The sequence below is a fragment of the Enterobacter cloacae complex sp. P15RS genome (genome assembly GCF_014895905.1).
Lineage (GTDB): Bacteria > Pseudomonadota > Gammaproteobacteria > Enterobacterales > Enterobacteriaceae > Enterobacter > Enterobacter quasihormaechei.
Map to the genome: position 1 here is coordinate 1 of NZ_JADBQL010000017.1, position 57,671 is coordinate 57,671.

Genomic DNA, 57,671 nt, shown 5'->3' on the forward strand with positions numbered 1-57,671 from the left:
TAAGTAGTAAGCCGGTGCATTAATCCGGTGGTTACAGAAGTATTCGGTGGAGCGGTAGTTCAGTCGGTTAGAATACCTGCCTGTCACGCAGGGGGTCGCGGGTTCGAGTCCCGTCCGTTCCGCCACTTATTAAGACATTAAGCCTGCCCTCCCGGCAGGCTTAATGGCAAAAAACTTTAGGGGCGTAGCTCAGTTGGTAGAGCACCGGTCTCCAAAACCGGGTGTCGCGAGTTCGAGTCTCTCCGCCCCTGCCATATAGAATCCTTTGCTTCGGCAAAGGATTTTTTTTTGCCTGCAAAACGGCTGAAATTCCTTCTGAAGACTAAGCAGCCTGCGTCTCCGCAGGCTTTTGCGTTAATCCAGTATGCTGGTTTTTAACAGATCTTTTATCTGCGATTGCTTGTCGCTGTTTTGCAGCCAAATGGCATACAGCGGCCTGGAGAGCGTCGTCGAATCGGTAACAACGTGGAGTGCAGATTTATTATCCGCCCAGCGAACAGGTAGCCACGTGCAACCCTTCAGTGCGGGAAGTTGCTGGCAGGCGATCTCCGCAGAGCTTGTCGTGAGCTGCGGGATATCATCGCTGGCAATTAACCCCGTCTCATGCTGCTGAAAGTCAGGTCCCCATTCCAGGCGTAAATAATTAAGGTCAGCCTTCATCATTGCAGGCTCCGATGCATAGAGCGCCAGACTAAACTGCCCAACAATCTGGCTGCTAAATTCGTCCATCTTGGGGGCTTCTGTGGTGATCAGCAGATCCAGCTGACGCTCGTGGAGTTGCTTAACCAGTGACTGACGTTGCGCAATCCTCGCCTCAAATTGCAGATGATTATATGTACGATATAGCCGCATAAGCCACTGGCTGAGCATGCATTCCCACAGTGATGCGCTGGCACCGATTGAGAATTCATTGTGCCGGGAAGTGTGCGCAACCTCCTTTCGCGCCGCCTGCCAGGTATTCATCAAGGTTTCTGCATACGGCAGCAGTTTTTCACCGGCTGGCGTTAAGCGGATATTGTTGCGATGACGGGTAAAAAGGTTCACACCCAGTTGATTTTCCAGTTGTCGAATACGAAAACTGACTGCTGACTGCGTCAGGTAGAGGGCTTCAGCTGCTCGCCCAAAGTGTCGCGTTCTGCTCACTTCGAGGAAAGTTTTTAGCAATTCCGTATCCACATTTTTCTCCACAAAATTATTTGTCGTTATGATTTAAATGTTTTGTTTTACACTCTGTCAAGCGTAACTAATACTCCGCGCCATAAATAGCTCGGCCAAAGAATTAGGAGCGTGTAGGATGGCGGAAAGCTTTACGACGACTAATCGTTTTTTCGACAATAAACATTATCCGCGCGGGTTCTCTCGTCACGGCGATTTCACTATCAAAGAAGCTCAACTTCTTGAGCGCCATGGTTATGCCTTCAACGAGCTGGATCTGGGTAAACGTGAACCGGCAACCGAAGATGAAAAACAGTTTGTCTCTGTTTGCCGTGGTGAGCGTGAGCCGCAGTCTGATGCAGAACGTGTATGGATCAAGTATATGGCTCGCATCAAGCGTCCTAAGCGTTTCCATACGCTGTCTGGCGGTAAGCCGCAGATGGAAGGTGCAGAAGACTACACCGAGTCTGACGATTAAGAAGAGAAGGGGCTACGGCCCCTTTTTTTACGCCAGCATTTTTTGCAGATGCAGCAGCAGCCGATCGATCGCACGGTAGCTTAATGCCTCCTGCAAATGCCGCCTCTCAATTCCGGGGCAGCCTTCTACGTCGGCGACGGTGCGCGCGACCTTCAACAAACGCTGCCACGCGCGAATGGATAGTCCAAACCGCGTCAGCGTCTCTTCCAGCCAGCCTGCATCTTCGGCATTAAGAGAACAAAACTGTCGGATCCCGGCGTTATCCAGGCGGGCATTCAGCCTGTTCTGTCGAGCATACTGCCGCGCCTGTGCCGCAATAACCCGTTCGCGTACCGCTGCTGAGCTTTCGCCTCTAATACCGCTTTGCCTCAACAGACCGGGCGGTGGCAGGGGGATCTCCAGAGATAAATCAAAACGGTCGAGAAAGGGCCCGGACAGCTTACTCAGATAGCGTAGCGTCTGCTCCGGCGTACAGCGGTTATGGTTACCCTGATAATGGCCCGTTGGGCTAGGGTTCATCGCGGCGACCAGCTGAAACTGCGCAGGGTAGCTTATTTTGGCGCGTGTACGAGAGAGATGGATCTCGCCGGATTCAATCGGCTCCCGCAATGCATCCAGCACGCGGCGTTCAAACTCAGGCAGTTCATCCAGGAACAGAATGCCGTTGTGCGCCAGAGAGATTTCACCCGGCCCGGGAATCGACCCTCCGCCCACCATCGCGGTAAGAGATGCACTGTGGTGCGGCGAGCGGAAAGGGCGGCGGCGCCACTGTTTATGCAACGACGTAGAACTGACCAGGCTAAATATCGCGGCGCTTTCCAGCGCTTCGTGATTATTGAGGGGTGGCAGGAGGCCGTTCAACCTGCTCGCCAGCATCGTTTTCCCCGTGCCTGGCGGACCTATCAGTAACAGGTTATGCCCGCCCGCGGCAGTGATCTCTAACGCCCGCTTACCCTGGTCCTGACCCATAATATCGCTGAGATCCTCAGTTGAATCTGGCGTCTCCTCCTCCTTCTCCTGCGGTTCGGCAAGTTCGTGTCGGCCTTCAAGCCAGGCGCAAACCTCCTGCAAATGTCCCGCTATCAGACACCCCTTTTCGGCGATAAGGCTTACTTCAGAGGCATTTTCATTGGCTACAATGATTTGTCTTCCCGCACGTATGGCTTCAAGCGCACCCGATATTGCACCGGGAACGCCTCTTAACGCGCCTGTAAGCGCTAATTCACCCACGAACTCGCACGAGCTTAGCCCTGTCGTGTTGAGCTGTTCAGAAGCCGCGAGAAGCGCTATAGCAATAGGTAAATCATATCGCCCACCCTCCTTTGGCAAATCAGCGGGTGCCAGGTTGATGGTGATCTTCTTCGCGGGAAAAGCATAACCGCTATTGATAATGGCGCTGCGCACGCGATCCCTCGCCTCTTTAACGGTGGTTTCCGGTAAGCCGACCAGCGTCAATCCGGGCAGGCCATTGCTTAAATGAACCTCTACAGAGATGAGCGGGGCCTTCACTCCGATAGCCGCGCGTGTATAAACAACTGACAGTGACATAAGCCCTCCTTGGCGGTTACTATGCCAGTCTCGTGTTTTTCTGTTTAGCATTGAATTGCTGATTTACGACGCGCGTTCATGCCTTTTAGCAGCAAAATGTAAACGTTACATGGTGGCGGAAGCCGCTTCGCAAAAAATAAATCATGCGTGCCTTGCCTGAAGAATCAGGAAAAAAATGAAAAATCTTCATTTCTATTTTTTCCCTATATAAAACAACGATTTTCAAAGAAATAGTTCGCGTGCTAAAGAAATGGGTCATAAAAAAATCTTGTGTCAGATGAAATATCTGTGGTAACTCTTTAGGTATTCCTTCGAACAAGATGCAAAAAGAACTGAAAATGACAGCCCTTCTACGAGTGATTAGCCTGGTCGTGATTAGCGTGGTGGTGATTATTATCCCACCGTGCGGGGCTGCACTTGGACGAGGAAAGGCTTAAGAATCAAGCCTTAACGAACTAAGACCCCCGCACCGAAAGGTCCGGGGGTTTTTTTATGACTAAAAAACTTAAATGAGGAGCAGAGAATGACGACTAGCACAAAATTCTGTTTCTCCAGATTTATGACGGGGAACTGACTATGAATGGGGCACAATGGGTAGTACATGCGTTGCGCGCGCAGGGAGTTGAAACCGTATTCGGTTATCCGGGTGGCGCAATTATGCCGATTTACGATGCACTGTATGACGGCGGCGTGGAACACCTGTTGTGCCGGCACGAGCAGGGCGCAGCGATGGCCGCCATCGGCTATGCCCGTGCCACCGGTAAAACCGGCGTCTGTATGGCAACCTCGGGCCCTGGCGCAACGAACCTGATTACCGGCCTGGCTGACGCACTGCTCGATTCCGTTCCCGTGGTGGCGATCACCGGCCAAGTGGCCTCACCGTTCATCGGCACCGATGCCTTCCAGGAAGTGGACGTGCTCGGTTTATCGCTGGCCTGTACTAAGCACAGCTTCCTCGTTCAGTCCCTCGAAGAGCTGCCTCGCGTGATGGCCGAAGCGTTCGAGGTTGCCAGCTCTGGCCGTCCTGGCCCGGTTCTGGTGGATATCCCGAAAGATATCCAGGTTGCACCTGGCGATCTGGAGCCGCATTTCTCCACCGTGAAAAGCGACGATGCGTTTCCGCATGCAGACGTTGAAGAGGCACGTCAGATGATGGCGCAGGCGAAGCAGCCGATGCTGTACGTCGGCGGCGGGGTGGGTATGGCGCAGGCTGTTCCGGCGCTTCGCGCGTTCATTGCGACCACGCAAATGCCCGCCACCTGTACCCTGAAAGGCCTGGGCGCAGTCGACGCGGACTACCCGTATTACTTAGGCATGCTGGGAATGCACGGCACCAAAGCGGCAAACCTGGCGGTGCAGGAGTGCGACTTGCTCATCGTCGCAGGCGCCCGTTTCGACGACCGCGTCACCGGCAAGCTGAATACCTTCGCGCCGAATGCCAAAGTGATTCATATGGATATCGATCCGGCGGAGATGAACAAACTGCGTCAGGCGCACGTGGCATTGCAGGGCGATCTTAACGCGCTGTTACCGGCGCTGGAGCAGCCGCTGGATATCAACGCATGGCGTCAGCACACCGCAGACATGCACGCTGAGCATGCCTGGCGTTACGATCACCCAGGCGATGCCATCTACGCGCCGCTGCTGTTGAAGCAGTTGTCCGACCGTAAACCCGCCGACAGCGTGGTGACGACGGATGTGGGCCAGCATCAGATGTGGTCAGCCCAGCACATGACCTACACTCGCCCGGAGAACTTCATCACCTCCAGCGGCTTAGGCACGATGGGCTTTGGCCTGCCGGCAGCCGTAGGTGCACAGGTGGCCCGCCCGAACGATACCGTTATCTGTATCTCCGGTGACGGCTCCTTCATGATGAACGTTCAGGAGCTCGGCACCGTGAAGCGCAAGCAGTTACCGCTGAAGATCGTGTTGCTCGATAACCAGCGTTTAGGGATGGTTCGCCAGTGGCAGCAGCTGTTCTTCCAGGAGCGTTACAGCGAAACAACCCTGACCGATAACCCCGATTTCCTCACCCTGGCCAGCGCCTTCGGCATTCCTGGCCAGCACATCACCCGTAAAGACCAGGTTGAAGCGGCACTCGACACCATGCTGTCAAGCGAAGGGCCATACCTGCTTCATGTCTCAATCGACGAGCTTGAGAACGTCTGGCCGTTGGTACCGCCCGGTGCCAGTAACTCACAAATGCTGGAGAAATTATCATGATGCAACATCAGGTCGCCGTGCAGGCTCGCTTCAACCCGGAAACGTTAGAACGCGTATTGCGCGTGGTCCGTCACCGTGGCTTTCAGATTTGCTCTATGAATATGGAAACGGCCACCGACGCGCAGAACATCAGTATCGAATTAACCGTTGCCAGCCCGCGGCCGGTCGACTTACTGTTTAGTCAGTTATCAAAGCTGGTAGACGTTGCCCATGTTGCCATCTGCCAGAGCACAACCACATCACAACAAATCCGCGCTTAAGCGTGACAGGACGAAAAAATGACGACAAAAAAAGCTGATTACATTTGGTTCAATGGGGAGATGGTTCGCTGGGAAGACGCGAAAGTTCACGTGATGTCCCATGCGCTGCACTACGGTACCTCCGTGTTTGAAGGCATCCGTTGCTACGATTCTCACAAAGGGCCAGTGGTGTTCCGCCATCGCGAACACATGCAGCGTCTGCATGACTCAGCCAAAATTTATCGTTTCCCGGTCTCTCAAAGCGTTGATGAGCTGATGGAAGCCTGCCGCGAAGTGATTCGCCAGAATAAACTGACCAGCGCCTATATTCGTCCGCTGGTCTTCGTGGGTGATGTGGGCATGGGCGTGAACCCGCCGGCCGGTTACAACACTGATATGATCATTGCTGCGTTCCCGTGGGGCGCCTACCTGGGCGCAGAAGCACTGGATCAGGGGATCGACGCAATGGTTTCTTCCTGGAACCGCGTGGCGCCAAACACCATCCCGACCGCCGCTAAAGCGGGCGGTAACTACCTCTCCTCACTGCTGGTCGGCAGCGAAGCGCGCCGCCACGGCTATCAGGAAGGCATCGCCCTCGACGTGAACGGCTACATCTCAGAAGGCGCGGGCGAAAACCTGTTTGAAGTAAAAGACGGCATTCTGTTTACCCCGCCGTTCACCTCTTCCGCGCTGCCGGGCATCACCCGCGACGCCATCATCAAGCTGGCGAAAGATCTGGGTATCGAAGTGCGTGAGCAGGTGCTGTCCCGCGAATCCCTCTACCTGGCAGACGAAGTGTTCATGTCCGGTACCGCGGCTGAAATCACGCCGGTTCGCAGCGTCGACGGTATCCAGGTGGGTGAAGGCCGCTGTGGTCCGGTGACCAAACGCATCCAGCAAGCCTTCTTCGGCCTCTTCACCGGCGAAACAGAAGACAAATACGGCTGGTTGGATCAGGTTAATCACTAAATATAAATGTGGGACGGCACGCACCGTCCCATTAAATAGTCAGACGGGAGTCAATAAAGCATGCCTAAGTATCGTTCAGCCACCACCACCCACGGCCGTAACATGGCGGGTGCCCGCGCATTGTGGCGCGCCACCGGAATGACCGACGCCGATTTCGGCAAGCCAATTATCGCCGTGGTGAACTCCTTCACCCAGTTTGTACCGGGCCACGTGCATCTGCGCGATCTCGGTAAGCTGGTTGCCGAGCAAATCGAAGCCTCCGGCGGCGTGGCGAAAGAGTTCAACACCATTGCGGTGGATGACGGTATCGCAATGGGCCACGGGGGAATGCTCTATTCACTGCCGTCGCGCGAGCTGATCGCCGACTCGGTGGAGTATATGGTCAATGCCCATTGCGCCGATGCGATGGTCTGTATCTCCAACTGCGACAAAATCACCCCGGGGATGCTGATGGCCTCCCTGCGTCTGAACATTCCGGTGATCTTCGTCTCCGGTGGTCCGATGGAGGCGGGTAAAACCAAGCTCTCCGACAAAATCATCAAGCTCGACCTGGTCGATGCGATGATCCAGGGCGCAGACCCGAAAGTCTCTGACGAGCAGAGCGATCAGGTGGAACGCTCCGCGTGCCCGACCTGCGGCTCCTGTTCCGGCATGTTCACGGCCAACTCCATGAACTGCCTGACCGAAGCGCTGGGCCTGTCTCAGCCGGGCAACGGCTCGCTGCTGGCGACCCACGCCGACCGTAAGCAGCTGTTCCTCAACGCCGGTAAACGTATCGTTGAGCTGACCAAACGCTACTACGAGCAGGACGATGCCAGCGCGCTGCCGCGCAATATCGCCAGTAAAGCGGCGTTCGAAAACGCCATGACGCTGGATATCGCCATGGGCGGCTCCACCAACACCGTTCTGCACCTGCTGGCCGCCGCGCAGGAAGCCGAAATCGACTTCACCATGAGCGACATCGACAAGCTCTCCCGCAAAGTGCCGCAGCTGTGTAAAGTCGCGCCGAGTACCCAGAAGTACCACATGGAAGACGTGCACCGTGCGGGTGGCGTCATCGGTATCCTTGGCGAGCTGGATCGCGCCGGGCTGCTGAACCGCGACGTGAAAAACGTCCTTGGCCTGACGCTGCCGGAATCGCTGGATCAATACGATGTAATGCTGACCAAAGACGACGCGGTGAAAAAGATGTTCCGCGCCGGTCCGGCGGGTATTCGCACCACCCAGGCGTTCTCGCAGGATTGCCGCTGGGACACGCTGGACGACGACCGCGCTGAAGGCTGCATCCGCTCGCTGGAGCACGCCTACAGTAAAGACGGTGGTCTGGCCGTGCTGTACGGTAACTTTGCGGAAAACGGCTGCATCGTGAAAACCGCAGGCGTGGACGACAGTATCCTGAAATTCACCGGTCCGGCGAAAGTGTACGAAAGCCAGGACGAGGCGGTAGAGGCCATCCTCGGCGGCAAAGTGGTGGAAGGCGACGTGGTTGTCATTCGCTACGAAGGGCCGAAAGGCGGTCCGGGCATGCAGGAGATGCTCTACCCGACCACCTTCCTGAAATCGATGGGCCTCGGTAAAGCCTGCGCGCTGATCACCGACGGCCGTTTCTCCGGCGGCACGTCTGGTCTCTCCATCGGCCACGTCTCCCCGGAAGCGGCAAGCGGCGGCAACATCGCAATCATCGAAGATGGCGACCTGATCGAAATCGACATTCCGAATCGCGGCATTCAGCTGAAGCTGAGCGATCAGGAGATTGCGGCCCGTCGTGAAGCGCAGGAAGCGCGCGGCGACAAAGCCTGGACGCCGAAAGATCGCCAGCGTGAAGTCTCCTTCGCCCTGCGCGCCTACGCGAGCCTTGCAACCAGTGCAGATAAAGGCGCGGTGCGCGATAAATCTAAACTTGGGGGCTAATGATGGCTGAGTCACAACCCTTATCCGCCGCTCCTGAGGGGGCGGAATATCTGAGAGCGGTGCTACGCGCGCCGGTCTATGAAGCCGTGCAGGTCACGCCCCTGCAAAAAATGGAAAAACTCTCCTCGCGCCTCGACAACGTCATTCTGGTGAAGCGCGAAGACCGCCAGCCGGTGCACAGCTTTAAGCTGCGCGGTGCCTACGCGATGATGGCGGGGCTGACGGACGAGCAGAAAGCGCGCGGCGTCATTACCGCGTCGGCGGGCAACCATGCGCAGGGCGTGGCGTTCTCCTCGGCCCGTTTAGGGCTGAAGGCGCTGATCGTGATGCCGGTTGCCACCGCGGATATCAAAGTCGACGCGGTGCGCGGTTTTGGCGGGGAAGTGCTGCTCCACGGCGCGAATTTTGACGAAGCCAAAGCCAAAGCGATTGAGCTGGCGCAGCAGCAGGGCTTCACCTGGGTGCCGCCGTTCGACCACCCGATGGTGATTGCCGGGCAGGGCACGCTGGCGCTTGAGCTGTTGCAGCAGGATGCCCATCTCGACCGCGTCTTCGTCCCGGTGGGCGGCGGCGGGCTGGCGGCAGGCGTGGCGGTGCTGATCAAACAGCTAATGCCGCAGATCAAGGTGATTGCAGTTGAAGCGGAAGACTCTGCCTGCCTGAAGGCGGCGCTGGACGCCGGATATCCGGTGGATCTGCCGCGCGTCGGGCTGTTTGCCGAGGGCGTGGCGGTGAAGCGCATTGGCGATGAAACGTTCCGTCTGTGCCAGGAGTATCTGGACGATATCGTCACCGTCGACAGCGACGCCATCTGCGCGGCAATGAAAGATCTGTTCGAAGATGTACGTGCGGTGGCGGAGCCGTCCGGCGCGCTGGCGCTGGCGGGTATGAAAAAATACATCGCCCAGCACCACGTCCGCGGCGAGCGTCTGGCGCACGTGCTGTCGGGTGCCAACGTGAACTTCCATGGTCTGCGCTACGTTTCCGAGCGCTGCGAGCTGGGCGAACAGCGTGAAGCGCTGCTGGCAGTGACCATCCCGGAAGAGAAGGGCAGCTTCCTGAAGTTCTGCCAGCTGCTGGGGGGACGCTCGGTAACGGAGTTCAACTACCGCTTTGCCGATGCGAAAGATGCCTGCATTTTTGTCGGCGTGCGTCTGAGCCGGGGCGTGGAGGAGCGCAAAGAGATCCTCAGCCTGCTGCATGAAGGCGGCTACAGCGTGGTCGATCTCTCCGACGATGAAATGGCGAAGCTGCACGTGCGCTATATGGTCGGCGGGCGTCCCTCGAAACCGCTCCAGGAACGCCTGTTCAGCTTCGAGTTCCCGGAATCACCGGGCGCGCTGCTCAAGTTCCTGCACACGCTGGGCACGCACTGGAACATCTCCCTGTTCCACTACCGTAGCCACGGCACCGACTATGGCCGCGTGCTGGCGGCGTTCGAGCTGGGCGAGCACGAGCCGGATTTTGAAACGCGCCTGAACGAGCTGGGCTATGAGTGCCATGACGAAACCCACAACCCGGCGTTCAGGTTCTTTCTGGCAGGCTAGTGGTTCGGCAATATCTTCCAGAACGCATCAATAAGCGGCTCATGCAGCCGCTTTTTTTGCGCACATACGCCAAGCTCAAACGGCGTTTTCTCGTCGCTGCGCTCCAGAATCATCACGCGGTTGCGCACCGGCTCCGGGCTGTTTTCCAGCACCACTTCCGGCAGCAGCGCCACGCCGCAGCCGAGCGCTACCATTGAGACCATCGCCTCATGTCCGCCCACCGTGGCGTAAATCGACGGGTTGCTGATCTTCTGGCGGCGGAACCACAGCTCAATGCGGCGGCGCACCGGGCCCTGATCGGCCATGATAAACGGCACCGTGGACCAGTCCGGTTTCTCAACAGATATCTGATTACGCACCGGGCAGGGCAGCGCCGGAGCAATCAGCACCACCGCCAGATTCTCCAGCATCGAGAACGCCACCGCGCCCGGCAGCGTTTCGGGCTTCCCGGCAATGGCCAGATCCGCTTCGCCCGTCACCACTTTTTCCATGGCGTCGGCGGCATCGCCGGTAGTAAGTTTAATTTCAACCGACGGATGCTCCGCGCGGAAGCGGTCAAGAATGGGAGGAAGATGGCTATAGGCTGCCGTTACGGAGCAGAAAATATGCAGCTCACCAGAGAGCGACGGCCCCTTCTGGTCAATGGTGTGCCGTAGCTGCTGGTACTGCAACAAGGTTTGCTGGGCAAAAACCCGCAGCTCGTCGCCCGCTTCCGTAAGGGTAACGGTACGGTTATCGCGCACGAAAAGCGGCTGGCCGAGGTCTTCCTCAAGGCGCTGGATCTGGCGCGAAAGCGTGGAGGGGCTGACGTGCATCGCCCGGGCGCTGCGGCCAAAGTGACGGCTTTCCGCCAGGTGCAGGAACATTTTTAGATCGCGTAAATCCACCGATTCCACTCCCTCTTTTTTCATTGCAAAAACTGCAATGTGACGTTGTGAATATATCAATTTCCGCAATAAATTTCCTGTTGTAATGTGGGTACATTCTCGCTGAAACGCGAACCGAACAATAAGACACACAACATCACGAGGTATCACCCATGGCTAACTACTTTAATACACTGAACTTGCGCCAGCAGCTGGCGCAGCTGGGCAAATGCCGCTTCATGGCGCGCGATGAATTTGCCGATGGCGCGAGCTACCTTCAGGGTAAAAAAGTGGTCATCGTCGGCTGTGGCGCACAGGGCCTGAACCAGGGCCTGAACATGCGTGACTCCGGGCTGGATATCTCCTACGCCCTGCGCAAAGAAGCGATTGCTGAAAAGCGTGCCTCCTGGCGCAAAGCGACCGAAAACGGCTTTAAGGTGGGTACCTACGAAGAGCTGATCCCGCAGGCGGATCTGGTGGTGAACCTGACGCCGGACAAGCAGCACTCTGACGTTGTGCGTTCCGTACAGCCGCTGATGAAAGACGGCGCCGCGCTGGGTTACTCCCACGGCTTCAACATCGTTGAAGTGGGCGAGCAGATCCGTAAAGACATCACCGTAGTGATGGTGGCGCCGAAGTGCCCGGGTACGGAAGTGCGTGAAGAGTACAAGCGTGGCTTCGGCGTACCGACGCTTATCGCAGTTCACCCGGAAAACGATCCGAAAGGCGAAGGCATGGCGATTGCCAAAGCCTGGGCAGCGGCCACCGGCGGCCACCGTGCGGGCGTGCTGGAATCTTCCTTCGTTGCGGAAGTGAAATCTGACCTGATGGGCGAGCAGACCATTCTGTGCGGCATGCTCCAGGCCGGCTCTCTGCTGTGCTTCGACAAGCTGGTGGAAGAAGGTACCGATCCGGCCTACGCAGAAAAACTGATTCAGTTCGGCTGGGAAACCATCACCGAAGCGCTGAAGCAGGGCGGCATTACGCTGATGATGGACCGTCTGTCCAACCCGGCAAAACTGCGCGCGTTCGCACTCTCTGAACAGCTGAAAACCATCATGGCGCCGCTGTTCCAGAAACACATGGACGACATTATCTCCGGCGAGTTCTCTTCCGGCATGATGGCGGACTGGGCGAATGACGACAAAAAACTGCTGACCTGGCGCGAAGAGACCGGTAAAACCGCGTTCGAAACCGCACCGCAGTACGATGGCAAAATCACCGAGCAGGAGTACTTCGACAAAGGCGTACTGATGATCGCGATGGTGAAAGCAGGCGTTGAGCTGGCGTTCGAAACCATGGTGGATTCCGGCATCATCGAAGAGTCGGCGTACTATGAATCACTGCACGAACTGCCGCTGATTGCGAACACTATCGCCCGTAAGCGTCTGTACGAAATGAACGTGGTGATCTCCGATACCGCCGAGTACGGTAACTACCTGTTCTCTTACGCATGCGTGCCGCTGCTGAAAGAGTTCATGACCACTCTGCAAGCAGGCGATCTGGGCAAAGCGATTGCGGAAGGTGCGGTTGATAACGCGCAGCTGCGTGACGTAAACGAAGCGATTCGCAGCCATGAAATCGAGAAAGTGGGCCAGAAACTGCGCGGCTACATGACCGATATGAAACGCATCGCGGTAGCAGGCTAAATACGACGAATCGGGTGGCGCAAGCCACCCGAAGTGTTTCAGCTACGCAGTATCGCGCCGGGATATCCCAGCTGGCGCCACGCCTCATACACCACCACCGACACCGCATTCGACAGGTTCATGCTGCGGCTGTCCGGCATCATCGGAATACGAATTTTTTGCTCGGCTGGCAGGGCATCCAGAATGGTGGCCGGCAGGCCGCGGGTTTCCGGACCAAACATCAGATAATCCCCGTCCTGATAGCTTACGGCGCTGTGCGCTGGCGTACCTTTGGTGGTCAGGGCGAACATGCGCTGCGGCTTCTCGGCGTCCAGAAACGCGGCGTAATCGTGATGACGAACGACGGCAGTAAACTCATGGTAGTCCAGCCCGGCGCGGCGCAGGCGTTTGTCGTCCCACGTGAAGCCCATCGGCTCAATGATGTGCAGACGAAAACCGGTGTTGGCGCACAGGCGGATGATATTGCCGGTATTGGGTGGGATTTCTGGTTCGAATAAGACGATGTTAAGCATGCTGCCCCCTTAATTGCGGGGGGCAGAATAGCAGAAAAGAGAGGGACTACGCGACGCCCGGTTCCTGTATACGGCAACGCAGCATTTTGTAGCAGGTCGCCGCCGCAGCCACCAGAGCGGGCACGCTGAGGATCATTAAAATACTGTCTGCCTGCCACTGCATGGAAAGAAGCTGGGCGCTGGTCATGGTGCCCGCCACGCCACCGAAGCGGCCGATCCCCTGCATCCAGGCGATACCCGTCGCGCGGCACTCGGTAGGGTAAAAGGTAGCGGCCAGAGTTTGCATGCCCGACTGCGCGCCGTTCATCGCGATCCCCATCAGGAATATCAGCCCGCCAAACATGACAATATGGTTATGCTCAATGCCCAGTAAAAGAATAAGGCCCATCGTCAGCACGAAACCACCCGCGACCACCTTATGCGCTTCCCAGCGGTCCATCATCCAGCCGGCGAGCAGAATGCCTGCGGTACCGCCGAAGGTAAACAGGGAGGTCAGCCAGGCGGACTCCGCCAGCGCATAGCCCATCCCCTGCATCAGCGTCGGCATCCAGCTAAGCAGGACGTAGTAAATGACCAGCCCCATAAAGTAGGTGACCCACAGCATCAGGGTGCCGGGTAGCCAGGGCATGGAAAAAAGCTGCGCCACGCTCCCTTTTTTAGACGGCACCTTTTCTTCCGCCAGGAAAAAGCCCGTGACGCTATCGAGCGTGCTGCGGGCGAACCGGCTGGCGATGCGGCGAACCTGCGCGACGTCTTTCCCGCGCTGCACCAGAAACTTCACCGATTCCGGCAGCAGCAGCGCCAGCAGCACGGTTAAAATCAGCGGCGCAATCGCGCCGGTGAGCAGTACGCTTCGCCAGCCGTGGTGAGGGATAAGCCAGGAAGAGATCGCCCCGCCGCCCGCCGCACCCAGCGGAAAGCCGCAGTACATGGTATTGATCGCCATGGCGCGGCAGCGCTGAGGAGCAAACTCCGAGATCAGCGTGATGGCGTTTGGCATTGCAGCACCCAGCCCGAGGCCCGTCAGAAATCGCCACAGCGTCAGCGTATTCAGGCTTTGCGCCCAGGCCGTACCCAGGCTCGCCAGGCCGAAGAACAGACACGAAAAGACCAGCACGCGCTTGCGTCCCATGCGGTCCGATACCGGACCTGCAATAAGGGCCCCCAGCGACAGCCCCAGCAGCGCCGCACTCAGCACCGGCCCCAAATCCTGTTTATCTATTCCCCACTCCGCCGACAGCGTAGGCGCAATGTAACCCATCGCTGCGGTATCAAACCCATCGATCGCCAGCACCAGAAAGCCCAGCACAATAAGAAGCCAGTGAAACCCTGAAAAGGGGCTTTCATCGATCACCTGCTGAATATCCACCCGACCTGAATACGTCATATGCGCCTCTCCGATGTGATGTTGTTTTTGTGTTCTTGTATTTGCTTGTATATACAATTGCGGAGGGGCAGGGTGTGTCAAATTTTCTTATCCATAATGTTACGTAGGTGTTATTTTCGACAAAAAAAAGCGCCCGAGGGGGAAATCGGGCGCAGGGGAAAGGAGGGGGAACGGGAGAAGATCAGGCCGCGTCACCATGTGACAGCGGAGCCAGCGCCGCCGGTAGTTTACTCAGCTCCTGCACCAGCGAATCCTTACTGATTTCGCTAATCGACTTCGCACCGGTCAGGGTCATCGCCACCTTCATCTCTTTCTCGATCAGGTTCAGCAGGTTCGCCACGCCCGCCTGACCGCTGGTGGCCAGGGCATAGAGGTACGCGCGGCCCAGCAGCACGCTGTCTGCGCCCAGCGCAATCATGCGCACCACGTCCAGCCCGTTACGAATACCGCTGTCAGCCAGGATCGCAATATCGCCCTTCACCGCATCGGCAATGGCGGGCAGCGCGCGGGCGGAAGAGAGCACCCCGTCGAGCTGGCGTCCGCCGTGGTTAGAAACGACGATCCCGTCGGCGCCGAAACGCACCGCGTCGCGGGCATCTTCCGGATCGAGGATCCCTTTGATCACCATCGGGCCATCCCAGAATTCGCGGATCCACTCCAGGTCCTTCCACGAGATCGACGGATCGAAGTTATTCGCCAGCCAGCCGATGTAATCTTCCAGCCCGGTCGGTTTACCCAGGTAGGCCGAAATATTGCCCAGATCGTGCGGACGGCCGTTCAGCCCAACGTCCCACGCCCACTGCGGATGCGTCACCGCCTGCCAGTAGCGGCGCATCGCGGCGTTCGGGCCGCTCATGCCGGAGTGGGCGTCGCGGTAGCGGGCGCCGGGCGTGGGCATATCGACGGTAAAGACCAGCGTTGAGCAGCCCGCCGCTTTGGCGCGCTCCAGCGCGTTACGCATAAAGCCGCGATCGCGCAGGACGTACAGCTGGAACCACATCGGGCGCTTGATGGTCGGCGCGACCTCTTCAATCGGGCAGACGGACACGGTAGAAAGCGTAAACGGAATGCCTTTGGCATCCGCTGCGGCAGCAGCCTGCACTTCACCCCGCCGGGCGTACATGCCGCATAAGCCGACGGGCGCAAGCGCCACCGGCATGGAGAGCGTTTCGTTAAACAGCTTTGTCTCAAGGCTCAGGTCAGACATGTTCTTCAGCACACGCTGGCGCAGGGCCACCTCAGAGAGATCCTCCACGTTGCGGCGCAGGGTATATTCGGCATAGGCCCCGCCGTCAATGTAGTGGAACAGGAACGGCGGCAAAATGCGCTGCGCCGCGGCGCGATAGTCACTGGCTGCTGAAATAATCATGCTTTGTTCTCCCTGGAAATATCACTCTCGCCAGGCAGACGGGTAATACGCGCCTGTCGGGCCTGATCTTCATCGAATCGTTTAATGGTGGTGTGCACGAACCCGAGATGCGCCATCATCGCTTTACGCGCGGCCTCGGCATCGCCGGCAAGAATGGCGTTGAGCACGGCTTCATGCTGTTCGGTCAGCTGAGCGAAGACCGGCGGGACCAGATACATGCGCTGGCGGCTCTGCTTCACGGAGGATTGCAGCAGGTCGAAGAACCCACGCATGGTTTGCAGCAGCACGACGTTATGGGACGCCTCGGCAATCGCCAGATGAAAACGCACGTCGGCCTGCGAGGCGATATCCGGGTCGCTGCTTTGCGTGGCGTCAAAACAAACTTTGAGCTTCTCTTTGTCGGCGTCGGTCGCCCGCATCGCCGCGTGCCACGCGGTGCTGGTCTCGATGGCGTGACGCGCTTCGAGGATGTCAAAGCTGTAGTCCGGGTCGTTTTCCATCAGCGTTTTCAGCGGCTGAACGATATTTTGCTCGGACCAGTTGTCATGCTGCCAGCGCACAAAAGTGCCGCCGCCGCGACGGCTCAGCAGCACACCTTCGCTGACCAGCGTTGCCAGCGCTTCGCGCAGTGAATTGCGCGACACGCCAAGCTGGGCGGCAAGCTGGCGTTCGGCGGGCAATCTCATGCCCGCCTCCAGCTGTTGTTCTTCAATCAGCGCCCGCACGCGAGTGGCAATCTCGTCGGACAGGCGTCTGGGCATCACTATCATGGAATCATCCAGGTTAAGACATAGGCCTGCAATGTGGTGATCACGCCCACCATGCAGGTAAATATCAGGCTGTGTTTAACGGTAAAGCGGAACAGATCCGACTCTTTGCCTACCAGTCCTACCGCGGCACAGGCAATGGCGATGGACTGCGGCGAGATCATCTTCCCGGTTACGCCGCCCGTCGTGTTTGCTGCCACAAGCAGGACGTCCGAAACGCCAATCTGCTGTGCGGCCGTGGCCTGTAAGGCGGCAAACAGGGCGTTAGACGACGTATCGGAACCGGTCAGGAACACTCCCAGCCAGCCGAGGAACGGCGAGAAGAAGGTGAATGCGTGGCCGGTGTGCGCCAGCGCTAACGCCAGCGTCGACGACAGGCCGGAGTAGTTCGAGATAAACGCGAACGCCAGCACCATGCCGATGGAGTAGATCGGCAGCATCAGCTCTTTAATCGTTGCCGCAAAAGTCTGCACCGCGGCGGCAGGCTTCATGCGCAGCCACACCACGGAAAGGATAGCCGCAAACAGGATGGCCGTGCCGGTGGCGGAGAACCAGTCAAACTTAAACACGGCCGCATACGGCGTGGCGTCGTGCACCACCGGCGGCATACGGGCGACCATCTTGTCGAGGAACGGCACGGAGATGTTAATCACCATGTCGTACAGCGCACCGCCCGGGGCGAACAGCGCCTTAAACGGCGGTATGCTCCACAGCGTCACGGTGGCGGTCAGGAACAGGAACGGCGACCACGCGCGGACGATCTGCCCGGCGGTATAGCCGGTGCGGGCGAGGGTCTGATCCACGTGCGATGCGCCCATGTCCGCAAAGCGGAAGATACGTACCGGCTGCCAGCGCTTCAGGAACAGCGTCAGACAGACCAGTGACACCAGGGAAGAGATGATGTCCGGCAGTTCCGGGCCGAGGAAGTTTGAGCTGAGGTACTGGGCAATCGCGAACGAACCGCCCGCCACCATCACCGCAGGCCAGGTCTCCTTCACGCCGCGCCAGCCGTCCATAATCGCCATGATCCAGAACAGTACGATAATGGTCAGGAACGGCAGCTGACGGCCCACCATCTGGCCAATCTCGAAGCTGTCCAGCCCGGTCACCTGACCCGCCACAAGAATCGGAATGCCCATCGCGCCAAACGCCACCGGCGCAGTGTTCACAATCAGGCACAGGCCAGCGGCATACAGCGGGTTAAAGCCCAACCCGACCAGCAGCGCGGCGGTAATCGCTACCGGCGCGCCGAATCCTGCCGCGCCTTCAAGGAACGCCCCGAAGGAGAAGCCGACAATCAGCATCTGCAAACGCTGGTCCGGGGTAATAGAGAGGATCGACGAACGAATAATGTCGAACTGCCCGGTTTTGACCGAGATTTTGTAGACAAAGACCGCGGCGATGATGATCCACGCAATTGGCCACAGGCCGTAGAAGAAACCATACACCACGGAGGCCAGCGCGCGATCGACCGGCATTTTATAGAAGAACAGCGCCACCAGCAGGGCGATGGCAACGGTATATGTCGCCGCAAGGTAGCCCTTCAGCTTGAGCTTAATCAGCGCAAAGAAGAAGAACAGGATCGGTAGCGATGCGATCAGGCTCGACAGCCAGATATTCCCGGCTGGGTCATAGTTTTGTTGCCAGAGGCTCATGCAGGTCTCCTGAGGACCACACAGCCTGGGTTGCGGGTGAGTCTCCGCTCAACTCTGCGTCACAGTCTGCGTAAAAGTGGTCCATCCAATTTTGTGTTGTAGGGGTTATGGCAATAAATGGTTAATCAAGTGTTGCTATTCAGCAATGGTTTTGTGAAGTGGAGCAGTGAAACTGTGAACGGTGGTTCGCTTTGAAGCGAATTGGTAGGACCAAAGGGTCTGCGCCGTCCGTCCGTTTGCGGCGCGGGCCGTAGCAGCGGGCTGAACATCTTTCCATCAATCGGAGCGGATGTGGCGTGTTAAAGACGATAATAAAAAAGCATCAATGCGGAACTTAGGTTAACGGCGAGATATATTTTTGTTTATATTAAGTGTGTAATTGATGTTTAACGTGTAGATAAAATGGCGTATTTCAGAGAATTATAAATTTTTTTTAGGTAAAAATGCGAAATCCAATATGTAGCAAAAAATTTTAATTAAGATAAATTTCACATATAGATTTTAACAGCGTATTACAAACGATCAATTGCTGATCAATAAGGAAATATCCTGCGTTTGGCTGATTTCGCAGAATAATGTATAAGCATGGCATCCTGGTTCAACGTTTCCTTCTAATAATAATCCGAAATAAATTGATCAAACATTGATCAGTCAACTCTTTTTTTAATTTAGAAAGGGGATTAGAAGGGCACTAATAGTGTGGTGGGTGAGGAAAACAGGTTAAATTTGTTGTTTTAATGTTAACTTTAAATAAGTTATAAGCGATGCTGCACGCCTTTCGGTGCGTAGACGTTATAAAGCATTTGAATTACTATTTATGAAGATGCTGCGTTACAAAAGAAATGACGTTCTTTTTTAACCTTAATGTATTCATTGTTATTTTCTGCCTGAAGCTATTCCTCTGTTGGGGAATAAATGCGTATGGCTCAAAGAAAATAAATGGATTACCACACCGGGATGGACCCCACGTTATTCTATGAGGTCGCGTCACCACCTCTATTTGTACCCTTTAGTGACGTTTTAATTCCTTATAGCAATGACCGTATTTGGCATGACAATTCTAAATCTGTTTAATGTACAGAGGGGTTTGCTTTCAAATGAAAATCAAAAATGTGGCGCTGGCGATTGCCGCGGCGGGGCTGCTTATTTCGTCTCAGACGGTACTGGCAAGCGGGGATTCAGGCGTTGATACTTCCCTTGATACCGGCGCAGGTACGCAGAGTACAGGCGGGGTGATTAATTTTACTGGAAAAATTACCCTTATTTCCTGTGATATTACTCCTGCCTCAAAAAGCAAAACGGTGGATCTCGGCGCGTGGGCGAAAAGCTACTTCGACGATCACACTGAAACGACGCCGCGTGAGTTCAAAATTAACGTGGAGAACTGCCCGGAGACGGTTGAATCGGTTGCAGTTCTGTTTGACGGAACCAAAGATACGGTGAATGACACCTTGCTACAGGTTACCCCAGGCCAGGGGATGGCGACGGGCGTCGGCGTGAAGCTGTATAACAGCGATCGCAGCACCTCTATTAAACCGGGCACGGTTTCAAAAACCACCGCACCAGATGGTGAAGGCAATGCAGAATTAACGTTCTATGCCGCACTGGACAAAGATGGAACCGAAATCAACGCGGGCGATGTGAACGCCGTGTCTAACTTCCTGATGGTTTATAACTGATTTCACTTTCAGCCACCTCCAGAGATAATAATGATGAAACGTTTATCGTATATTATGCTCACTGCATTAATGATTAGCTCTGCGTCAGTTTCCGCTGGCGTTGTAATGGGTGGGACACGGATCGTATACCCGCAAAACAGCAAGGAGGTGGCATTTTCTGTTTCTAATATGGAAAGTGCGGTTCCTTACCTTATTCAGTCGTGGGTTGAAGGCGATGTGCAGGATAAAAATAACGCCGCGCCCTTTATCGTCACGCCACCGCTGTTCAGGCTTGATCCGGAGCAGACCAACACGCTGCGTATTCAATATACCGGCGCACCGCTGCCCACCGATCGTGAATCCGTATTTTGGCTGGATATTAAAGCGATTGCGCCAAAGCCAAAAGAGAGCAATAACGAATTACAGGTTAACGTCAAATCGAAATTTAAAATTTTCTACCGCCCGGACAACCTGAAAGGGGACGCCGCTACGGCCTGGCAGAAAATAACATTTTCGCGGACGGAAAAAGGACTTAAGGCCTCCAACCCGACGCCATATTACGTCTCTTTTTATCGGCTGACCGTCGGTGGGCATAAAATTGAGCAGCCAGGCATGATCGGTCCAGGTGAAACCCGCGAATGGACTGTGGCTGCCTCCGGTGGCGTAAGCTGGTCGGCTATTAATGATTTCGGTGCCATTACCGCCACCCGCTCTCAGCCGCTTTAACACCATGCCTTTTCGCCTGTTTCGTTACGCGCCCCTTTCGGTGCTGCTGCTCAGCTTCAGCCGCGCCGGGATGGCCGAGGATTATTTTGATCCCGCCGCGCTGGAGCTTTCCTCTTCCGAACAGAAAACGGCGGATTTGCACTATTTCTCTGAAAAGGGCGGGCAAATGCCCGGCACCTGGCTCGTAACACTGGAGATTAATGGACGCGATGAGCGGCATCAGGAGATCACCTTCGTCAATGAGAAAGGCCGCCTGCAACCCGTTTTTAGCCTATCGCTGCTGGAAGCGCTTGGGGTGAACGTGAGTGCGATTCCGGCATTCTCCCGGTTGCACGAGGGAGAGACCTTCACGCACCTCGACGATTTTATACCGGCAGCGCGAACCTCTTATGATTTCAACCAGCAGCGCCTCTTTCTCAGCCTGCCGCAGGCGGCGATGAAACACCGCAGCCGCGGCTACGTGCCGCAGTCGCAGTGGGATGATGGTATCCCGGCGGCATTTGTTGATTACAGCCTGTCGGGCGGCCAGGCCCGCCATCAGAGCGGCGTCACGACGTCCAGCTATCTGAGCCTGCGTAACGGCGTCAATCTGGGAGCGTGGCGATTGCGCAACACCTCGGCCTGGAGCCACAGCGACTCGGGTGGGGATCGTTTCCAGTCACAGAGCAGCTGGCTGACCCGGGATATCCGCAGCCTCAACAGCCAGCTGCGGATAGGCGATGCGTGGACCGCAGGCGACGTGTTCGATAGCGTGGCGTTTCGCGGGGTGCAGCTCTCATCAAGCGAGAGCATGTTGCCCGACAGCCAGCGCGGATTTGCCCCCACCATCCGCGGCGTCGCACACAGCTTCGCTAAAGTCTCCGTTTCGCAAAATGGCTATGTGATCTATGAAACCTGGGTGGCCGCCGGGCCATTCATCATTAACGATCTGTTCCCCGGCGCGCAAAGTGGCGATCTACAGGTTACCGTCACGGAAAGTGACGGCTCGACGCGCGTTTTTACCCAACCCTATTCTGCGGTGCCGTTTATGCGACGCCAGGGCAGTTTGAAATACAGCCTCAACGCCGGACGGTTTCATTCCGGCTCCAGCGATGCGCGTTCCCCCGAATTTGTTGAGGGCGCTTTCTTTTACGGTCTGCTCTCCAGGATGACGGTGTATGGCGGCTTTCGTACGGCAAACAACTATCAGGCCGGTGCGATCGGCATAGGCAGAGGGTTTGGCGCATTCGGCTCGCTGGGCATTGACGATACGCTGGCAAAAAGCCGTTTACCCAACGGCAAAAGCGCGATGGGGCAGGCGTGGCGCATTCAGTACCAGAAAGATTTCAGCGCTACCGGCACCGCCTTCAACCTGGCGAGCTATCGCTATGCCTCGCGCAATTACTACGAATTTAACGAACTGAATCAGTCCGACAGCCAGCAGCTGCAACTCAATAATCGCCGTAGCCGCTCGCAGGTCACTTTTTCACAGACGCTGGGTCAGTTCGGCAGCCTCAACGTCTCGGCGTGGATGCAGGATTACTGGCATACGTCCGGCCAGGATAAAACCATCCACATCGGCTGGTACACCAGCTGGCGGGGTATTTCCTGGGGCGCGGGGTATGACTACACCGACTCAGCGCTTGAGCAGCATCCCGATCGCACCGTGTCGTTTAACGTCAATGTTCCGCTTGGCAACTGGCTACCGGGCAGTTCGGTCAGTTACTACGCCAACCACAACAATCGTGGGATGACCACGCAGCAGGTGTCACTCAACGGCAGCGCGCTGGCGAACCGCAACCTGAATTACAGCGTTCAGCAGAGTAAGACCAGTGAGGGAGAGGCCGACAGCACCAGCCTGGCGCTGCAATACAACGGTGGCTACGGCAACGTCAGCCTCGGTTATGACCACAGCCGAAACGGTAGCAACGCCAGTCTTGGACTCGCCGGAGGCGTCATCGCCACGCAGTATGGCGTCACGCTCAGCCAGCCGCTGGGCGATACCGTCGCCCTGCTGCGCGTGCCCGGCGCGGCGAACGTTGAGCCGGAGGGCTACAACGGGATCCATACCGACAGCCGCGGCTACGCGGTCATGCCAACGCTCTCGGCCTACCGCAAGAATACCGTCAATCTGGATACGGCGACGCTTGGCGAGAACGTCGACGTCGAGCAGAGCGGTCTGACGCTCATTCCCACCAGCGGCGCGGTGGTGCTGGCCAATTACACAACCCACATTGGGTATCGCGTCCTGTTTTCCCTGCGCTATCACGGCGAACCGCTGCCGTTTGGCGCGCAGGCTGAAGTGGTGGAGCAGAACCGCCGTTCTGCAAACCGAAGCATGGTCGCTGATGGCGGTCAGGCCTATCTGAGCGGGGTACCGGAGCGCGGCACCCTGCGCGTCACCTGGTATGAGGGCGGGGAACAGCATCAGTGCCAGACACCTTTCAGGCTGGGCGAGGCTCACATGGCCCCCGGCATCGCCACGCTGTCTCTTGCGTGTCATTAGAGGATTATCATGCGTCGTTTTATTCACTGGTTTTTCTATCTGAGCCTGCTTTCGCTTTTTGGCATGCTGAGTTTTCATGCCCATGCTCAGACCTCACCTTGTCGCACCACTCGCGATCAGTGGGTCGTTCAGGTGCCCTACGCCATAGGGTATGCGCCCGGCACGGCAGACTGGACGCCAGTTTCCGCGCCGATACAGTCTACCGGGGCGGATTTCTACAGCTGTGATGGCGGGAATGACGCCTGGCGTAGCATCGGCTTTGTCGACATGGATAACCCCGTCGGTACCGTGGTGGGTGAAGACGGCGCGGCGCGCCACGTTTACAAAACCCAGATCGACGGCATCGGCTACGCGCTGGGGTTCCGGGAGCAGCAGTACTGCGGCGCCGATGCGGTACGCTATATTGACGGCACCAGCCCGGTGGAGGGCAATGAGTCCCGGCGCATTTGCGACGCGTCGCAAAACCCCGCCTTTGCCAGCGCCTCAACGTACAAGATGCAGTTCTGGGTGGTGTTTTACAAAATCCCGACGACCAGCGCCATGCCTGATGATAACGCCAACTCCCAGGAGCAAAATGTCGGATCGCTGATCTTGCAGGCGGGAGAAAATAAAGCCAGCGCCACCAACGTGGCGACACCTGTACAGATCCATCTCGCCAGCTTCACCGTCAGGCGTACCAGCTGTTCAGTAGGCTCTCGCAGCATTCTTGTTCCCATGGGAAGCGTGAGCCAGCGTGAATTTCACGGCCCAGGCTCACGGGCCGGAGGCGGGCGCTTCAGCATTCCGGTGACCTGCGAAAATAATACGGCGGTGAAGATGGGTTTCTTTGGCGATACCACACCGGCCAACGATCGGGCACTGGCACTGACGAAGCAGGAGGATAGCGCCAGCGGTGTCGGAATCGAACTGCTTTACGGTGACAATACCGGTTCGGTTCAGGGGCAGGTGGTACAGTGGAACACCCCGCAGGTGTCAGCGCTTGGCCAGGTGGGGGATAACCAGACGCAGACCTTCTGGTTTGACGCGCATTACATTCAGACAGAAGAGAACGTCTCGGCGGGAAAAGCGGATGCGATGGCGACGTTTAACCTGATCTACAACTGAGATTCCCCTGCCGCAGGAGCAGGGGAGAGCGATCAGAATTCGGTCTTACAAAAGCCCGTCATCTCTTTCAGGCCCATTTCGCGGCCAAGCTCGGTCATCGGGTGCACCACCACCAGGCCACGGACGCTTTTCTTCAGCTTGCCCATGTCGGCCTGCTCTTTTTTGGTGATCGCGCGGCGATGCGGCATGTTCATCAGCTTCTGTGCTTCTTTACTCAGCTTCTGGCCTTTCACTTCGCGCAGGCGCTCGATTTCCGCTTCCAGCTTCACGGACTCTTTTTCCAGCTCGGCGTATTTCTCGGCGGAATCGACCAGGGAGAGACCGGCCATTTGATGGCGGACCAGATCCAGACGGTCGCTCAGGCGTTTAATTTCGTTCTTTTCGACTTCTTTCATGACAAATAACTCTGAAAACGGGGAATTTACAGGGAAGGATACACCAATGTGTGCGGGCTTACTTCTGAAACGCTTTTTTTAAGCTGATTTTAGAAATCAGCTCAGTCAGGGAAAGCACCATGGTGGAGCGGACAACCTGTTGATAACGCAGCTTTTGCATCGCGTACAGCTCAGGGTCGCTGTTATCAAACGGAGGTGCAGGAGGCAGCGCGGATACGCAGTGCAGCTCGCCGAAGGGACCGAGGATCTCATCATCGGTAAAGGTGTACTCGTTACCGTCATGATTGAGCTCTTCGCGCAGCGCCATTAACAGCTCGGCGTCTTCATACTCCTGGCGGTTGAGCACGCCAAGGCCGTAGATCAGCTTCAGCCGTACCGATAAATCGCCCAGCGGTCCGTCTCCGTCCAGCAACGGTTCAACAGCATACTTTACCGCGTAGTCGTCTTTGCGAAACACCTGAAGCACCAGAATGTTCACCGCCTCGGTTAACAGCTCGACGGCGGCAATCAGAAAGCTTCGTACGGTTTTGCCAGCATTCAGACGCTCAAGCACACGATTTTCAAAGGCCTGGGTTTGTTCCATTGTTGCCTGCATATCTGACAATCTGTTATTCGGGCGCAGGCTCACCTGCGCCGGATTCTGCATCATTTGGTTGCGTTGTATGCGTTAACCGCCTCCGCAACCACGTCACTGCTGGCATCCAGACCGGAAATCTGCGCCAGCGCAGCCTGCGCGCCTTTGTCATCAATCAGCTGAGCCAGCTCAATCGCCTGCGGGTCCTGCTCGCTGCGGTAGTGCATCGCGGCAGCAATCCCTTTTACCAGGTTGGCGTGCGGCAGGCCGTATTCCAGCGTGCCCAGCAGCGGTTTAATCAGGCGGTCGCCCGCGCTCAGCTTACGCAGCGGCTGACGGCCAACGCGCTCAACGTCATCTTTCAGATACGGGTTTTCAAAACGACCGAGGATTTTTTGGATGTATGCTGCGTGTTTATCAGCATCAAAACCGTAGCGTTTGATCAGCACCGCGCCGCTCTCTTCCATTGCCCCTTTCACCACCGCGCGGATGTTCTCATCGAGGATCGCGTCGCGAATGGTCTGATGACCGGCCAATTTTCCGAGGTACGCGGTTATAGCATGCCCGGTGTTCAGCGTGAAGAGTTTACGTTCGACAAATGCCATCAGGTTATCAGTGAGTTCCATTCCCGGAATGGTCGGCAGCGCGCCCTTGAACTGGGTTTTATCGACGATCCACTCGCTGAAGGTTTCCACGGTCACTTCCAGCGGATCGTTGGTGGCGGATTCGGACGGCGGAACGATGCGGTCTACGGCGGAGTCCACAAACCCAACGTGCGCTTCAACCCAGGCTTTATCTTCCTCTGCAACGGCGGCAAGAACGTGGCCTTTCAGCTGCGTGGTGCCGCGCACCATGTTTTCACAGGCGATGATGTTCAGCGGTGTTTCAATGCCCTGTGCTTTACGCTTCGCCAGGCCTTTTGCGACCGCCGGGGCGATGCGTTCGAGCACTACCGGCCCTACGGCTGTGGTGACCAGGTCAACGTTTGCGATAAGGTCAATCACGTCGTCGCCAATGCTGCTCACCGCGTTCACGCCAGAAACCGTTTCAACCTGCTCGTTTTCACCGACTACATGTACCTGATAGCTATGACGGGCGTTCAGGGCATCCAGAACCACCTGATTCACATCGGCGAATGTCAGGGTAATGCCCGCGTCTGCCAGCAGTTTACCGATAAAGCCACGACCAATATTACCTGCGCCAAAATGTAATGCTTTCATAGTATTAACCTTCATCAATGTTTTTACCCGAGAGGGCTGGGGTGAGAAACGTTTTCCCCTCACCCTAGCCCTCTCCCCGTCGGGGAGAGGGAAGAGACGCTGTTATTTGTTGAGCAGCGCCAGCACTTCTTCAACGCTGGTGGTATTAGCCAGACGCTCAATGACCGTTTCATCATCCAGGGCGTTGGTCAGGCTGGTAATCACCTGAATGTGCTCGTTGTTGCGAGCGGCGATACCAATCACCAGACGGGCGATGTCGTCTTCTTCTTCACCGAAGCGCACGCCGTCAGGATACTGACAGAACACCACGCCGGTTTTCAGCACGCGGTCTTTCGCTTCAACCGTACCGTGCGGAACCGCGATGGATTCACCCAGGTAGGTTGGCGTCAGCTTTTCACGCTCCAGCATCGCGTCAACGTATTCAGGCTGAACGTAGCCACCTTTCACCAGCTGCTCACCGGCGAAGCGAATCGCCTCTTCTTTATTGGTCGCGGTGCGGCCGAGGAAGATGTTTTCCGCGCCCAGTCTGAACAGATGCGCGTTGCTCTCGTCAAAGCTGTCTTGCAGGCTGGAGCGCACCTTCACTTCGTTATCTTCATGGCGCTGGGCCGCAACCAGACGTTCGGTCAGGCTGGTGTACAGGCCGCTGTCCAGGAAGTTGGTCAGGGAAATGTGCTGCGCCTGCGGCACCTGACGCATGGCGCGCTCGGTCAGATCGCGGTGCGTGATCACCAGGTCAACGTCCGGCGGCAGGTTGTTAATCGCGCTGTTGGTCACGGAGATGTTGGTCAGACCCGCATCCTGCACTTTCTTACGCAGCACGCCGGCACCCATTGCGCTGGAACCCATACCGGCGTCGCAGGCAACGATGATTTTACGCACGTGGCTCAGGTCGTTAGAGACATCGCCAGCAGCCAGCGGCGTAGCGCCTTTGGATTCAGCTTTCATGTCGTGCATACGGCGGGTTGCCGCTTCGATATCGTCGTCTTCCTTCACCTTGCTGGTTTTCAGCAGGATAGCGGATGCCACGAAGGAGACCGCCATGGCCGCACAGATTGCCGCGATGTTTGCAAAGTAAGCGCCTTTCGGGGTCATCGCCAGCACCGCCAGGATAGAGCCCGGAGAAGCAGGGGACACCAGACCGCCGCCCAGCACGCTCAGAGTGAACACGCCGGTCATACCGCCGAGGATAACGGCCAGGATCAGACGCGGGTTCATCAGCACGTACGGGAAGTAAATTTCGTGGATACCGCCCAGGAAGTGGATGATAGCCGCGCCGCCAGCAGACTGTTTCGCGCTGCCGCGACCGAAGAACATGTACGCCAGCAGAACGCCCATGCCCGGACCCGGGTTGGCTTCAATCAGGAAGAAGATGGACTTGCCGAGATCGTGAGACTGCTGAATACCCAGCGGGGAGAAGATACCGTGGTTGATGGCGTTGTTAAGGAACAGGATTTTCGCCGGTTCAACGAAGATAGACGCCAGCGGCAGCATGTCGTGCGCCACCATGAAGTTAACGCCCGCCGCCAGCAGTTTGGACAGCACTTCAACCGCCGGACCAATGCCGAGGAACGCCAGAATCGCGAGGATCATCCCGATGATGCCCGCAGAGAAGTTGTTCACCAGCATTTCGAAGCCGGACTTGATCTTGCCATCGACCCAGACGTCGAATTTCTTAATCGCCCAGCCACCCAGAGGACCGGCAATCATCGCACCGAGGAACATCGGCATATCCGCACCGACGATCACGCCCATGGTTGTGATGGCACCCACGACGCCACCGCGGTCACCGCCCACCAGACGACCACCGGTATAACCGATGAGCAGCGGCAGCAGGTATGTGATCATTGGGCCAACAAGTTTCGCCAGCGTTTCGTTAGGCAACCACCCTGTCGGAATAAACAATGCGGTGATAATACCCCACGCGATAAACGCGCCGATATTTGGCATCACCATGTTGCTGAGGAAACGACCAAAGCTTTGCACTTTGATCTTGAAATCGGATGACATAAAACACCCCTTCTTATGTTTACGCTTAGGCTTATGGCCCGAGGTTTATCGTTAATGTGCGGCGGCAGAGGTAGCCGGGCCCTGTTCTGATGCTGTGAAATCTGGCACTGAATCGTTCAACTGTCCAGACAGCGAAATTTTGTGTGATCGCAGTCACGTAAATGTAGGGGGTGTGGTGATTAATGAAGTGATGGCGATCACATAATGAGTGTGTAAAAAAAATACATCGCGCAAAATTGCGCCAGATTGGCGTGCTTTTTGTGATAATAATCACATTTCTAAGTTGGCGGTTTGTTTCTGGATTGTGATTTGATTCACAAAATATTTTTATACGGATTCCTCCCGTATCGCCTGAGGTCAGGAATGCGATACGCATACCTGCCTTTTTTCTCGGCGTGATCCATACTGACCTCTTTGTGGGCATTAAGGATAAGCAATGAAACTCATCGGCAGTTATACCAGTCCTTTCGTGCGTAAGATTTCGATTCTCCTGCTGGAGAAAGGGATTGAATTTGAATTCGTGAATGAACAGCCCTACAACGCTGAGAACGGCGTTGCGCAGTACAACCCGCTGGGTAAAGTTCCGGCGCTGGTCACGGACGAGGGTGACTACTGGTTTGATTCCCCGATCATTGCGGAATACATCGAGCTGCTTGGCGTTGCGCCAGCCATGCTGCCGGCGGATCCAAAAGCGGCGCTGGCGGTGAAGCAAATTGAAGCGCTGGCCGATGGCATTATGGACGCAGCGTTAACGTCCGTGCGCGAGCAGGCGAGGCCCGCCGCACAGCAGTCAGAGGATGAACTGCTGCGTCAGCGAGAAAAAATTAGCCGCAGCCTGGATAGATGTGAACAGCTGATCCGCGACGGTAAAATCCAAAGCGATAGCCTGAATCTGGCGACGATCGCCATCGCCTGCGCCATTGGCTACCTCAATTTCCGCCGGGTCTCGCCTGGGTGGTGCGTGGATCGCCCGCTGCTGGTTAAGCTGGCGGAGACGCTCTTCCAGCGCGAAAGTTTTGCCCGTACCGAACCACCAAAGGCTTGATGCGGGTTATAACACTTCCCGGCAGGAGGCGGTACAATCCCCCCACATGTTAACTCCCTCTCCCGTCGGGAGGGGGGAAGATATTTACTCGCCAGGCGCATTCATGACTACTCATCATTCCCTCTACAGCCAGATCCCCGCAACCGATCGTCTGCTTCGTGACCCGCGCATAGCCGTGGTGCTGGCGCAGTTTGGCCATACAGCAACGGTCGACATGCTACGCCAGCTTCAGGATGACGCGCGCCGTCATATTCAGGCTGAGAACGCGCTTCCTGGCTGGTGCATGGCGTGGGAGCAGGAAGTTGAACGGAGGCTGAATGAGCGCGCGCAAAGCGCGTTGCGCCCGGTCATTAACCTGACGGGCACGGTTCTGCACACCAATCTGGGCCGTGCACAACAGGCGGAAGAGGCGATACAGGCCGTCACCCGGGCCATGCGCTCGCCGGTGACGCTGGAGTACGATCTGGACGGCGCCGGGCGCGGGCATCGCGATCGCGCGCTGGCCGATTTGCTCTGCCAGATCACCGGCGCGGAAGATGCCTGCATTGTGAATAACAACGCGGCGGCGGTGCTGTTGATGCTGGCGGCTACCGCGAGCGGGAAAGAGGTTGTCGTCTCTCGCGGCGAGCTGGTGGAAATCGGCGGGGCATTTCGAATTCCGGATGTCATGCGCCAGGCGGGGTGCACGCTGCATGAAGTGGGCACAACCAACCGTACCCATGCGAAAGATTATCGCGCGGCGGTGAATGAAAACACCGCGCTGCTGATGAAAGTGCATACCAGCAATTACCATATCGAGGGGTTCACCAAAACGGTGGATGAAGCCGAGCTGGCTGCCATTGGGCGCGAGCTTAACGTGCCGGTGATCGCCGATCTCGGCAGCGGGTCGCTGGTGGATATGCGCCAGTACGGTCTGCCGAAAGAGCCGATGGTGCAGGAAATGGTTGCCGCGGGCGTAAGCCTGGTCAGTTTCTCTGGCGATAAACTGCTGGGCGGGCCGCAGGCGGGGATTATCGTCGGCAGGCGCGAGCTGATTGCGCAGCTACAGCAACATCCGCTGAAGCGCGCCCTGCGTGCTGATAAAATGACGCTGGCCGCGCTGGAAGCCACGCTGCGGCTCTATCTTCACCCGGAGAAACTGGCTGACCGCCTGCCCACGTTGCGTTTGCTAAGCCGTAATGCAGCCTCCATCCGCGCGCGGGCGGAAGCGCTACTGCCGCAGGTTGCTCCTCACTACCCTGAATTTGATGTTCGTATCGAGTCCTGTCTGTCGCAAATAGGCAGCGGCTCGCTGCCCGTGGACAGATTACCGAGCGAAGCGCTGACGTTCACCCCGCGCGACGGACGCGGAAGCCAGCTTGAGGCGCTGTCGGCGCGCTGGCGTGCATTACCGACGCCGGTAATTGGCCGTATCGGTGATGGCCGCATGTGGCTGGATTTACGCTGTCTGGAAGATGAAGTGCGGTTTCTGGAGATGATGTTGAAATGATTATTGCCACCGCCGGTCACGTAGACCACGGCAAAACCACGTTATTGCAGGCCATTACGGGCGTAAATGCCGATCGCCTGCCGGAAGAGAAAAAGCGCGGCATGACCATTGACCTGGGATACGCCTACTGGCCGCTGCCCGATGGCCGCGTGCTGGGCTTTATCGACGTGCCCGGCCACGAGAAGTTTCTGTCCAATATGCTCGCGGGCGTGGGCGGTATCGATCACGCTCTGCTGGTGGTCGCGTGCGATGACGGGGTGATGGCGCAAACGCGCGAGCATCTGGCGATCCTGCAACTGACGGGCAGCCCGCAGCTGACCGTCGCCCTCACCAAAGCGGACCGTGTGGATGAGGCGCGTATCGATGAGGTGCGTAAAGAGGTGCTGGCGACGCTCGACGAATACGGTTTTAAGGATGCGTCACTGTTTGTCACCGTGGCGACAGAAGGCCGCGGTATCGACGCCCTTCGCGACCATTTGCAGCAGATCCCGTCTCGTGAGCATGCCAGCCATCACCGTTTCCGTCTGGCGATCGACAGGGCGTTCACCGTGAAAGGTGCTGGGCTGGTGGTGACCGGCACCGCGCTGAGCGGCGAAGTGAACGTGGGCGATACCCTGTGGCTAACGGGCGTAAATAAACCGATGCGCGTGCGCGGACTTCACGCGCAAAACCAGCCGGTGGAACGGGCCCATGCCGGGCAGCGTATCGCCCTGAACGTTGCCGGGGATGCCGGGAAAGAGCAGCTTAACCGTGGCGACTGGCTGATGGCTGACGCGCCGCCAGAACCTTGCGGGCGGGCGATCGTCTCTCTCCAGACCCACACGCCGCTGACCCAGTGGCAGCCGCTGCATATCCACCACGCGGCCAGCCACATCACCGGACGCGTGTCGCTGCTGGAAAACGATCTCGCCGAGCTGGTGTTCGACTCCCCGCTCTGGCTGGCGGATAACGACCGCCTGGTCCTGCGCGATATTTCGGCGCAGGAAACGCTGGCCGGCGCGCGCGTGGTCATGCTTAATCCGCCCCGTCGCGGCAAGCGTAAGCCCGAGTATTTACAGTGGCTGGGCGCGCTGGCGAAGGCCCGCGATGATAAGTCTGCGTTAGATATCCACCTTGAACGTGGTGCGGTGGATCTGGCTGCGTTCGCCTGGGCGCGCCAGCTCAGCGGCGAAGGATTGCGGCTTCTGACGCAGGAGCCAGGTTTTATTCAGGCCGGTAACAGCCTGCTGAACGCGCCGGTGGCGGCGCGCTGGCAGCGCAAGGTGCTGAGCACGCTGGCCACCTACCATGAACAGCATCAGGATGAGCCAGGCCCGGGTCGTGAGCGTCTGCGGCGCATGGCGTTGCCGATGGAAGACGACGCGCTGGTGCTGCTGCTGATTGAAAACATGCGCGCCAGCGGCGCGATCGCAAGCCATCACGGCTGGCTGCACCTGCCGGAACACAAGGCGGGTTTTACCGCCGAGCAGGACGCGGTGTGGCAAAAGGTGGCGGCGCTGTTTGGCGATGAACCGTGGTGGGTACGCGATCTGGCGCGTGAAACCCATACTGATGAGCAGCTAATGCGTCAGGTACTGCGCCATGCGGCCCAGCAGGGCATGATTGTGGCGATCGTGAAAGATCGTTATTACCGCAACGATCGGATCGTGGCGTTTGCGAACCTGATCCGCGAGCTGGATCATGCGCGAGGATCGACCTGCGCCGCTGACTTCCGCGATCGGCTGAACGTGGGACGCAAGCTGGCGATTCAGATCCTGGAGTACTTCAACCGCATCGGGTTTACGCGTCGTCGCGGCAATGACCATGTGCTCCGCGACGCGCAGTTATTTCCGTAAGCGTTAAGCGCTGCGCGCCTGCTTCTGCTTAGCCAGCCAGACCGCACCCAGCCTTCCCGCCTGGTTGCCCAGCTCGCAGGGGAGGATGGGCACCCGGAGCGCCTCCCACTCCTCGAATCGCTGTAAGTATTTATCCAGCAGGAGATAAATTTTCTCCTGCTCGCTAATGCCCCCGCCAATCAGCACCGCCTGCGGATCGAACATAGAGATCACGCTGTAGATACCGCGCGACAGACAGTGTGCCCACTCTTCAATGGCTTCGCGCAGATGCACGTCGCTGTCCATGCGTTTAAACAGCTCCTCGCCGTCAGGCATTTCATCTTCCGACACGGCCAGCGCGCGGCGGCAGGCTTTCATCAGGCCGCTGGCGGACGCCACTTCATGCATCGGTTCGCCCTCATTGCCCACGGGCAGCACGCCAAATTCACCCGCCCGGTAGTGCGATCCGCGGTAGAGATCGCCCTCCATGACGATACCGCCGCCGATGCCGGTACCGATGGTGATGCAGACGAAATGCTCATAGTCCTTGCCCGCGCCCTGCCAGCGCTCGCCCAGCGCCGCGCAGTTGGCATCGTTTTCGATTGTCACGGGGAGATCGGTCAGCTGTGCGAACAGTTCGCACAGGTTTTCGCCGTCAAGATAGTCCAGCGCCCCGGCTTTGGCCGCTTCGCCGGTGTGGTGATTGATGTGTCCCGGAAAACTCACGCCAATGCCGGCGATCTCGTGCTCCTGGCAGTACTTATCCACCACCGCTTTCCACTTCTCTTTGAAGGTGCTTTCATCGTCCGGCGTATCATATTCATCGGATGTCAGTTCTTCGCCGTTTTCGTTAATTACGCCGTGTTTGATGTGGGTTCCACCCACGTCAAAGCCGATAAATAGCTGCATTGCATCGTTCCTCATGTGCCCCTGAACTATTAAGTATGGCTCCGGCGGCAGAAACGAAACGTAAAGTACGGTAATCCGTGATGCGGCTCGTAAACCCGCTACCCGCTGGCGAGAAAATCACCAGCCGGAACTACCCTTGTTGTACACCTACTGCAAGGAGACGGTCATGACAAATAATCCTCCCTCATCGCGTATCCAGCCTGGCGAGTATGGTTTTCCCCTTAAGCTCAAGCCCCGCTATGACAACTTTATCGGTGGCGACTGGGTGGCACCCGTCGACGGTGAATACTATTCCAACCTGACGCCCGTCACCGGCCAGCCGTTATGTGAAATTGCCAGTTCGGGCAAGCGGGATATTGATTTAGCGCTGGATGCGGCACATAAGGTGAAGGATAAATGGGGACAGACCTCCGTGCAGGACAGGGCGGCCATTTTGTTCAAAATCGCTGACCGGATGGAGCAGAATCTGGAGCTGCTGGCAACGGCAGAAACGTGGGACAACGGCAAGCCGATCCGCGAAACCATGGCGGCGGACGTCCCGCTGGCGATTGACCATTTCCGCTATTTTGCCTCCTGCATTCGTGCTCAGGAGGGTGGGATCAGCGAGGTCGACAGCGACACCGTGGCGTATCACTTCCACGAGCCGCTGGGCGTGGTGGGGCAAATCATTCCCTGGAACTTTCCGCTGCTGATGGCGAGCTGGAAAATGGCCCCCGCGCTGGCGACGGGCAACTGCGTTGTGCTGAAACCCGCGCGCTTAACCCCGCTTTCGGTGCTGCTGCTGATGGAGGTGATTGGCGATCTGTTGCCGCCGGGCGTCATTAACGTGGTCAACGGGGCCGGGGGCGAAATTGGGGAATATCTTGCCACCTCAAAACGTATCGCCAAAGTGGCGTTCACCGGCTCAACGGAAGTGGGTCAGCAGATTATGCAGTACGCGACCCAGAACATCATTCCGGTCACGCTCGAGCTGGGCGGCAAATCGCCGAACATCTTCTTTGCCGACGTAATGGATGAAGAGGATTCCTTCTTCGACAAAGCGCTGGAAGGGTTTGCGCTGTTCGCGTTCAACCAGGGTGAAGTCTGTACCTGCCCGAGCCGCGCGCTGGTGCAGGAATCCATTTATGAGCGCTTTATGGAGCGGGCGATCCGGCGCGTGGAGTCGATCCGCAGCGGTAACCCGCTGGATAACGTCACCCAGATGGGGGCACAGGTATCGCATGGCCAGCTGGAAACCATCCTCAACTATATCGATATCGGTAAAAAAGAGGGGGCCGATGTGCTGACCGGCGGTCGCCGTAAGGTGCTGGGCGGCGATTTACAGGAGGGCTACTACCTTGAGCCGACCATGCTGTTCGGTCAGAACAACATGCGTGTATTCCAGGAGGAAATTTTTGGGCCGGTGCTGGCGGTCACGACGTTTAAAACCATGGACGAGGCGCTGGAGCTCGCCAACGACACGCAGTATGGCCTGGGGGCGGGCGTCTGGAGCCGTAACGGTAATCTGGCCTACAAAATGGGCCGCGGCATTCAGGCCGGTCGCGTGTGGACCAACTGCTATCACGCCTATCCAGCTCATGCGGCGTTTGGCGGCTACAAGCAGTCGGGCATCGGGCGTGAAACCCATAAGATGATGCTGGAGCACTACCAGCAAACGAAATGTCTGTTGGTCAGCTACTCCGAAAAACCGCTGGGGCTGTTTTAAACTTCCGGCTCAGGCCGTCCCGAGCGGCCTGAGCCGGGTTAAAGCCGGGTGGCGGCTTCGCCTTACCCGGCCTACGATAGTGCCCGCATTTTTATTTGCAACATGACAATCTTCCCTCTTCTTTTCTCGATGCCTCTTCCTGTTTCGCTAAAGTCTGGCTGCGCTGCCGTTTTTAATGCGGTAGTCTCATTCAACCCAGTAGCGATGGTGTGTATCATGTGTATAATCAGGGAAGGATTGGGATGTGAAAAGTGCGGATATCATTACTGTTCTGGTTAGCCATGGCTGGAAATGTGTAAGAACGAAGGGAAGCCATCATCAGTTTCGCCATCCAGTGCAAAAAGGGTTAGTTACCGTCCCACATCCTAAAAAGGACATTAAACCAGGCACTCTCGCACAAATCTGGCGACAGGCGGGAATTAAACACTGATATCAGGAGTAGTTATGTTTTATCCGGCTTACATTCATTCTGATTCCGACGGTAGCGCCAGTGGTTTCTTTCCTGACGTTCCGGGGTGTTTTTTTGCGGGGGATTCACTGGATGATGCTTTTCAGGATGCACGTGATGCATTAACTGCCCATTTTGAAGCGTTGTTTGAAATGGATGAAATGTTGCCACTTCCGGGTGTGGTTGAAGCGCATCTGGCAAGTCATCCGGAGGATTTCATTGGCGGACAATGGTTGCTGGTGGATATCAATATGAAACAGTTTGAAGGCAAAGTAGAGCGCATCAATATTACAATACCTCGCCGTTTGCTGGTGAAGATTGATTCCTTTGTCAGCGAGCATCCACAATTTACTAACCGAAGTGCTTTTCTTGCAGAGGCAGCACGGCGTGTACTGCCTTAACGTTCTCCCTCTCCCGTGGGAGAGGGTTGGGGTGAGGGCAACAGGCCACAGTTAATCAGCCTTCATCCACACATATCCGCATTTACCCTAAGCTAAAAGTATCCGCGCCCGCTCTTTGACCCACAGCATCCTTAACGCTTCGCACGCAAGGTATGATGCGCTAACGATAATTTAACGGACTGACTTTTAACCTGCGCGAGGCGTTATCCATGAACCGATTTATCATGGCGGATCCTGAAAAATGCATCGGATGCCGCACCTGCGAGGTGGCGTGCATGATGTCGCATGAAAGCACCGCCGTGCCAGACACGTTTACGTCACGGATCAGGGTGGTTAAAGGGAACGCTTTCACCACGGCCGTGGGCTGCCATCAGTGTGAAGATGCGCCCTGCGCCAATGTCTGCCCGACGCAGGCCATTCGCCGCGTTGCGGGAGCGTGGCTCGTTGAGCAATCGCGCTGTATCGGCTGCAAAAGCTGTATGGTGGCGTGCCCGTTCGGGGCAATGCAGGTTCGGGTCGTGGAAGGTCGCGTTCAGGCGCTGAAATGTGATTTGTGCGCGCATCGCGAGGGTGGGCCAGCCTGCGTTGAAGCCTGTCCTACCCACGCGCTGCGCTGCATCGATCCCGCCAGATTACGCGCGGAACGGGTGCGTAATCTGGCCTGAGGTCTTATTAACCCGCCTCGTGCCAGGCGTTCTCGATCTCTTCGGCGAGAATTTTCACTCCCGCTTCGATTTTTTCCGGGTCCGGGACGTAGTTCATGCGCATGCACTGGTGCGTGTGCGGCCACGGCTTATCCAGCCCCGGGAAGAAGTAATCCCCCGGCACCATCAGCACGCCACGCTTTTTCAGGCGCTGATAAAGCAGCTCTGTCGTAATGGGCAGATCCTTAAACCACAGCCACAGGAAAATTGCCCCTTCCGGTTTATGGATCAGGCAGCGTTCTTCCGGTAAGTAGCGGCGAAGAATGGCGATGGTTTCCTGAACGCGCTGAGCGTAAAACGGCTTGATCACCTCATTCGACAGGCGCAGCAGGTCGTTGCGTCTGATCATCTCGCACATCATGGCCGGGCCGATCCCGCCAGGCGAAAGGCTGATAATGCCGTTCATGTTGGTAATGGCGGTAATGATCTTTTCGTTGGCGATAATGATACCGCAGCGGCTGCCCGGCAGGCCCAGCTTGGAAAGGCTCATGCAGAGGATGATGTTCGGGTTCCACAGCGGACGCGCTTCACTAAAGATAATCCCCGGGAACGGGACGCCATAGGCGTTATCGATCACCAGCGGGATACCATGCTGATTCGCCAGCGCATCCAGCTTCATCAGCTCGTCGTCGGTGATCACGTTGCCCGTCGGGTTAGTAGGGCGTGACACGCAGATCATGCCCGTCTCTTCACCGATATGCAGATGTTCAAAATCAACGTGATATTTGAACTGGCCTTCCGGCAGCAACTCGATATTCGGGCGTGCGGAAACAAACAGGTCTTCTTCGAGGCCGGCATCGGCGTAGCCGATATACTCCGGTGCCAGCGGGAACAACACTTTTTTCGTGCTGCCGTCGGCGCGGCGTCCGGCGAACAGATTGAACAAGTAGAAAAACGCGCTCTGACTGCCGTTTGTCAGTGCAATGTTCTGTGGTTCGATATCCCAGCCCAGCGCTTCCCGCAGCATCGATGCCAGAAGCGTCAGCAGTTCTGTTTTACCCTGAGGGCCGTCGTAATTACACAGCGCATCGGTTGCTTTACCGTTTTCCAGCATGTCTGCCAGTAGCGCCTGGAAGTAGGTGTTCATCTCCGGAATCTGAGCCGGGTTTCCGCCGCCGAGCATGATAGCACCGGGGGTGCGCAGCCCGTCGTTGAGGTCCTCCATCAGGCGGGTAATGCCTGAATGGCGGGTAAATTTATCGCCGAATTGTGAAAACGTCATAGCAGGTGATCTGTCGGGCTTAATATGAAAGGCAGTAACCATAACGCCAGCACCGTGTTGGTGCAAATCGGCGGATGTGGTCGGATTTGTTGTTTTGTATGGCGGAGCGGGATTCATGTAGTGAATTGTTCTACTGATTACCCGCCCACACCACCATCACCTTATCGCCCTTATGCTCGCGTACAAATCCGTACCCCTCTTTCAGCGACAGCGTGGTTTGCTTGCCTTCACCCATTGCCGGATGACGGGCGCGGAACTGCCCCAGAAGCTGCCAGTGGGCGACAGTTAACACCTGTTTACCCGTTACGTCCTGCCAGTTCATATCCGAACGGGTTCCCTGTAGCGGATCGGACCCCGTCGGACCAAATGGTCGCTCTGATTCATCGCCGTAATAGATTTGCACGCTTCCCGGCGCCAGCAGCAGTAGCTCAGCGGCGCGCTGGCCTCCTTCACGGAACAGTCGGGTATCGTGGGAGGAGAGATAGCTCAGCACGTTAAAGCTTTGCAGTTTTTCGGCCATTTGCTGCCAGGTCAGATCCATATCCGCCAGACAGTCCACCGCTTTCGCCGCCTGCTCCTGATAGTCAAAATTGATCATCGCATCAAAGCCGTGGCGATAATAATCGCTCTGCATCACGCCGTGACCCCAGGATTCACCGGTCATCCAGAATGGCGCATCGTCGAGTTTTTTGTCCGGGTTGGCGGCTTTCCACGCGACCAGCGCCTGGCTGGCCTGCTCCTTCAGCTGCTGCCAGGCTTCAGGCTCAACGTGTTTAGCGGTATCGACCCGGAAACCGTCGATGCCGTAGTCACGTACCCACTGGCTGAGCCAGTGGGTCAGGTAATCTCGCGGCGTGAAGTTCGTCATCACTTTCGCGTTGGTGTCGGGTTTGTGTTGATAAAAGTTCGGCAAACCTGACGGGATCTTAGATTCCGTTTTCAGATCCGGCAGAAACGCCAGGGACATCGTTAAATCGTCAAAGCCGGGGTTGTCATAATCGCCGATATCGGTGCGGATCCATTTTTTTCCCCACCATTTTTCCCATGCGGCTTTATCACTGAAGTTGATGTAATCGTTGAAGCTGTGCCAGCTTTGACCCGCGCCTGGCTTCCAGTCAGTCCAGCGTTCGCCGAGCGTTTTCTTCAGCTCATCCCCCTGCAAATACAACGCGCCAAACTGATACTCCTGCATATCGGCAAGCGTCGCATAGCCCGCGTGGTTCATGACAACGTCAAACAGGACGCGGATACCGCGCCGGTGCGCTTCGTCGACAAGCTGGCGCAAATCCTCTTCGCTGCCCATGTTGGCGTCGAGCTTCGTCCAGTCCTGAGTGTAATAGCCGTGATAGGCGTAGTGAGGGAAATCCCCCTTGGTGCCGCCGCCCACCCAGCCGTGGATCTGCTCCAGCGGAGAACTTATCCAGAGCGCATTCACGCCCAGTTGCTGGAGGTAATCCAGTTTGCTGGTAAGCCCTTTAAGATCGCCGCCGTGGAACGTCCCTATCTCCTGCATACCGTCTTTATGGCGGCCATAGCTGTTATCGTTGGCAGGATCGCCATTCACGAAGCGATCGGTCAGCACGAAATAGACGGTGGCGTTTTGCCAGCTGAACGGCGCGGGTTTATCCGTCTCGGCGCGCTCAAGCAGCAGCAGGCCATTGCTGTTAGCGGCTGGCTGAAGCGTGACGTTGCCATTTTCAACGGTCGCGGTCTGTTTGCTGTAAAAATCACGCACCACCGTTCCTTCCGGGAAGGTGTTTGCTACGTCGAGCGTAAGCGGTTTACCGTCCCACTTCGGGCACTGGCGGGTGACGTCAGCGACAGGCTGTGGCGCCGCACTTTGTACCGTCAGCATCAGGGTTGGCGTTCCCGAACGCGTATCAATACGCATCTGATAAACGCCGTCACGGAATAACCGCCACTGCGGCGGAGTGCCTTCGCACGGTTTGAGCGACAGCATCTCGTTGAGCTTAATGGCCTCTGTCGGCTGCCAGCACGCGTTGTCAAGACTCAGCGTCAGTGGACGGGTACCCTTCGCAAGCTTTGCCTGGCTGGTAAAGACGCCGGTACCTTCAGCGTTAAACGCGTCAAATCCCGGCGATGACCAGTCGGCATGCGCGAGTGCGGGTAACATCAGAACAGCTAATGCAGTGCGTTTCATTCCATTTTCCTGTCGCGGCATTTTTGACCAGTGTGCCATTCGGCTCAGGGGAAAAACTCCTCCTATGAGGCTTTCTGCCAGGAGGACGCGAAGGGATGAGTGATCCCGCGCAAAATTAGGCTGTTATCTGCGATATCGCACACATTTTTCCGGTGTTGATGCTTTAATGAGCACGTTTCGAATGACATAGTTTCGGAATTGGACTATTTATATACGTGCTCTTGAAGACTATTTTTGGTACGATTTGAGATTCCGCTCTCAAATTTTGAAGAAAATAAGGTGTTGGAATGCTTATATCCGACCAGGAGACCTAATGATATCGACTCCCATTCGACGATATGGGGCCGCGATACTCATGTTACTCACCATGGCATTTTCAGGTGAGGTGCTTGCAAAGACGCACGCGGATACAACGAGTAAGAAAGCCCACGTAATAAAGACGACAAGCAGTAAGGTTAGCAGTAAACAAGAGTATTCTCGCAATAGTGCAAAGAGTAGTTCACTTCCTGATTTGCGAAAATACCCTTCCGGGACACCACGAAAAAAAGCGTTTCTCCGGACGGTAATGCCTTACATTAAAAGTCAAAATGCCGCGATTACTGCGGATCGTAACTGGCTGATCTCCAAACAGTACGATAGCCGCTGGTCGCCGTCTGAGCGCACGCGCCTGAAAGACATCGCCAAACGCTATAAAGTGAAGTGGAGCGGAAACACGCGTCGCGTGCCGTGGAACTCACTGTTAGAACGTGTGGACATCATTCCAGGCAGCATGGTGGCGACAATGGCCGCCGCCGAAAGCGGTTGGGGGACATCGAAGCTGGCCCGCAACAACAACAATCTGTTTGGCATGAAGTGTGCCAAAGGTCGTTGTACCAATGCACCTGGCAAGGTGAAGGGTTATTCACAGTTTGAATCGGTGAAAGATTCCGTGAATGCCTACGTGGTGAACCTGAACACCCACCCGGCCTACTCCTCGTTCCGTAAGTCACGCGCCCAGCTGCGTAAAGCGGATCAGGAAGTGACGGCTACGGCGATGATCCACAAGCTGAAAGGGTATTCCACTCAGGGACAGCGTTATAACAACTATCTGTTCTCGATGTACCAGGATAACCAGCGTCTGATTGCCGCGCACATGTAATGAAAAACGCCTTCCACTGGAAGGCGTTCTCTTTTCTAGAGCAGGACTTCACTGTACCGTTCCCGGTACTCCTTCGGCGTGGTGTCATACTCTTTCCTGAACACCGAATAGAAATACTGTAGCGACGGGTAGCCGCACATCTGTGAAATCTCGTTGATGGACAGCGAAGTGGAGATCAGCAGACTGCGCGCTTTCTCCAGCTTTTCTGCATGGATCACGGCATGTATCGTCTCACCCACTTCCTCTTTGAAGCGCTTCTCCAGATTCGAACGAGAAATCCCGACCGAATCCAGCACCTGATCGACCTTAATACCTTTGCAGGCATGATTGCGAATGTAGTGCATCGCCTGAATCACGGCCGGATCGTTTAAGGAACGGTAGTCGGTAGAGCGGCGCTCGACCACGCGAACGGGCGGAACCAGCAGACGCTGGAGCGGCAGGGATTCGTTGTCTAACAGTCTGTGCAGCAGCTTCGCAGCCTGATAGCCCATCTGCCGCGTACCCTGCGCCACGGATGACAGCGCCACGCGCGACAGATAGCGCGTAAGCTCTTCGTTATCGATACCAATCACGCACAGCTTTTCAGGCACCGGAATATGCAAATGCTCGCACACCTGCAATACGTGGCGGGCGCGGGCGTCCGTCACGGCGATAATGCCTGTCTGAGGCGGCAGCGTTTGCAGCCAGTCAGCCAGCCGGTTTTGCGCGTGCTGCCAGTTTTCTGGCGCGGTTTCCAGTCCCTGATAAACGACGCCGCGATACTTCTCCTGGGCAACCAGCTGGCAGAACGCATACTCACGCTCCATTGCCCAGCGCTTGCCGCTGGTGGCGGGCAAACCGTAAAACGCAAAACGGTGTACGCCTTTCTCCTTTAAATGGAGGAAGGCGGTCTCGACCAGGGCATGGTTATCGGTGGCGATGTAGTGAACAGGGGGATAATGTTCCGGTGAATGGTATGAGCCGCCAACGCCCACGATAGGAACGTCGACGCCACTCAGCAGCTGTTCAATCACGGGGTCGTCAAAGTCAGCGATGACCCCGTCTCCCAGCCAGTCCTTAATGTTCTCCAGACGGGTACGGAAATCTTCTTCGATGAAAATATCCCATTCGGATTGCGACGCCTGCAAATATTCACCAACCCCTTCAACCACCTGACGGTCATAGGCTTTGTTGGCATTGAATAACAACGTAATGCGGTGACGCTTTTCAAACATGGCTCACTTTCCCAAATTAGTCACGATACGGTTCTCAGGCGCGCCGCTTGGTGGCAGAGTCCATCCAGACTGCCAGCAAAAGAATGGCTCCCTTGACGATATACTGCCAAAACGTCGGCACGTCCATCATACTCATCCCGTTATCCAGCGAAGCCATAATAAATGCGCCCATCACCGCACCCGCCACGCTGCCAATACCACCGGCGAGGCTGGTTCCGCCGATTACGCAGGCGGCGATGGCGTCCAGCTCGGCAATATTACCGGCAGACGGGGAACCCGCACCCAGTCGCGAACTGAGGATCAGCCCCGCGATGGCTACCATCAGCCCGTTAATGGCAAAGACGGCGAGTTTGGTGCGCTCCACGTTAATGCCGGACAAACGCGCGGCTTCCAGGTTGCCGCCGATGGCATAAATGCGGCGGCCGAAAGCGGTACGTGTGGCCATAAACATCCCACCTAACAGCAGCAGCGCCAGCAGCAGAACGGGCGTAGGGACGCCGCGATAATCGTTGAGCAGCCAGATGGCACCCAGCACAATCACGGCGGTAAGCGCCTGACGGCCCACCACCGAGGTAGAAGCAGGCGAGGCCAGACCCAGCGCCTGGCGACGCATGCGCCCCCGCCATTGCCACGCGACAAACGCCATCAGCCCAACCACGCCGATCGTAAAACCGACGCCATCAGAGAGGTAGCTTTGGCCAATCTGGGACATAGAGGCGCTGGTGGGGGAGACGGTGGTGCCGTTGGTGATACCAATTAAAATGCCGCGGAAGGCCAGCATTCCCGCCAAGGTGACGATAAACGACGGGACTTTCCGGTAGGCCACCCACCAGCCGTTCCACGCCCCCAGCAGCAGACCCAGTACCAGCGTGACCGCAATCGTCAGCGGCAGCGGCCAGCCGAGCCAGACGTCAAAAATCGCCGCCACGCCGCCCAGCAGGCCCATCATCGACCCTACCGACAGGTCAATTTCCGCTGAGATGATCACGAAGACCATCCCCACCGCCAGAATGCCGGTGATGGCGGTCTGACGCAGCAGGTTAGAGACGTTACGTGCGCTCAGATAGGAGCCGTCCGTCATCCAGGTAAAGAACAGCATGATGACGATGATGGCCGCAATCATCACGAATACTTGTAGATTCAGCGATTTAAGTCCTGCGAACGCACCGGGCGTCGGAACAGCGACTTTGATATCAGACGGGTTGCTTTTCGACATGGCGTTCGCTCCTTAGGGCAGCTTCCATCACCTGCTCTTGCGTCAGGTTCTGGTTGTTCAGGTTGGCTTTGAGTTTCCCTTCATGCATGACCAGCACGCGGTCGCTCAGGCCCAGCACTTCAGGCAGTTCGGACGAGATAACAATGACGGCAATCCCTTGCTGCACCAGTTGATTAATCAGCTTGTAGATTTCGTACTTCGCGCCGATATCGATTCCCCGCGTGGGTTCGTCCAGAATTAAAATGCGCGGATTAAGCAGCAGGCAGCGCGCCAGAATCGCCTTTTGCTGGTTGCCGCCGCTCAGGCGTCCTATCGCCAGCTCCGGCGAGGACGTTTTCACCTTAAGCCTTGCGAGCGACTGGAGTATGCACTGCTGTTCTGCGGCATCGTCCAGGCTGCTCAGCGCGCCGGAAAACTGGCTGAGCGCCGCCAGCGTGATATTTTTTCCCACCGCCATAACCGGCACGATGCCGTCTTTTTTGCGGTCTTCGGGCACCATGGCAATGCCTCTGGCAATGGCCTGCTGGCAGTTGTCGATTTTTACCGGCTGACCGTCGACATAAATTTTGCCTTCCCAGCGCCCCGGCCAGACGCCAAACAGACACTGTACGGCCTCGGTTCTTCCGGCACCCACCAGGCCCGCAATGCCGAGAATTTCGCCTCGGTGCAGCGAGAAGGAGAGGTCATTCACGCGCTTGATATGGCGGTTAACGGGGTGCCACGCCGTCAGGTTTTCCACGCGCAGGATCTCTTCGCCAATCGCGTGCGGCTCGTTGGGATAAAGCGCGGTGAGTTCGCGGCCCACCATCATGGTGATGATGTCATCCTCACTCATGCCTTCTGCCTCACGCGTGCCGATGTGCTGCCCGTCGCGGATGACGCAGATGGTGTCGGAAATGGCTTTCACCTCGTTAAGCTTGTGCGAAATATAGATGCAGGCGATGCCGTGGTTTTGCAGGTCGCGGATGATATTGAGCAGTACGGCCGTTTCCTGTTCGGTGAGCGAGGCGGTTGGCTCGTCGAGGATCAGCAGGCGTACCTGTTTATTCAGCGCTTTGGCGATCTCCACCAGCTGCTGCTGGCCCAAACCTAATTCGCCCACGCGCGTATCCGGTGAGATAGCCAGGCTCACCTGAGCCAGCAATTTTTCGCAGCGCAGCGTCATGGTGTCGTAATCCAGCACGCCGTGGCGCGAGAGTTCGGCCCCAAGAAAGATATTTTCCAGCACGCTTAGGTGCTTCACCAGCGCCAGCTCCTGGTGAATGATAGCGATGCCTTTACGCTCGGTATCGCGAATGTGCGTGGCCTGGAGCACCTCTCCGGCGAAGACGATTTCACCCTCGTAGCTGCCGTGCGGATAGATCCCACACAGCACCTTCATCAGCGTGGATTTCCCCGAGCCGTTTTCGCCGCACAGCGACATGACTTCGCCGGGATTCAGCCGCAGGCTGACGTTGTCGACCGCTTTCACCGTCCCGAAGGCTTTGGTGATGCTTTTCATTTCAAGTAAATAAGACATAACTGCTCCGCATAGCCCGACAAATGAACAGGGCAGGTCGATGCGCCCCCGCCGGGCAGGGGCTGCGCTGGATTACAGTTCACTCTTCTTATGGAAACCGTCTTTCACCACCGTGGCGTCAATGTTCTCTTTGTTGACTTCGATAGGGGTAAGCAGGCGAGCCGGTACGTCTTTCAGACCGTTATTTAACGTTGCGTCTGCTTTAGGCTGTTGGTCATTGCCCAGCTCAACGGCAATTTCAGCAGCCGTATTGGCAAGCTCGGTAATAGGTTTATACACCGTCATGGTTTGGGTGCCCGCGATAATGCGTTTAACACCCGCAAGATCGGCATCCTGTCCGGAGATAGCGACTTTTCCGGCCAGACCCTGCGCGCTCAGCGCCTGAATGGCGCCACCCGCGGTGGCATCGTTAGAGGCCACGACCGCATCGATTTTATTGTTATTTGCGGTCAACGCGTTTTCCATAATTTTCAGCGCATTTTCCGGTAACCAACCGTCAACCCACTGGTCGCCGACGACCTTAATTTTGCCCTCGTCGATATATGGCTTAAGCACCTTCATTTGTCCCTGGCGGAACAGCTTGGCGTTGTTATCCACAGGCGAACCGCCCATCAGGAAATAATTCCCTTGCGGCACCTTAGCGACCAGGCTTTTAGCCTGTAATTCACCCACTTTTTCATTGTCGAACGAAATATAATAATCAATATCCGCATTATTAATCATGCGGTCATAGGCCAGGACTTTTATGCCTTCCTGTTTAGCCTCTTTCACCACGTTGCTTAATACCTGGCCGTTATACGGGATAATGACCAGCACATCGACGCCACGGTTGATCATATTCTCGATTTGCGACATTTGCGTCTCTTCGTTGCCGTTAGCGGACTGAACGAACACCTCCGCGCCGAGGGATTCCGCTTTTTTAACAAAGATATCGCGATCTTTTTGCCAGCGTTCAAGACGTAAGTCATCAATCGCCATGCCGATTTTGACCTCTTTGGCATGGCCGGCAAAGCTTGCAAGCAGGAGAGTAGTGCAGAGCGTTAGGGTCAGGTTCTTTATCTTCATAATTATTAGGCCTTTTTGTAGGGGTATGTGTCGCTGAGATAAAAGAAACGTTCACTGCTGAGACGCAGCAAATTTTTAACGTGGAAAGGACTGCTGGCAATTACAGATTTTTATCTTCTCATTACGATATTTGGTTTATTTCTGAATTTATGACCGCGATCGGATTTTAAAAAGCGTAACCTATTAATTACATTTGATTCTGGAATATGCGCCGAAAAATAGTTTGTCTGCACATTATTTTGCGAGCCAGCGCACAATTGTGCATTCTCTCAATAGCAGTGTGAAATAACGTAATTGAGCAACCCCCAATGTCTATTCACTATTACTCCAGAAGCAAGACCACGCCGCATACCCTGATTATGGAGCTCAATATGCAAGCTTATTTCGACCAACTCGATCGCGTTCGTTTCGAAGGCACGAAAACGACCAATCCTTTAGCATTTCGTCACTACAACCCGGATGAGCTGGTGCTGGGTAAGCGCATGGAAGATCACTTGCGCTTTGCCGCCTGCTACTGGCACACCTTCTGCTGGAACGGTGCCGATATGTTCGGCGTGGGCGCTTTTGACCGTCCATGGCAGCAGCCGGGCGAGGCCATTGAGCTGGCGAAGCGTAAAGCCGACGTCGCGTTCGAGTTCTTCCATAAGCTGAACGTGCCGTACTACTGTTTCCACGATGTGGACGTGTCGCCTGAAGGGGCATCGCTGAAAGAGTATCTGAACAATTTCGCGCAGATGGTCGATGTACTGGCTGAAAAACAGCAGCAAAGCGGCGTGAAGCTGCTCTGGGGGACGGCTAACTGCTTTACCAACCCTCGCTACGGTGCGGGTGCGGCAACCAACCCCGATCCGGAAGTCTTCAGCTGGGCGGCCACGCAGGTGGTGACGGCAATGAACGCCACGCATCAGCTGGGCGGCGAGAACTATGTTCTCTGGGGCGGTCGTGAAGGTTATGAAACGCTGCTGAATACCGACCTGCGTCAGGAGCGCGAGCAGATTGGTCGCTTTATGCAGATGGTTGTCGACCACAAACACAAAATCGGCTTCCGCGGCACGCTGCTGATTGAGCCTAAACCGCAGGAGCCAACCAAGCATCAGTACGACTACGATGTTGCCACCGTGTATGGCTTCCTGAAGCAGTTTGGTCTGGAAAAAGAGATCAAAGTGAATATTGAAGCTAACCACGCTACTCTGGCGGGCCACTCCTTCCATCACGAAATTGCCTCTGCGATTGCGCTGGGCATCTTCGGATCGGTAGATGCGAACCGCGGCGATCCGCAGCTGGGCTGGGATACCGACCAGTTCCCGAACAGCGTCGAAGAAAATGCGCTGGTAATGTACGAAATCATCAAAGCGGGCGGTTTCACCACCGGCGGCCTGAACTTCGACGCCAAAGTCCGTCGCCAGAGCACCGACAAATACGATCTGTTTTACGGGCATATTGGCGCGATGGACACCATGGCGCTGGCGCTGAAGGTGGCGGCCCGTATGATTGAAGACGGTGAGCTGGATAAACGCGTGGCGAAGCGTTACGGCGGCTGGAACAGTGAGCTGGGCCAGCAAATTCTGAAAGGTCAGTTATCGCTTGCGGAAATCGCGAAGTACGCTGAACAGCATCAGCTGGCCCCGCAGCATCAGAGCGGGCATCAGGAACTGCTGGAAAACCTGGTCAATCATTACCTCTTCGATAAATAACAGTATGCAGGCCCGGTAAGCGCATCGCCACCGGGCATTTCTGTCAAAGGAGTCACCACAATGTATATCGGGATCGATCTTGGCACGTCGGGTGTGAAAGCCATTCTGTTAAGCGAGCAGGGCGATGTGTTAGCAACCCAGACTGAAAAGTTGCAGGTTTCACGCCCGCATCCGCTTTGGTCGGAACAAGATCCGGAGCAGTGGTGGCAGGCGACGGACCGCGCGATGAAAGCCTTAGGCGAGCAGCACAGCCTGCGCGACGTAAAGGCGCTGGGCATTGCCGGGCAAATGCATGGTGCAACGTTGCTGGATAGCCAGCATCGCGTTCTGCGCCCGGCTATTCTCTGGAACGATGGCCGCTGTGCGGAAGAGTGTGCAATCCTTGAAGCGCGTGTGCCCACGTCCCGCGAAATTACGGGCAACCTGATGATGCCCGGTTTTACCGCGCCAAAACTCCTGTGGGTGCAGCGCCATGAACCCGAGATTTTCCGTCAGGTGGCGAAGGTTCTGCTGCCTAAAGACTACCTGCGTTTTCGCATGACGGGAGATTTTGCCAGCGACATGTCTGACGCCGCGGGCACGATGTGGCTCGACGTGGCGAAACGGGACTGGAGCGAGGCGATGCTGGATGCCTGCCAGCTGACGCGCGACCATATGCCCGCGCTGTTTGAAGGCAGTGAGATCGCGGGCACGCTGCAATCCTCCATTGCTGAACGCTGGAATATGCCGGCCGTACCGGTTGTCGCCGGCGGCGGCGATAACGCGGCGGGCGCCGTTGGCGTGGGGATGGTGGAAGCAGGGCAGGCGATGCTCTCGCTCGGCACCTCCGGCGTCTATTTTGCCGTCAGTGACGGCTATCGCAGTAACCCTGAAAACGCCGTACACAGCTTCTGCCACGCGTTGCCGGGCAAATGGCATCTCATGTCGGTGATGCTGAGTGCCGCTTCCTGCCTCGACTGGGCGGCAAGGCTGACCGGAATGGCGGACGTACCGGCGCTTATCGCAGCGGCACAGCAGGCGGATGATAATGCCGGTGCGGCCTGGTTTTTACCGTACCTTTCCGGCGAGCGCACGCCGCACAACAACCCGGAAGCGAAAGGGGTGTTCTTCGGGCTTACCCATCAGCACGGCCCGGCAGAGCTGGCGCGCGCGGTGCTTGAAGGGGTCGGCTATGCGCTGGCGGACGGCATGGATGTCGTGCATGACTGTGGCCTGACGCCATCCAGCATTACCTTAATTGGCGGCGGGGCGCGAAGCAGCTACTGGCGGCAAATGCTTTCTGACATCAGCGGGTTGCCGCTGGACTATCGTACGGGGGGAGAGATTGGACCGGCGCTCGGTGCGGCACGGCTGGCGCAAATCGCGGTGAACCCGGATAAACCACTGAACTCGCTTTTGCCCCAGCTTCCGCTTGAACAGCAGCATCGTTCTGATGCGAAAAACCATGCTCGCTATGCTGAACGACGAGTCGTGTTCCGTAAAATCTATCAGCAGCTTTTACCGCTGATGTCCTGAACATCCGCCGGGTGGCGCTGCGCTGACCCGGCCTGCAACTCCCCGTCCATCTGGCTAGCTTACAAACCTGCGCGTATCGATTCTTTGCAGCAACATGGACAGCAGCAGGCTGACAGCCAGCGTAGCGGTAAATATCCAGATAATATCCAGCACCGGCCAGCTTTTCAGCTCAACGCCGCGGGTGCGCAGGGCGTGGATTACCAGCGCGTGAAAACCGTAAATACCCAGCGAGTGGCGAGAGATAAACCCCAGCACCGGAAGCGGACGTTCGTTGAGGGTGTTTTTCACCAGGGTCAGCAGAGCAATCGCGCAGATAAAGACCATCGGGCCGCAATACAGATACCAGGTATCGGCAAAGTTGCCGCGCCATTGCAGCTCGTGCAGCGTCCCGCGAGAGATAATAAACACACCGGCGATAAACGCAGCCGCGCAAAGCCAGTTCATTCCTCGCTTTTGCGTCTCCATCATGCCGATGGCGCGGCCCAGCATGCCGTACAGCACATAATAAAACGTGTCGCCGTTGATATAGAGGTTGACGGGAAGCCATTCAAAGCCATCAACTTTTTGTGAGAGGGTATTCGGGTTTGCCACAATCCCGATGATCGCCATCAAGGCCAGCAGCATTTTACCGCTGACGTTTTTTACCTGAATTAACGGAGAAACCAGGTAAATAACGATTATCGCGAAGAAAAACCACAGATGATAGAACACCGGTTTTTGCAGTACATTGAGCAGGGAACGTTCGGCGTTAATGGACGTGCACAGGATGATATAGATTAGCGAAATGGCGCTGTAAAACAGCAGACAAGAGACAATACGGATGAAATGTCTCGGCTGCGCGCTACGCTCACCAAAAAAGAGAAAACCGGAAATCATAAAGAACAGCGGGACGCTCACGCGGGAAGCCGAGTTCAGAATATTGGCGATATCCCAGTTAACGGGGCTGATACTGTGCGCGTTCGTGACATACCAGGTCGTTGTGTGGATCATCACCACCATCAGACAGGCTATTCCCCGCAGGTTATCAATCCAGTTAATTTTTGACTGCATCAGTTCCTCTGTATTCCTGATAAAGAAAGTGTGACTGCGGTAGCGTAAAACTTTTCCCTTGGAAAATTCTGAGTTTAGCCAGGCTGTCTTGTCGCGAGCTGGCGAGATTCGCAGAATGTTGAACATTAATCTATAAACGTGTTGCTACTAAAAATAACAGCCACTGACCGGGGCGGTAATAAAAATGATGATGAAGCGTGGGGCGTCACTCTTTCTGCTGCTTTTATTAGCAGGGTGCAGTGCTTCTCAGGAGGCCCCTGTTCAGAAAGCGCAGCAGGGGAAAATGAGCCCGGAGCGTTCCCTGAATATGGAACAGCTGTGCATAGGTGAGGCGGCTCATCGCTATAATTCCGAGGCGCAAAAAATTCATATAAACGGCTTCGAGCGCTTTCAGGGCAGCTATGAACTGAAAGGGTATACTGCGCGTAAAGAGGGCTTTGTCTGCTCTTTTGATGCAGACGGCCAGTTTTTACATCTCTCGATGCGCTAAATTGCTCGGATAATCAGCAACCAGAGCCTTCACCGGTTCTGGCGGTAGACCTTATTCCCCAATTTTCCCTAAACAACCCCGTTTCGTACTGTATATCTTGCAGCCAGCGGGTATACTGATCCCTTCCATTTAAAACCACACGTATCCAGCACGAAATACTATGCAAAAGTTTGATACCAAGACCTTCCAGGGCCTGATCCTGACCTTACAGGATTACTGGGCTCGTCAGGGCTGCACCATTGTTCAACCTTTGGACATGGAAGTTGGCGCAGGCACCTCACACCCGATGACCAGCCTGCGCGCGTTAGGGCCAGAGCCAATGGCAACCGCCTACGTGCAGCCATCCCGTCGTCCGACCGATGGCCGTTACGGCGAGAACCCGAACCGCTTGCAGCACTACTATCAGTTCCAGGTGGTGATTAAGCCATCACCCGACAATATTCAGGAACTGTACCTCGGGTCACTGAAAGAGCTGGGTATGGATCCAACCATTCACGACATTCGCTTCGTAGAAGATAACTGGGAAAACCCAACGCTGGGTGCCTGGGGTCTGGGTTGGGAAGTGTGGCTGAACGGCATGGAAGTGACCCAGTTCACTTACTTCCAGCAGGTCGGCGGTCTCGAATGTAAGCCGATCACCGGTGAAATCACCTACGGTCTGGAACGTCTGGCAATGTACATTCAGGGCGTAGACAGCGTTTACGACCTGGTCTGGAGCGACGGCCCGCTGGGTAAAACCACCTACGGCGACGTGTTCCATCAGAACGAAGTGGAGCAATCCACCTATAACTTCGAATACGCGGACGTGGACTTCCTGTTCACCTGCTTCGAGCAGTACGAGAAAGAAGCCCAGCAGCTGCTGGCGCTGGAGACTCCGCTGCCGCTGCCTGCTTACGAGCGTATTCTGAAGGCTGCCCACAGCTTCAACCTGCTGGACGCCCGCAAAGCCATCTCCGTGACTGAACGTCAGCGCTACATTCTGCGAATTCGTACCCTGACCAAAGCCGTTGCAGAAGCTTACTACGCGTCCCGTGAAGCCCTTGGCTTCCCGATGTGCAACCGAAACAAATAAGAGGCGGCCATGTCTGAGAAAACTTTCCTGGTGGAAATCGGCACTGAAGAGCTGCCACCAAAAGCCCTGCGCAGCCTGGCTGAATCTTTCGCTGCGAACGTCACTGCCGAGCTGGATAACGCTGGCCTGGCGCACGGTAAAATTGAGTGGTTTGCTGCGCCGCGTCGTCTGGCGCTGAAGGTGGCAAACCTGGCGGCGTCTCAGCCGGATCGTGAAGTTGAGAAACGTGGCCCGGCCATTGCTCAGGCGTTCGACGCGGAAGGCAAGCCGAGCAAAGCGGCAGAAGGCTGGGCGCGCGGTTGCGGTATCACCGTTGACCAGGCCGAGCGTCTGACCACCGATAAAGGTGAATGGCTGCTGTATCGTGCCCACGTGAAAGGCGAAAGTGCGGAAGCGCTGCTGCCAGATATGATCGCGACTTCGCTGGCTAAGCTGCCGATTCCTAAGCTGATGCGCTGGGGCGCGTCCGACGTACACTTCGTGCGTCCGGTGCATACTGTGACCCTGCTGCTGGGCGATACCGTTATTCCGGCAACCATTCTGGGCGTAGCGTCCGATCGCGTGATCCGCGGCCATCGCTTTATGGGCGAGCCAGAGTTCACCATCGACAATGCCGACCAGTACCCGCAGATCCTGCTGGAGCGCGGTAAAGTTATTGCTGACTACGAACAGCGTAAAGCCAAAATTAAAGCGGACGCAGAAGAAGCGGCGCGTAAGATTGGCGGTAATGCCGATCTGAGCGACAGCCTGCTGGAAGAGGTAACTTCTCTGGTGGAATGGCCGGTTGTGCTGACCGCAAAATTCGAAGAGAAATTCCTGGCCGTTCCGGCAGAAGCGCTGGTTTACACCATGAAGGGTGATCAGAAGTACTTCCCGGTTTACGCCAACGACGGCAAGCTGCTGCCAAACTTCATCTTCGTGGCGAACATCGAATCGAAAGATCCGATCCAGATTATCTCCGGTAACGAGAAAGTGGTGCGCCCACGTCTGGCGGATGCCGAGTTCTTCTTCAACACCGACCGTAAAAAACGTCTGGAAGATAACCTGCCGCGTCTGCAAACCGTGCTGTTCCAGCAGCAACTGGGTACGCTGCGCGACAAGACCGACCGTATCGCGGAGCTGTCCGGCTGGATTGCCCGTGAGATTGGCGCGGACGTGAACCACGCTACCCGTGCGGGCCTGCTCTCCAAGTGCGACCTGATGACCAACATGGTGTTCGAATTCACCGACACGCAGGGCGTCATGGGCATGCATTACGCGCGTCACGATGGCGAAGCGGAAGACGTGGCGGTGGCCCTGAACGAGCAGTATCAGCCGCGCTTTGCCGGTGACGATCTGCCGTCCAACCCGGTTGCCTGCGCCGTGGCGATTGCCGATAAGATGGACACCCTGGCGGGTATCTTCGGTATCGGTCAGCATCCGAAAGGCGATAAAGACCCGTTTGCGCTGCGTCGCGCCGCGCTGGGCGTGCTGCGTATCATCGTTGAGAAGAACCTGAACCTCGATCTGCAAACGCTGACGGAAGAAGCGGTGCGTCTGTACGGCGATAAGCTGACCAACGCGAAGGTTGTGGATGATGTTATCGACTTTATGCTCGGTCGTTTCCGCGCGTGGTATCAGGACGAAGGTTACTCCGTTGATACCATTCAGGCGGTGCTGGCGCGTCGTCCGACCCGTCCGGCAGATTTCGATGCGCGTATGAAAGCGGTATCCCACTTCCGTACGCTGGAAGCGGCGTCTGCTCTGGCTGCGGCCAACAAGCGTGTATCTAACATCCTCGCGAAATCCGACGAGACGCTGAACGAGCGTGTAAACGCCGCGACGCTGAAAGAGCCGGAAGAGATTGCTCTGGCGATGCAGGTTGTGGTGCTGCGCGACAAGCTTGAGCCGTACTTCGCGGAAGGTCGCTACCAGGAAGCGCTGGTGGAGCTGGCGGAGCTGCGTGACATCATCGACGCCTTCTTCGAGAAAGTGATGGTAAACGTGGAAGATAAAGAGCTGCGTATTAACCGTCTCTCTATGCTCGAGAAACTGCGTGAGCTGTTCCTGCGCGTGGCGGATATTTCGCTGCTGCAATAATGTAAAAAACCCGCCCCTGACAGGCGGGAAGAACGGCAACTAAACTGTCTCTCTTCGCCAATGGCGATAGTGGCGGTGAGATACCTCTCGTAGGCCGGGAAAGCGCAGCGCCTCCCGGCAAAAGCCCGATGGCGCGAAGCTTATCGGGCCTACGTTATAGCCTTACACTCTCTCAAACACCGTCGCGATCCCCTGACCCAACCCGATACACATCGTTGCCAGCCCGAACTGGGCATCTTTGCGTTCCATCAGGTTGATCAGCGTGGTGCTGATACGCGCCCCGGAGCAGCCCAGCGGGTGACCGAGGGCGATCGCGCCGCCGTTGAGGTTAATCTTCTCGTCGATCTGATCCATCAGGCCCAGATCTTTAATGCACGGCAGGATCTGTGCGGCAAAGGCTTCGTTCATCTCGAACAGATCGATATCACTTGCGCTCAGCCCCGCTTTTTTCAGCGCCAGCTTCGAGGCCGGAACCGGACCGTAGCCCATGATCGACGGATCGCAGCCCACCACCGCCATCGAACGCACGCGGGCGCGTGGCGTCAGGCCTAATTCGCGGGCGCGGCTTTCGCTCATCACCAGCATCGCGGCGGCGCCGTCGGACAGGGCAGAAGAGGTGCCCGCCGTTACCGTGCCGGTGACCGGATCAAAAGCCGGACGCAGGGTAGAAAGCGCGTCGACCGTGGTTTCAGGACGGATAACTTCGTCGTAGCTGAACTGCTTCAGTACGCCGTCCGCGTCGTGTCCGCCGGTTGGGATAATCTCATTCTTAAAAGCGCCAGACTGCGTGGCGGCCCAGGCGCGGGCGTGAGAGCGCGCGGCAAACGCATCCTGCATTTCGCGGCTGATACCGTGCAGGCGGGAGAGCATCTCGGCGGTCAGGCCCATCATCCCCGCGGCTTTCGCCACGTTGCGGCTCATGCCAGGGTGGAAATCGACCCCGTGGCTCATCGGCACGTGGCCCATGTGCTCAACGCCGCCGACCAGACAGGCCTGCGCATCGCCGGTCATGATCATGCGCGCCGCATCGTGCAGCGCCTGCATTGACGAACCGCACAGGCGGTTGACGGTAACGGCCGGAACCGAATGCGGGATCTCCGCCAGCAGGGAGGCGTTACGGGCGATGTTGAAGCCCTGCTCAAGGGTCTGCTGCACGCAGCCCCAGTAGATATCGTCGAGCGCAGCGGGATCCAGCGCCGGATTACGCGCCAGCAGGCTACGCATCAGGTGCGCGGAAAGATCTTCCGCGCGCACGTTACGGAACGCGCCGCCTTTTGAACGGCCCATCGGGGTGCGAATCGCATCAACAATGACAACCTTTTCCATTGTGACTCCTTAAGCCGTTTTCAGTGCGCCAACCGGACGGGCTGGCTCAACTGCTGGGTAGTAGGGTTCGTTATGGCGCGCTTTGTTACGCAGGCCTTCCGGCACGTCGTACAGCGGGCCGAGGTGCTGATACTGCTGCGCCATATCGAGGTAGCGGGCACTGCCGAGCGTATCCAGCCAGCGGAACGCGCCGCCGTGGAACGGAGGGAAGCCCAGGCCGTACACCAGCGCCATATCCGCTTCTGCCGGGCTGGCGATAATGCCTTCTTCGAGGCAGCGCACCACTTCGTTGATCATCGGAATCATCATGCGGGCAATAATTTCGTCGTCGGTGAAGTCGCGTTTCGGCTGGCATACGTCGGCCAGCAGGCCATCCACCGCCGGATCTTCCTCTTTCTTCGGCTTGCCTTTGCTGTCTTCTTTATAACGCCAGAAGCCCATGCCGTTTTTTTGCCCGAAGCGGTTGGCGTCGAACAGGGCGTCAATCGCGTCGCGATAATCTTTCTGCATGCGCTGCGGGAAGCCCGCTGCCATCACCGCCTGAGCGTGATGCGCGGTGTCGATCCCGACCACGTCCAGCAGATAGGCCGGGCCCATCGGCCAGCCGAACTGTTTTTCCATCACTTTGTCGATCTTGCGGAAGTCCGCGCCGTCGCGCAGCAGCTGGCTGAAGCCGGCAAAGTAGGGGAACAGCACGCGGTTAACGAAGAAGCCCGGGCAGTCGTTAACAACGATTGGCGTTTTGCCCATTTTGCTGGCCCACGCCACCACTTTGGCGATGGTGTCGTCGGAGGTTTTTTCCCCGCGGATCACTTCGACCAGCGGCATGCGGTGCACCGGGTTAAAGAAGTGCATTCCGCAGAAGTTTTCCGGACGCTTCAGCACGCTTGCCAGCTCGCTGATAGGAATGGTGGAGGTGTTGGAGGCCAGCACCGTCTCAGGACGCACCTTCTCTTCCGTTTCGGCCAGCACTGCTTTTTTGACTTTCGGATTCTCAACGACCGCTTCAACCACCACGTCCACGCGGTCAAAGCCGCTGTATTCCAGCGTTGGCTGGATGGTGGAGATCACGCCGGAGAGTTTCATACCGTCAATTTTGCCGCGTTCCAGCTGTTTATTCAGCAGCTTGGCTGCTTCGGTCATGCCCAGCGTCAGGGATTTTTCGTTGATGTCTTTCATCACCACCGGCACGCCTTTCCAGGCCGACTGGTAAGCAATACCGCCACCCATAATGCCGGCGCCGAGCACCGCCGCGTGTTTTGGCGTTTCAACGTTTTTGGTCAGCTGCTTAGCCTTGCCCTTCACGAACTGATCGTTCAGGAAGATGCCAACCAGCGCGCGGGCTTCATTGGTATGCGCCAGCGGGACAAAGCTCTGGTTTTCGAGCTTCAGGGCTTCATCACGGCCCAGACGGGCTGCCGCTTCAATGGTTTTCACCGCCGTGATTGGCGCCGGGTAGTGTTTACCCGCCGTCTGCATCACCATGCCTTTGGCGATAGTGAAGCTCATGGTGGCTTCAATCTTGCTGAGCTTTAACGGCTCCAGCTTCGGCTGGCGTTTGGCTTTCCAGTCGAGATCGCCATTAATCGCCTGACGCAGAATGGCGAGTGCGCCTTCAACCAGCTTCTCTGGTTTCACGACGCCGTCGACCATGCCGATTTTCTGCGCCTGTTCCGCGCCGACATCTTTACCGGCAGCGATAATTTCCAGGGCGCTGTCCGCACCCAGCATGCGTGGCATACGCACGGAACCGCCAAAGCCCGGCATGATGCCCAGCTTGGTTTCCGGCAGGCCGATGCGCAGGTCCGGCGTTGCCAGACGGTAATCTGTCGCCAGCACGCATTCGCAGCCGCCGCCCAGCGCGTAGCCGTTAACGGCGGAAATCGTTGGCACATGTAAATCTTCCAGACGATTAAAGACGCTGTTGGCAAAGTGCAGCCACTGGCTC

General features: G+C 56.7%; 48 protein-coding genes and 2 tRNA genes (1 of these 50 running past the window's edge). 28 read left to right on the plus strand and 22 right to left on the minus strand.

What is annotated here, in order from left to right:
* Positions 1-48 precede the first annotated feature (48 nt).
* Positions 49-125, plus strand: a tRNA-Asp gene (locus IM267_RS11495).
* 53 nt (positions 126-178) lie between these two features.
* Positions 179-254: transfer RNA gene (locus IM267_RS11500), tRNA-Trp, on the plus strand.
* Positions 255-354: 100 nt separating this feature from the next.
* On the opposite strand, the gene hdfR is transcribed toward IM267_RS11500, so the two are convergent.
* Complete coding sequence (hdfR, locus tag IM267_RS11505) at positions 355-1,176, minus strand: HTH-type transcriptional regulator HdfR (RefSeq protein WP_193033431.1); 822 nt, start codon at positions 1,174-1,176, stop codon at positions 355-357.
* Between the two features lie 118 nt (positions 1,177-1,294).
* Here hdfR and IM267_RS11510 point away from each other — a divergent pair, with 118 nt between their 5' ends.
* Positions 1,295-1,633, plus strand: coding sequence for a DUF413 domain-containing protein (locus tag IM267_RS11510; RefSeq protein WP_006808641.1), 339 nt, complete (start codon positions 1,295-1,297; stop codon positions 1,631-1,633).
* A 27-nt stretch (positions 1,634-1,660) separates the two neighbouring features.
* On the opposite strand, the gene IM267_RS11515 is transcribed toward IM267_RS11510, so the two are convergent.
* The gene (locus IM267_RS11515; RefSeq protein ID WP_193033432.1) at positions 1,661-3,181 is read right to left on the minus strand and encodes a YifB family Mg chelatase-like AAA ATPase; all 1,521 of its coding nucleotides are present in this window, start codon (positions 3,179-3,181) and stop codon (positions 1,661-1,663) included.
* Between the two features lie 338 nt (positions 3,182-3,519).
* Here IM267_RS11515 and ilvL point away from each other — a divergent pair, with 338 nt between their 5' ends.
* From ilvL to ilvA, 7 genes are all read left to right on the plus strand, one after another.
* The gene (gene ilvL / locus IM267_RS11520; RefSeq protein WP_001311244.1) at positions 3,520-3,618 is read left to right on the plus strand and encodes an ilv operon leader peptide; all 99 of its coding nucleotides are present in this window, start codon (positions 3,520-3,522) and stop codon (positions 3,616-3,618) included.
* 86 nt (positions 3,619-3,704) lie between these two features.
* Complete coding sequence (ilvX, locus tag IM267_RS11525; RefSeq protein WP_166792073.1) at positions 3,705-3,755, plus strand: peptide IlvX; 51 nt, start codon at positions 3,705-3,707, stop codon at positions 3,753-3,755.
* Between the two features lie 2 nt (positions 3,756-3,757).
* A complete protein-coding gene (gene ilvG, locus IM267_RS11530; protein WP_193033433.1) occupies positions 3,758-5,404 on the plus strand; it encodes an acetolactate synthase 2 catalytic subunit in 1,647 nt (548 codons plus the stop codon).
* Complete coding sequence (gene ilvM / locus IM267_RS11535; protein ID WP_003860184.1) at positions 5,401-5,664, plus strand: acetolactate synthase 2 small subunit; 264 nt, start codon at positions 5,401-5,403, stop codon at positions 5,662-5,664. The genes ilvG and ilvM overlap by 4 nt, the downstream gene beginning before the upstream one ends.
* 18 nt (positions 5,665-5,682) lie before the next feature.
* Positions 5,683-6,612, plus strand: coding sequence for a branched-chain amino acid transaminase (locus IM267_RS11540; protein WP_193033434.1), 930 nt, complete (start codon positions 5,683-5,685; stop codon positions 6,610-6,612).
* Positions 6,613-6,672: 60 nt separating this feature from the next.
* Positions 6,673-8,523, plus strand: a complete 1,851-nt coding sequence (gene ilvD, locus IM267_RS11545; protein WP_028014820.1) for a dihydroxy-acid dehydratase — start codon at positions 6,673-6,675, stop codon at positions 8,521-8,523.
* 2 nt (positions 8,524-8,525) lie between these two features.
* Positions 8,526-10,070, plus strand: coding sequence for a threonine ammonia-lyase, biosynthetic (gene ilvA / locus IM267_RS11550; protein ID WP_193033451.1), 1,545 nt, complete (start codon positions 8,526-8,528; stop codon positions 10,068-10,070).
* Here ilvA and ilvY read toward each other — a convergent pair.
* Positions 10,067-10,957 (minus strand): HTH-type transcriptional activator IlvY, encoded by an 891-nt coding sequence (gene ilvY / locus IM267_RS11555; RefSeq protein WP_063449990.1) that lies wholly within the window; start codon positions 10,955-10,957, stop codon positions 10,067-10,069. The two genes, ilvA and ilvY, sit on opposite strands and share 4 nt — an antisense overlap.
* 152 nt (positions 10,958-11,109) lie before the next feature.
* On the opposite strand from ilvY, the gene ilvC reads away from it, so the two are divergent.
* On the plus strand, positions 11,110-12,585 hold the full coding sequence (gene ilvC, locus IM267_RS11560; protein WP_063865878.1) for a ketol-acid reductoisomerase: 1,476 nt from the start codon (positions 11,110-11,112) through the stop codon (positions 12,583-12,585).
* A gap of 38 nt (positions 12,586-12,623) precedes the next feature.
* On the opposite strand, the gene trmL is transcribed toward ilvC, so the two are convergent.
* The 5 genes from trmL to lldP all read right to left on the minus strand — a co-directional run bounded on the left by trmL (position 12,624) and on the right by lldP (position 18,275).
* Positions 12,624-13,097: a tRNA (uridine(34)/cytosine(34)/5-carboxymethylaminomethyluridine(34)-2'-O)-methyltransferase TrmL gene (gene trmL, locus IM267_RS11565; RefSeq protein WP_022649772.1), complete on the minus strand. Its 474-nt coding sequence runs from the start codon at positions 13,095-13,097 to the stop codon at positions 12,624-12,626.
* A 46-nt stretch (positions 13,098-13,143) separates the two neighbouring features.
* The gene (locus IM267_RS11570; protein WP_193033435.1) at positions 13,144-14,484 is read right to left on the minus strand and encodes an aromatic acid/H+ symport family MFS transporter; all 1,341 of its coding nucleotides are present in this window, start codon (positions 14,482-14,484) and stop codon (positions 13,144-13,146) included.
* 181 nt (positions 14,485-14,665) lie between these two features.
* Positions 14,666-15,853 carry a quinone-dependent L-lactate dehydrogenase gene (lldD, locus tag IM267_RS11575; RefSeq protein WP_193033436.1) on the minus strand — a complete coding sequence of 396 codons (1,188 nt, stop codon included), beginning with the start codon at positions 15,851-15,853 and terminating at the stop codon, positions 14,666-14,668.
* A complete protein-coding gene (gene lldR, locus IM267_RS11580) occupies positions 15,850-16,623 on the minus strand; it encodes a transcriptional regulator LldR (RefSeq protein ID WP_193033437.1) in 774 nt (257 codons plus the stop codon). Before lldR ends, lldD begins: the two co-directional genes overlap by 4 nt.
* Positions 16,620-18,275: an L-lactate permease gene (lldP, locus tag IM267_RS11585; protein WP_003860175.1), complete on the minus strand. Its 1,656-nt coding sequence runs from the start codon at positions 18,273-18,275 to the stop codon at positions 16,620-16,622. The genes lldR and lldP overlap by 4 nt, the downstream gene beginning before the upstream one ends.
* Positions 18,276-19,372: 1,097 nt before the next feature.
* Between lldP and IM267_RS11590 the strand changes: the two genes are divergently transcribed.
* Genes IM267_RS11590 through IM267_RS11605 form a run of 4 tightly spaced genes read left to right on the plus strand, consistent with a single transcriptional unit; the run spans position 19,373 to position 24,248 of the window.
* A complete protein-coding gene (locus IM267_RS11590; RefSeq protein ID WP_193033438.1) occupies positions 19,373-19,954 on the plus strand; it encodes a fimbrial protein in 582 nt (193 codons plus the stop codon).
* Positions 19,955-19,984: 30 nt separating this feature from the next.
* Positions 19,985-20,659 carry a molecular chaperone gene (locus tag IM267_RS11595; RefSeq protein WP_193033439.1) on the plus strand — a complete coding sequence of 225 codons (675 nt, stop codon included), beginning with the start codon at positions 19,985-19,987 and terminating at the stop codon, positions 20,657-20,659.
* Complete coding sequence (locus IM267_RS11600; RefSeq protein ID WP_370551733.1) at positions 20,625-23,144, plus strand: fimbria/pilus outer membrane usher protein; 2,520 nt, start codon at positions 20,625-20,627, stop codon at positions 23,142-23,144. Before IM267_RS11595 ends, IM267_RS11600 begins: the two co-directional genes overlap by 35 nt.
* Before the next feature lie 9 nt (positions 23,145-23,153).
* The gene (locus tag IM267_RS11605) at positions 23,154-24,248 is read left to right on the plus strand and encodes a fimbrial protein (RefSeq protein WP_063865862.1); all 1,095 of its coding nucleotides are present in this window, start codon (positions 23,154-23,156) and stop codon (positions 24,246-24,248) included.
* A gap of 32 nt (positions 24,249-24,280) precedes the next feature.
* On the opposite strand, the gene IM267_RS11610 is transcribed toward IM267_RS11605, so the two are convergent.
* The 4 genes from IM267_RS11610 to IM267_RS11625 all read right to left on the minus strand — a co-directional run bounded on the left by IM267_RS11610 (position 24,281) and on the right by IM267_RS11625 (position 28,447).
* Positions 24,281-24,643: a YibL family ribosome-associated protein gene (locus IM267_RS11610; RefSeq protein ID WP_063449976.1), complete on the minus strand. Its 363-nt coding sequence runs from the start codon at positions 24,641-24,643 to the stop codon at positions 24,281-24,283.
* 58 nt (positions 24,644-24,701) lie between these two features.
* Positions 24,702-25,292: a mannitol operon repressor MtlR gene (gene mtlR / locus IM267_RS11615; RefSeq protein WP_063865860.1), complete on the minus strand. Its 591-nt coding sequence runs from the start codon at positions 25,290-25,292 to the stop codon at positions 24,702-24,704.
* Positions 25,289-26,437 (minus strand): mannitol-1-phosphate 5-dehydrogenase, encoded by a 1,149-nt coding sequence (gene mtlD / locus IM267_RS11620; protein WP_193033440.1) that lies wholly within the window; start codon positions 26,435-26,437, stop codon positions 25,289-25,291. The genes mtlR and mtlD overlap by 4 nt, the downstream gene beginning before the upstream one ends.
* Before the next feature lie 102 nt (positions 26,438-26,539).
* Positions 26,540-28,447 (minus strand): PTS mannitol transporter subunit IICBA, encoded by a 1,908-nt coding sequence (locus IM267_RS11625; RefSeq protein WP_063865856.1) that lies wholly within the window; start codon positions 28,445-28,447, stop codon positions 26,540-26,542.
* A 436-nt stretch (positions 28,448-28,883) separates the two neighbouring features.
* On the opposite strand from IM267_RS11625, the gene IM267_RS11630 reads away from it, so the two are divergent.
* The 3 genes from IM267_RS11630 (at position 28,884) to selB (ending at position 32,816) form a co-directional block, all read left to right on the plus strand.
* A complete protein-coding gene (locus tag IM267_RS11630) occupies positions 28,884-29,492 on the plus strand; it encodes a glutathione S-transferase (protein ID WP_063449973.1) in 609 nt (202 codons plus the stop codon).
* A gap of 103 nt (positions 29,493-29,595) precedes the next feature.
* On the plus strand, positions 29,596-30,981 hold the full coding sequence (gene selA / locus IM267_RS11635) for an L-seryl-tRNA(Sec) selenium transferase (protein WP_193033441.1): 1,386 nt from the start codon (positions 29,596-29,598) through the stop codon (positions 30,979-30,981).
* Positions 30,978-32,816, plus strand: a complete 1,839-nt coding sequence (gene selB, locus IM267_RS11640; protein WP_193033442.1) for a selenocysteine-specific translation elongation factor — start codon at positions 30,978-30,980, stop codon at positions 32,814-32,816. Before selA ends, selB begins: the two co-directional genes overlap by 4 nt.
* A gap of 3 nt (positions 32,817-32,819) precedes the next feature.
* Here the strand turns inward: selB and IM267_RS11645 are convergent, their stop codons facing one another.
* A complete protein-coding gene (locus tag IM267_RS11645; RefSeq protein ID WP_063865848.1) occupies positions 32,820-33,704 on the minus strand; it encodes an ROK family protein in 885 nt (294 codons plus the stop codon).
* 166 nt (positions 33,705-33,870) lie between these two features.
* Here IM267_RS11645 and aldB point away from each other — a divergent pair, with 166 nt between their 5' ends.
* From aldB to IM267_RS11665, 4 genes are all read left to right on the plus strand, one after another.
* Positions 33,871-35,409: an aldehyde dehydrogenase AldB gene (aldB, locus tag IM267_RS11650; protein WP_193033443.1), complete on the plus strand. Its 1,539-nt coding sequence runs from the start codon at positions 33,871-33,873 to the stop codon at positions 35,407-35,409.
* 244 nt (positions 35,410-35,653) lie between these two features.
* Entirely contained in the window at positions 35,654-35,839 is a 186-nt protein-coding gene (locus IM267_RS11655; protein WP_057979982.1) for a type II toxin-antitoxin system HicA family toxin, read from the plus strand.
* A 14-nt stretch (positions 35,840-35,853) separates the two neighbouring features.
* Entirely contained in the window at positions 35,854-36,258 is a 405-nt protein-coding gene (locus tag IM267_RS11660) for a type II toxin-antitoxin system HicB family antitoxin (RefSeq protein ID WP_193033444.1), read from the plus strand.
* Positions 36,259-36,467: 209 nt separating this feature from the next.
* Positions 36,468-36,923: a 4Fe-4S dicluster domain-containing protein gene (locus tag IM267_RS11665; RefSeq protein ID WP_193033445.1), complete on the plus strand. Its 456-nt coding sequence runs from the start codon at positions 36,468-36,470 to the stop codon at positions 36,921-36,923.
* A 7-nt stretch (positions 36,924-36,930) separates the two neighbouring features.
* Here the strand turns inward: IM267_RS11665 and avtA are convergent, their stop codons facing one another.
* Both avtA and IM267_RS11675 read right to left on the minus strand, forming a co-directional pair.
* Entirely contained in the window at positions 36,931-38,184 is a 1,254-nt protein-coding gene (avtA, locus tag IM267_RS11670) for a valine--pyruvate transaminase (RefSeq protein ID WP_063865841.1), read from the minus strand.
* 130 nt (positions 38,185-38,314) lie between these two features.
* On the minus strand, positions 38,315-40,345 hold the full coding sequence (locus tag IM267_RS11675; protein WP_193033446.1) for an alpha-amylase: 2,031 nt from the start codon (positions 40,343-40,345) through the stop codon (positions 38,315-38,317).
* Between the two features lie 313 nt (positions 40,346-40,658).
* Here IM267_RS11675 and IM267_RS11680 point away from each other — a divergent pair, with 313 nt between their 5' ends.
* Positions 40,659-41,483, plus strand: a complete 825-nt coding sequence (locus IM267_RS11680) for a protein bax (protein ID WP_071888809.1) — start codon at positions 40,659-40,661, stop codon at positions 41,481-41,483.
* Between the two features lie 35 nt (positions 41,484-41,518).
* Here the strand turns inward: IM267_RS11680 and xylR are convergent, their stop codons facing one another.
* The 4 genes from xylR to xylF all read right to left on the minus strand — a co-directional run bounded on the left by xylR (position 41,519) and on the right by xylF (position 46,497).
* Positions 41,519-42,697, minus strand: a complete 1,179-nt coding sequence (gene xylR, locus IM267_RS11685; RefSeq protein WP_063449964.1) for a D-xylose utilization transcriptional activator XylR — start codon at positions 42,695-42,697, stop codon at positions 41,519-41,521.
* 34 nt (positions 42,698-42,731) lie between these two features.
* Positions 42,732-43,913, minus strand: coding sequence for a xylose ABC transporter permease XylH (xylH, locus tag IM267_RS11690; protein WP_003860151.1), 1,182 nt, complete (start codon positions 43,911-43,913; stop codon positions 42,732-42,734).
* On the minus strand, positions 43,891-45,432 hold the full coding sequence (locus IM267_RS11695) for a xylose ABC transporter ATP-binding protein (protein ID WP_193033447.1): 1,542 nt from the start codon (positions 45,430-45,432) through the stop codon (positions 43,891-43,893). The genes xylH and IM267_RS11695 overlap by 23 nt, the downstream gene beginning before the upstream one ends.
* A gap of 72 nt (positions 45,433-45,504) precedes the next feature.
* Positions 45,505-46,497 (minus strand): D-xylose ABC transporter substrate-binding protein, encoded by a 993-nt coding sequence (gene xylF / locus IM267_RS11700; protein ID WP_063865834.1) that lies wholly within the window; start codon positions 46,495-46,497, stop codon positions 45,505-45,507.
* Positions 46,498-46,868: 371 nt separating this feature from the next.
* Between xylF and xylA the strand changes: the two genes are divergently transcribed.
* Together xylA and xylB are read left to right on the plus strand one after the other, a co-directional pair.
* Positions 46,869-48,191, plus strand: a complete 1,323-nt coding sequence (gene xylA, locus IM267_RS11705; RefSeq protein WP_063449989.1) for a xylose isomerase — start codon at positions 46,869-46,871, stop codon at positions 48,189-48,191.
* 60 nt (positions 48,192-48,251) lie between these two features.
* Entirely contained in the window at positions 48,252-49,706 is a 1,455-nt protein-coding gene (gene xylB, locus IM267_RS11710; RefSeq protein ID WP_193033448.1) for a xylulokinase, read from the plus strand.
* Between the two features lie 54 nt (positions 49,707-49,760).
* On the opposite strand, the gene IM267_RS11715 is transcribed toward xylB, so the two are convergent.
* On the minus strand, positions 49,761-50,756 hold the full coding sequence (locus tag IM267_RS11715; RefSeq protein WP_193033449.1) for an acyltransferase: 996 nt from the start codon (positions 50,754-50,756) through the stop codon (positions 49,761-49,763).
* 184 nt (positions 50,757-50,940) lie between these two features.
* On the opposite strand from IM267_RS11715, the gene IM267_RS11720 reads away from it, so the two are divergent.
* From IM267_RS11720 to glyS, 3 genes are all read left to right on the plus strand, one after another.
* On the plus strand, positions 50,941-51,246 hold the full coding sequence (locus IM267_RS11720; RefSeq protein WP_063865825.1) for a YsaB family lipoprotein: 306 nt from the start codon (positions 50,941-50,943) through the stop codon (positions 51,244-51,246).
* Between the two features lie 160 nt (positions 51,247-51,406).
* On the plus strand, positions 51,407-52,318 hold the full coding sequence (gene glyQ, locus IM267_RS11725) for a glycine--tRNA ligase subunit alpha (RefSeq protein WP_003860141.1): 912 nt from the start codon (positions 51,407-51,409) through the stop codon (positions 52,316-52,318).
* Positions 52,319-52,327: 9 nt separating this feature from the next.
* A complete protein-coding gene (glyS, locus tag IM267_RS11730; RefSeq protein ID WP_063449957.1) occupies positions 52,328-54,397 on the plus strand; it encodes a glycine--tRNA ligase subunit beta in 2,070 nt (689 codons plus the stop codon).
* Positions 54,398-54,559: 162 nt separating this feature from the next.
* Here glyS and fadA read toward each other — a convergent pair whose 3' ends face one another.
* Both fadA and fadB read right to left on the minus strand, forming a co-directional pair.
* The gene (gene fadA, locus IM267_RS11735) at positions 54,560-55,723 is read right to left on the minus strand and encodes an acetyl-CoA C-acyltransferase FadA (protein WP_063865822.1); all 1,164 of its coding nucleotides are present in this window, start codon (positions 55,721-55,723) and stop codon (positions 54,560-54,562) included.
* Between the two features lie 9 nt (positions 55,724-55,732).
* Positions 55,733-57,671: the 3' portion of a fatty acid oxidation complex subunit alpha FadB gene (gene fadB / locus IM267_RS11740; RefSeq protein WP_193033450.1), read on the minus strand. 251 nt of this gene lie beyond the right edge of the window; only the last 1,939 of its 2,190 coding nucleotides appear in the window; its start codon lies off the right edge, out of view; its stop codon occupies positions 55,733-55,735.

Bases quoted from the DNA above. Each gene is read 5' to 3' on its own strand.
- IM267_RS11510 (WP_006808641.1), top strand. From the start codon at position 1,295: ATGGCGGAAAGCTTTACGACGACTAATCGTTTTTTCGACAATAAACAT.
- IM267_RS11515 (WP_193033432.1), bottom strand. From the start codon at position 3,181: ATGTCACTGTCAGTTGTTTATACACGCGCGGCTATCGGAGTGAAGGCC.
- ilvL (WP_001311244.1), top strand. From the start codon at position 3,520: ATGACAGCCCTTCTACGAGTGATTAGCCTGGTCGTGATTAGCGTGGTG.
- ilvG (WP_193033433.1), top strand. From the start codon at position 3,758: ATGAATGGGGCACAATGGGTAGTACATGCGTTGCGCGCGCAGGGAGTT.
- ilvM (WP_003860184.1), top strand. From the start codon at position 5,401: ATGATGCAACATCAGGTCGCCGTGCAGGCTCGCTTCAACCCGGAAACG.
- IM267_RS11540 (WP_193033434.1), top strand. From the start codon at position 5,683: ATGACGACAAAAAAAGCTGATTACATTTGGTTCAATGGGGAGATGGTT.
- ilvD (WP_028014820.1), top strand. From the start codon at position 6,673: ATGCCTAAGTATCGTTCAGCCACCACCACCCACGGCCGTAACATGGCG.
- ilvA (WP_193033451.1), top strand. From the start codon at position 8,526: ATGGCTGAGTCACAACCCTTATCCGCCGCTCCTGAGGGGGCGGAATAT.
- ilvC (WP_063865878.1), top strand. From the start codon at position 11,110: ATGGCTAACTACTTTAATACACTGAACTTGCGCCAGCAGCTGGCGCAG.
- trmL (WP_022649772.1), bottom strand. From the start codon at position 13,097: ATGCTTAACATCGTCTTATTCGAACCAGAAATCCCACCCAATACCGGC.
- IM267_RS11570 (WP_193033435.1), bottom strand. From the start codon at position 14,484: ATGACGTATTCAGGTCGGGTGGATATTCAGCAGGTGATCGATGAAAGC.
- lldD (WP_193033436.1), bottom strand. From the start codon at position 15,853: ATGATTATTTCAGCAGCCAGTGACTATCGCGCCGCGGCGCAGCGCATT.
- lldR (WP_193033437.1), bottom strand. From the start codon at position 16,623: ATGATAGTGATGCCCAGACGCCTGTCCGACGAGATTGCCACTCGCGTG.
- lldP (WP_003860175.1), bottom strand. From the start codon at position 18,275: ATGAGCCTCTGGCAACAAAACTATGACCCAGCCGGGAATATCTGGCTG.
- IM267_RS11590 (WP_193033438.1), top strand. From the start codon at position 19,373: ATGAAAATCAAAAATGTGGCGCTGGCGATTGCCGCGGCGGGGCTGCTT.
- IM267_RS11595 (WP_193033439.1), top strand. From the start codon at position 19,985: ATGATGAAACGTTTATCGTATATTATGCTCACTGCATTAATGATTAGC.
- IM267_RS11605 (WP_063865862.1), top strand. From the start codon at position 23,154: ATGCGTCGTTTTATTCACTGGTTTTTCTATCTGAGCCTGCTTTCGCTT.
- IM267_RS11610 (WP_063449976.1), bottom strand. From the start codon at position 24,643: ATGAAAGAAGTCGAAAAGAACGAAATTAAACGCCTGAGCGACCGTCTG.
- mtlR (WP_063865860.1), bottom strand. From the start codon at position 25,292: ATGATGCAGAATCCGGCGCAGGTGAGCCTGCGCCCGAATAACAGATTG.
- mtlD (WP_193033440.1), bottom strand. From the start codon at position 26,437: ATGAAAGCATTACATTTTGGCGCAGGTAATATTGGTCGTGGCTTTATC.
- IM267_RS11625 (WP_063865856.1), bottom strand. From the start codon at position 28,447: ATGTCATCCGATTTCAAGATCAAAGTGCAAAGCTTTGGTCGTTTCCTC.
- IM267_RS11630 (WP_063449973.1), top strand. From the start codon at position 28,884: ATGAAACTCATCGGCAGTTATACCAGTCCTTTCGTGCGTAAGATTTCG.
- selA (WP_193033441.1), top strand. From the start codon at position 29,596: ATGACTACTCATCATTCCCTCTACAGCCAGATCCCCGCAACCGATCGT.
- selB (WP_193033442.1), top strand. From the start codon at position 30,978: ATGATTATTGCCACCGCCGGTCACGTAGACCACGGCAAAACCACGTTA.
- IM267_RS11645 (WP_063865848.1), bottom strand. From the start codon at position 33,704: ATGCAGCTATTTATCGGCTTTGACGTGGGTGGAACCCACATCAAACAC.
- aldB (WP_193033443.1), top strand. From the start codon at position 33,871: ATGACAAATAATCCTCCCTCATCGCGTATCCAGCCTGGCGAGTATGGT.
- IM267_RS11660 (WP_193033444.1), top strand. From the start codon at position 35,854: ATGTTTTATCCGGCTTACATTCATTCTGATTCCGACGGTAGCGCCAGT.
- IM267_RS11665 (WP_193033445.1), top strand. From the start codon at position 36,468: ATGAACCGATTTATCATGGCGGATCCTGAAAAATGCATCGGATGCCGC.
- avtA (WP_063865841.1), bottom strand. From the start codon at position 38,184: ATGACGTTTTCACAATTCGGCGATAAATTTACCCGCCATTCAGGCATT.
- IM267_RS11675 (WP_193033446.1), bottom strand. From the start codon at position 40,345: ATGAAACGCACTGCATTAGCTGTTCTGATGTTACCCGCACTCGCGCAT.
- IM267_RS11680 (WP_071888809.1), top strand. From the start codon at position 40,659: ATGATATCGACTCCCATTCGACGATATGGGGCCGCGATACTCATGTTA.
- xylR (WP_063449964.1), bottom strand. From the start codon at position 42,697: ATGTTTGAAAAGCGTCACCGCATTACGTTGTTATTCAATGCCAACAAA.
- xylH (WP_003860151.1), bottom strand. From the start codon at position 43,913: ATGTCGAAAAGCAACCCGTCTGATATCAAAGTCGCTGTTCCGACGCCC.
- IM267_RS11695 (WP_193033447.1), bottom strand. From the start codon at position 45,432: ATGTCTTATTTACTTGAAATGAAAAGCATCACCAAAGCCTTCGGGACG.
- xylF (WP_063865834.1), bottom strand. From the start codon at position 46,497: ATGAAGATAAAGAACCTGACCCTAACGCTCTGCACTACTCTCCTGCTT.
- xylA (WP_063449989.1), top strand. From the start codon at position 46,869: ATGCAAGCTTATTTCGACCAACTCGATCGCGTTCGTTTCGAAGGCACG.
- xylB (WP_193033448.1), top strand. From the start codon at position 48,252: ATGTATATCGGGATCGATCTTGGCACGTCGGGTGTGAAAGCCATTCTG.
- IM267_RS11715 (WP_193033449.1), bottom strand. From the start codon at position 50,756: ATGCAGTCAAAAATTAACTGGATTGATAACCTGCGGGGAATAGCCTGT.
- IM267_RS11720 (WP_063865825.1), top strand. From the start codon at position 50,941: ATGATGATGAAGCGTGGGGCGTCACTCTTTCTGCTGCTTTTATTAGCA.
- glyQ (WP_003860141.1), top strand. From the start codon at position 51,407: ATGCAAAAGTTTGATACCAAGACCTTCCAGGGCCTGATCCTGACCTTA.
- glyS (WP_063449957.1), top strand. From the start codon at position 52,328: ATGTCTGAGAAAACTTTCCTGGTGGAAATCGGCACTGAAGAGCTGCCA.
- fadA (WP_063865822.1), bottom strand. From the start codon at position 55,723: ATGGAAAAGGTTGTCATTGTTGATGCGATTCGCACCCCGATGGGCCGT.